The organism is Thermodesulfovibrio sp. 3907-1M, from assembly GCF_040450955.1.
Taxonomy (GTDB): domain Bacteria; phylum Nitrospirota; class Thermodesulfovibrionia; order Thermodesulfovibrionales; family Thermodesulfovibrionaceae; genus Thermodesulfovibrio; species Thermodesulfovibrio autotrophicus.
The window spans coordinates 1,019,043-1,076,048 of the sequence record NZ_CP144373.1 but is presented as its reverse complement, the minus strand read 5'-3'; the positions used below and the strand labels follow the sequence as shown (position 1 = coordinate 1,076,048).

The window sequence follows — 57,006 nt, the reverse complement described above, 5'->3', positions numbered from 1 at the left end:
TGCACCAATTACAAGGGGTTTGCTCATTTTAAAACAGGCATCATTAAGTATTTTTCTTGTCTTAAAATTATCAGGACAAGCAACAACAACATCATAAGATTTTATATAATCCAGAGCATTCTTTTTGTAAATCTCATCTGGATAAGGAAGAATCTCAATCTCGCTGTTAATTTTTCTAAGAGTTATCATCGCTGAGATCACCTTTGGCATGCCAATATGTTCTTCATTGTGAAGAATCTGACGCTGAAGATTGCTCAGCTGCACTGTGTCAGGATCAATAATTCCAATATAACCGATGCCAGAGCATGCAAGCCAGTAAGCTACCACACTTCCAAGTCCACCTGCACCGATTATTAAAACCTTTGATTCTCTAAGTTTTCTCTGTCCTTCAACTCCAATTTGAGGAAGTATAATCTGGCGGTCATATCTTAATAAATTTAGTCTGCTGAGTATTTGCTCCCCTGAGCTTAGCCTGGCAGTGACCACTAAGCTTCTTCTCCCTCAACCCTTATGAATACGCTTTTGTCAGAAACAACTGGTAATTTATCAATTTTTTCCAGTGCTTGAAGAACATCTTTTTCTCTGGCTTTATGCGTCAAAATCACAAGAGGAACAGCACCCTGTGCTCTTCCTTTCTGAATAACAGAGGCAATGCTTATGTTGTGCTCTCCAAAAACCCCTGAAATCTTTGAAAGAACTCCAGGACGATCCAGCGCAGTAAACCTGAAATAATACATGCTTTCTATTTCTTCCATTGGCTTAATGCTGTATTTTTCTGAAAAATCAAGAGGCATTGTATTAACACCCTTTGCTATATCCACAATATCTGCCACAACAGCACTTCCTGTGGGCATGCTTCCTGCACCTCTTCCATAATAAAGAGTTGAGCCTACACTGTCTCCTTCTACATATATGGCATTGAAAACACCATCAACCTTGGAAATCAAATAATGCTCCGGCACCATTGTGGGATGCACCCTTAGCTCAATTTCTCCATTAAGAATTTTCGCTATCGCAAGAAGTTTGATTTTATATCCGAATTCCCTTGCAAAGGCTATATCCTGTGCAGTTATCTTTGTAATACCTTCACAATATACCCTGTCAAAGCTAAAAGGAATTCCATAGGCTAATGAAGCAAGTATGGTTATTTTATGGGCAGAGTCAATTCCTTCAATATCAAGGGTGGGGTCTGCCTCAGCAAACCCGAGAGTTTGTGCCTGTCTTAAGGCATCCTGAAAATCAATCCCTTCATCAGTCATCTTTGTAAGAATAAAATTGGTAGTTCCATTAATTATTCCATAAATGGCAAGCATCTTGTTTGCCACAAGTCCTTCCTTCATCACCTTTATAATTGGAATTCCTCCTCCAACAGAGGCTTCAAAACCAATTTTTAATCCTCTTTCAAAAGCTTCTCTGAATATCTCATTTCCATGTTCTGCTAATAAAGCCTTATTTGCTGTTACCACATGTTTTCCATTTTTTAAAGCTTCCATAATAAATTCCTTTGCTACAGTAGTGCCACCTACAAGTTCAACAACTATATCAATTTCAGGATCCCTTATGATTTCACCTGCATCTGTAGTCAAAAGCTCCTTTGGTAGAGATATCTCTCTTGGTTTTTCAATATTCTTATCAGCAACTTTTTTTAAAACCAGATCTATACCTGTCCTTTTTTTAATTAAATCTCTTTTATTGAGAAGTATTTTTACTGTTCCTGTGCCAACAGTGCCAAAACCAATAATCCCAACTTTAACCTGTTTCATTCTGCCTCCTTATCCAACTTTTCTAATTTTCTTTATTTGAGGCATAAGATTTAATGCTCTTTTAATACCCTTGCAAGCCTGCCTTATTCTGTGTTCATTCTCAACAAGAGCAAATCGGACAAAACCTTCGCCTCCTTCACCAAAACCTATGCCTGGAGATACTGCAACCTTTGCCTCATTTATTAAAAATTTGGCAAACTCTAAAGAACCCATTTTCTTAAAAGGCTCTGGAATCTCAGCCCATACGAACATTGTTGCCTTTGGAGGTTCAACTTTCCAGCCTGCTTGATTCAATCCTCTTATGAGAACATTTCTTCTTCTCTCATAGGTCTTTCTTATCTCCTCCACACAGTCCTGAGGTCCCCTTAATGCCACAATTGAAGCAATCTGAATTGGCTGGAACATTCCATAATCAAGATAGCTCTTTATCTTGGTAAGTGCTCCAACAATCTCTTTATTACCAACACAGAATCCCACTCTCCAGCCAGCCATTGAATAACTTTTAGTCATAGAGAAAAACTCTACTCCCACATCCTTTGCACCAGGAACTTGAAGAAAGCTTGGAGCTTTGTAATCATCAAAAACCAGGTCAGCATAGGCAAAATCGTGTATAACCATAATGTTGTTTTCTTTAGCAAAATCAACAACTTTTCTGAAAAACTCGAGGTTTTCCACCACTGCTGTTGTTGGGTTGTGGGGAAAATTAATTATCAAAATCTTCGGTCTGGGCCAGGAATTTTTATAGGCTCTTTCAAGCTCTTCAAAAAAATCCATGCATGGGCAAACGCTAAAGGTTCTTACATCTCCACCTGCAATAATTGCACCGTATGGATGAATTGGATAGGCAGGAGAAGGAGTAAGCACCACATCACCCGGTTGAACTGCTGCTAAAAGTAAGTGGCTTAAGCCCTCTTTTGAGCCAATTGTAACAACTGCTTCTGTCTCAGGGTCTATATCCACATCAAACCTTCTTTTATACCACTCTGAGATAGCACATCTGAGCTGTGTAATGCCTCTTGATGCTGAATATCTATGATTTTTTGGAAGTTTTGCTGCTTCACAAAGCTTTTCAACAATATGCCTGGGAGTTGGCAAATCAGGATTTCCCATCCCAAGGTCTATAATATCTTCACCTTTTCTTCTTAACTCGGTTTTTAACTGATTTACAACTGCAAATACATAGGGAGGCAGTCTTTTAATTCTTGGAAAATCAAACATTTTTATCCCTCCGTTTTTTATTTAATAATTTGCATTTTTTATTATTTCTGTCAATACCTCTTTTGTGTAAACATCATTCATCTGCCATACTTCAGCAATGTTATAAGCATTTTCAACAATTTTTGAAATATGAGACTCCTCTATCCCTGCATCCTTTAAGCTCACAGGTGCACCGATTTTTTTAAACCATGCCTTAAGCTCTGAAACTCCTTCATCAGCTGTTTCTTTATTAAATATCTCTCTGGCAAATCTCTCAAACTGTGCAGGATTTTTATCTTTGTACCATTTCATCCATGCTGGAATGACAATGCTCAGGCAAGCACCATGGGCAAGGTCATAAATACCACCCAATGCATGGGCAATCATGTGGTTTGGAAAGCTTCCTCCTTTTATTCCTAATTTTGCAAGACCATTTAAAGCAAGAGTTGCAGCCCACATAAACTCTGCACGGGCATTGTAATTGTAAGGCTCTTTAAGAATGCTCTCTGTAGTATCCATGACTGTTTTAATTAATCCTTCAATAAATCTATTTTGAATCATCGGACAGTAAGAACCACTGAAATAGTACTCTATTACATGGGCAATAGCATCTACTGCTGCATATGCCTGATATGTGGCAGAAACACTGAAAGTTAATTCAGGGTTGAGAATTGAAACCCTGGGATATATGTACCTTGATGAGATTGAGAGTTTCTCCTTAGTTTCTTCATTGGTGATTACAGCATTTTCATTCATTTCTGTTCCTGTTGCAGCAAGAGTCAAAATTGTGTAAACAGGTAGTGCTCCTTTTATCTCATCCTGCCTTTTAAAAAATCTCCACACATCCTTTTTGCTTTTTGCTCCTACTGCAATTGTTTTACCTTCGTCAATAACAGAACCTCCACCAACTGCAAGTATGGCATCTACTTTTTCTGCTTTAGCTTTTTCAATTCCCTCTCTTGTATGACTGAGCACAGGATTTGGCTTTACTCCACTGTGTTCAACAAATTCAATCCCGTTGTCCTTCAATGCCTTGACAACCCTTTCATAAAGCCCAATTTTCTTAATCGATTCCTTCCCATAAACAAAGACGACCTTTTTAATTCTGTCTTTCTTAAGAATTTCACCGATTTTATTCTCCGTTGCTCTGCCAAACAGTATCCTTGTAGAATTAAAAAACTCAAAGTTTTCCATATCTACCCTCCTTTACTGCCTTATAGGCTTCATAAGCTCGTGTAGAACTCCTTATCAATGGAGCACTTAAAACAACTTTTATACCTTCTTTTAGAGCAAAATTAGCAATCTCATCAAATACTTCCATTCTTTTATATTCTACTACAGGTAAAGCTTTTTTTGAAGGTTGAAGATACTGCCCAACTGTAATAATGTCACAACCAGCATTGTTTAAATCTTTTATTGTCTGAAATATTTCTTCCATGCTTTCGCCAACTCCAACCATGAATCCTGATTTTGTAATTATCTTTGAATTCAGCGTTTTTACCACTTCCAGAATTTTTAATGAACGGTTGTAATTACCCTGTCTTACCTTGCCATAAAGGGACGGCACTGTTTCAATGTTATGGGCAAAAACTACAATATCAGAACTTAAAACTTTTCTTATGGAATTTATATTCCCCTGAAAGTCGGGAACAAGAACTTCTATCAGAACATGAGGATTGATTTTTTTAATTTCCGCCACGGTTACTGCAAAATGACTTGCTCCACCATCTTTAAGATCATCTCTTGTTGGTGAAGTTATGACAGCATATTTTATTCCCAATTCTTTAACTGCCTGAGAAACCCTGAAAGGTTCTTCAGGGTCAATTTTTTCAGGAATTCCTTTCTCTGCATTACAGAATTTACATCCTCTTGTGCAAACATCACCAAGAATCATAAAAGTAACAATTGAGTCTTTATAACAAATACTTCTGTTTGGACATCTCAATGTTTCACAGACAGTGTTTAATCTGCGATTTTTTAAAAAGTTTTGTGTTTTTTTGATTTCTTTAAGCTGGGTTTTAACCCATTCTGGAAGAGGCATAGGGAAAGTGTATGGAAGGGACCCTGTCTGGGGGTCCCTTGGGTTGTCAGATTTTTTCTACATTAACTGCTTTAGGTCCACGATCTCCTTCAACAACATCAAATCTCACTCTGTCACCCTGTTTCAGGGTCTTAAATCCATCACCCTTAATTGAGGTGTAATGGACAAAGACATCCTGTCCGCCATCCTGCTGAATGAACCCGAATCCCTTTGACTCGTTAAACCACTTAACACGTCCTTCAAAAGCCATACTTCTTAAAACCTCCTTTTAATCTCCCCACCAATGGCAGGTACTAAAGGCTTGCAAAATGCAAAGCTAATCTTTTATAACATGCTCTATTATAAAAAGTAAAGAAAAATTTTTACATCTGAACTTGCCAATGGAATAACAGAAGGGATTGTCATACCGAGCTCTTTTATTGTCATTCCGAGGGTCTCTCTTCCTGTCATCCAGAACTTCTCTTTTTGTCATTCCGAGGGTAGCATTTCACCCGAGGAATCTCTGAGTCTTTCAATGCCGAAAAAAACAAAGGAGATTCCTCGCTAACGCTCGGAATGACAAAGTATGAGCAGGCTCGGAATGACCCTTCTTTTCTGTCATTGCGAGCCCGACGGAGTCGGGCGTGGCAATCTCTATTACAAGGAGGAGATTCCTCGCTTGCGCTCGGAATGACAAAGGAAAAGCCTCGGAATGACAAAGGAAAAGGCTCGGAATGACAAAGGAAAAAGGCTCGGAATGACAAATTGAAGGCTCGGAAATACTGGTAAATGGCTCAGAATAAAAAATAAAAGAGAAAAAAGTTCGGAAGCACAAAGTGGGAATTTAATGGATAGAACATTTATAAATAAAAAATGCCTGGCAGCGACCTACTTTCCCATGACCTCGCGGTCATAGTATCATCGGCCCTGGAGGGCTTAACTTCCGTGTTCGGAATGGGAACGGGTGTTTCCCCTCCGGTATAGCCACCAGACAATTTTTATAATAGCACAGAGTTTATAAAAAATGCAAGCTAAAATTTACCTAAAAACTTTCTCGGTTTTCCAGCACCCTGAGGTGGACCTACAAGTCCGTCTTCTTCAAGTAAATCCATTATTCTTGCAGCCCGATTATAGCCTATTTTGAATTTTCGCTGAATAAGAGAGATTGAAATCTCTCCAGACTGACGAGCGTATTCAATAACTTCCTGATAAAGTTCATCCCTTTCTGCTCCATTTGTTTTACCATTATCCTTCTTATCCTGAGGAAGTTGAATTGATTCAAAAAGGGAGTAATCCGGACTACCCTGACTGCGAAGATATTCAGTCACTGATTTTACTTCCTCCTCACTTACATAGGCACCGTGAACCCTGATTATCTTCACACCTGAAACCATAAAAAGCATGTCACCCATTCCAAGAAGCTTCTCTGCGCCCTGCGTATCAAGTATTGTTCTGGAATCAACCCTGGATGTAACCTGAAAAGCAATTCTTGCAGGAAAGTTTGCTTTTATGATGCCAGTTATTACATCCACGCTGGGCCTCTGGGTTGCCACAACAAGATGAATTCCTGATGCTCTTGCCATCTGGGCAATACGGGTCACAGCCTGTTCAACCTCTGTTGGTGCTGTAAACATAAGGTCTGCAAACTCATCAATGAATACAACAATATAAGGAACTTTTTCATCAACGGACACTGAGTTGTTAAAGCTTTCTATATTTCTGAATCCCCTTGATGCAAAGAGTTTGTATCTACGCTCCATTTCAACAATAACCTTCTTTAATGCCTCTGATGCTTCCTTAGGGTCTGTTATAACAGGTGACATCAGATGGGGAATGTTTTCATAGGTTGAAAGCTCAAGAAGTTTTGGATCAATGAGTAAAAGTCTTACATCTTGAGGTGTTGCCTTCATTAGAAGGCTTAAAATCATCGTATTCAGGCATACACTTTTACCAGAACCAGTTGCACCAGCAACGAGAAGATGGGGCATCCTTGCAAGGTCAGTTATAACAGGGACTCCATATATGTCTTTTCCAAGAGCAAGGGTTAGATAAGATGAGGACTGCTGAAACTTTTCCGAAGCAATAATCTCACCCAATCTTACAATCTGCCTTTTCCTATTAGGAACTTCAATGCCTATGGCTGACCTTCCAGGAATTGGATATATTCTTATACTTTGAGCTTTAAGGGAAAGAGCAAGTTCGTCACTAAGGGTAATTATCCTGCTTAGCTTTATTCCACTTGCTGGCTCAAACTCATACATTGTTACAACAGGACCTGGATGAACTTCTTTTATTGTGCCATGAATGCCGAATTCTGCAAATCTTGCCTCAATGCTCTGGGCAGATGCTATTATTTCATCCTTTGAAACAGTTTCCTCTGTTTTTTCAATCTTAAGTAAAGAAAGTGGTGGAATAAGAAAGCCCTGTGTGGTTTTTGAAACTTTAACAGAAGTTTTAACTGGTTCTTCTGGTTTTGATACAGTGAGCACCTTTATTTCCCTCTGAACAGTAGATTCTTCATCAGTTTCTGTCTTTTTTCTTGTTATTATCTCAGGTTTAATTAAAATAACTGAGGCTATTAAAACAGACATCCATAAAATATAAGTTCCTGTAACTGATAAAAATTTTTCACTTCCTTGAAAAGCTATCCATGAGAATCCTTCAGGAAGTTTTTTATAAACTTCAATGAATTTTCTTAAAGGTTCAAGCATAATAGATAATGAAAAAAGAAGAATCAGAAAATAAGGCATTTTCTTCATGGAAAATGTTTTTCCCATGAACATTCTTATTCCAAACAAAGCAAGCAAAAGAGGAATTAAAAAACTTCCCGTTCCAAATATGCTGAGTAAAAAGTCAGACAAATAAGAGCCCACTACTCCTCCATAGTTTGTAGAACCTGACTTTGTATAGGTTAATAAAGAGGGGTCAAGAAAATTATAACTAATAAGGCTGACAAAAATATAAACTGCAGAAGCTATGAATAAAACTCCTTTAAGTATGTCTGAAGCTCCTGAACTGTGAGAAAATGTTGTATTTGCTTCGGTTTTCACAACTGAAGAATTTTTCTTTGGTTTTCTATATACTGGTTTAACCCGCATTAGCTTCTAAGAAAATATAACAGAAAAATGACTCCTGCTAAAAGCCATCTGTAGTAGACAAAAAGATTCAGAGGATATTTTTTCAGAAAGCCAAGTAAAAACTTTATTGCTAAAATACCTGTGATTGCTGCTGAGGAAACTGCCACAATGAAAATGGAATAATCATGAGAGTAGCCCATTTTTAATGATTTATGAAAATCAAGGAATGCAGCACCTGCAATTGCAGGAGTTGACAGCAAAAAGGAAAACTTTGCAGCATAATCTCTCTTCAAGCCTCTGAATAAACCTGCAGTAATTGTAATTCCTGAGCGGGAAACTCCGGGAATCAAAGCTATTGCCTGAGCTCCACCAATAAACAATGCATCGGAAAGTGTTACAGAGTCTCGCTTCCTTTTTCCTGCTTTTTCTGCATAAAGCATTAAAAATCCTACGGCTACAAGGGTAAAAACAATAATTAAAGGATTTCTCAAAGAACTCTCTATCAAATCATGAAAAGCAACACCTACCAGCCCAGCAGGAATTGTTCCCACTATGAGATAAAAAAGCATTTTCCTATCCCTGAAAAATATATCAATCCAGTCTTTCCAGAAGCAGAAAAGAAGCGAGATTAAAGTACCCACATGAACAGCTATGTCAAAGCTTAGAGAGTTCAATTCACCCTTCCATCCAAAAATCCATGGCGTAATAACGAGATGGGCAGTGCTGCTTACAGGTAAAAACTCTGTAATTCCCTGAATAACTCCAAGAATAACAGCTTTAATGATTTCCTCCACCTTTTCCTCCTAACTTTATTCTTTATTCAATGATATTTTAAATCTTTCTCCTTCTCAATCTAAGCGAATTACTTACCACCGAGACTGAGCTTAAGGACATTGCCAGAGAAGCAAGCATTGGATTAAGAAGTGGTCCGCCAAATAAATATAAGACTCCTGCTGCTACCGGAATGCCAATCACATTGTAAATGAATGCCCAAAAGAGGTTTTCTTTGATTGTTTTAAGAGTGAGTTTGCTCAGTTTTATCAGAGATGGCACCCCTTTTAATCCACCTCTCATAAGTGTTACATCCGCTGTATGTACTGCTATATCTGTTCCGCCTCCCATTGCAATACCTATATTTGCCTCAGCAAGAGCTGGAGCATCATTTATTCCATCTCCTATCATTCCAACGATTTTTCTTTCTTCAACTCTGTACTTCCTTACGATTTTTGCCTTTTCATCTGGAAGCAAACCTGCAAAGTAATGGTCTATTTCCAACTTTTCAGAAATTGCACGGGCTGTCAGTGGATTATCTCCTGTAAGAATGACTATTTCAATGCCCATTTTTTTAAGTTCCTTTATTGTTTCAGGAGTCTCTTCTCTTACGGGATCAGTGATATAAAAAACTGCCTGCACCTTACCATCAACTGAGGCATAAACAGTAGTAGCTGTATCAGGAGATGTTTCTGGCAGAGGGATCTTATTCTTTTCTATTAACTTGCCACTTCCAATTAAAACATTCCTTTCCATGCCCTTTGAATCCCTTACCTTTGCACTAACTCCTCCACCTGCAACTACCTGAAACTCTACTGGCTCTTCTAAATTAACTCCTTGTCTCATACAGTGTCTTAAAATGGCTCTGGCAAGAGGATGTTCAGAGTATTTTTCAGCACTGCCAACAACTCTTAAGACTTCATTTTCAGGCATATCAAAGTATTGAACCCTGTTAACTTCAGGTTTTCCCTGAGTGAGTGTGCCTGTTTTATCGGTAAATAGAATCTGTATCTTGTTTACCTCTTCAAGTTTTTCAACATTTCTCATAAGTATTCCCATTGATGCTGCCATACCTGTTGAAACCATTATTGCAGTTGGTGTTGCAAGTCCAAGTGCGCAGGGACAGGCAATTATAAGCACAGCTATGGCATTACTTAAAGCCATTGAAGTATCTTTGCCAAAAATCATCCACAATGCAAAAGTTATGATTGCCACTGATAAAACAGCCGGAACAAATATTGCTGATATTTTATCTGCAAGCCTCTGAACAGGAGGCTTCCCTGTCTGTGCTTCCTGTATGAGTTTAATTATCTGGCTGAGCAAAGACTCTTTCCCCACTGCCTTTGCTTCAACTTTTATTACCCCGGAAAGAACTATTGTGCCACCTATTACTTTATCTCCAGCATTTTTATCCACCGGGATTGGCTCTCCTGTTATCATTGATTCATCTATGGAACATGAACCCGCCGTAATAACTCCATCAACAGGAATTTTTTCTGATTGTCTGACCACTACCAGGTCACCAATCTTTACTTCCTCAATCGGTATTTCCGTCTCTTTACCATCCCTTAATACCAGTGCAGTCTTTGGTTGCATCTGAATGAGTTTTTGAATGGCATCAGATGTTTTTGTTTTTGCCCTTTCTTCAAGGGTTCTTCCAAAAAGTATGAGAGTTATTATCACAGCAGAGGTTTCAAAGTAAAGATGCGCAACCTCATGCCCGAAAACTAACATTGCAAGGCTATAAAAGTAGGCAGCATTTGTTCCAAGACTTACGAGGCTATTCATGTTTGCTGTGCCGTGTCTAAGGGCAGTGAATGCAAGCCTGTGAAATCTCCATCCAGTAATGAATTGAACAGGAGTAGTTAGAACAAGCTGAACAAAGCCCTCCCGTAAAACGGGTATATGAAACATGCTTCCAAGAAAAACAGGCAATGCAAAGATAAAGCTTATCAAAAAGTCTCTTTTTAGTCTTTCAAACTCTTTCTTCTTTTCTTCAAAGGCGGATACTGTATCAGCATATTTTTTTGCCTTTATGCCAAGGGATTTTACGATGGATAAAATCTTTTCCTCATCAACGATTGTGGGAATATATGATAAAACAGCATTTTTACTTACCACATCTGTTTTTACATCCACCATTCCTTCAATCTGAGACAGTTTCTCTTCAATCAGTCTTGCAGTGTCACTGTCAAGCTCTGTTATCTGTAAATAAAGACTACTCTGTCCTATATCATATCCAGTTGCTCTTACAATGCTGATTAATCTGTGAATGTCAACCCTATCAGTTGCTTCAATCTTTGCTTTTTCAGTAAGAAGATTTACCTCTGCGCTGATGACTCCTTCTACTTTGCTTAATGCTCTGCTTACAGCCTGAGCACAGGCAGCGCATGTCATTCCCTTGATTGGTATTTCAACTGTTTTATTCATAAAGTTTCTCTCTGTTTTAGAACCTCAAAAGCAAATAAGCCTACTGCAACAGAAACATTTAATGAATTTATCTTACCTTTCATTGGAATTTTTAACACTTCGTCACACAGAGAAAGCACTGTCTGTCTTATTCCTTTTCCTTCAGAACCCACCACTAAAGCCATTGGCTGAGTAAAATCGCTCTTCCAATAAAGCTTTTCTGCCTTTGCCTCAGCACCGTAGATTTTAATGTTATGCTCCTTTAAAGCCCTTATCGCATATTTAATGTTGTTGATTTCCACAAGATTGACATGCCAGAGAGCTCCGGCTGAGGCTTTCCATGCAGAGGGAACCAATCCAGCAGAGCGTCTTTGCTGATAAATTATTGCGTGAACGCCTGCTGCATCGGCAACTCTTGAGATAGTTCCAAAATTCTGGGGATCTTCAATTAAATCAATAATCAAGAAAAAGGCAGGCTCATTTTTATGTAATGGAATATTTAAAGCCTCATCAAGCGTTATTGTTTTCTTTGGTTTTATCTTTGCAACTACTCCCTGGTGTACCCCCTGTGAAATTCTCTCAATAAATGCTTCATCAACTATTTTCACAGAAATTAAATTTTTCTCAGCAAGCTCAATTAGTTCTTTAAGCTTTGAAACTCTTTTTTTTGCTATATAAATCTCTTTTAGAGCCTGTGGAACTTTTAAAGCCTCAAGGACAGGATTTACACCATAGATATACATTAAATTTTTACTTTCCATATTGTTTTGCCAGGTTTGTCTTCAAGAATAATTCCTTTTGAAAAAAGTTCTTCCCTTATGCTGTCAGCCCTCTGCCAGTCTTTGTTTTTTCTTGCCTGAGTTCTCTCCTCTATGAGTCTATTAATCTCATCTTCTGTAATCTCAATTTTCTTAATTTTAAGCAGATCCCTGTACCACTGAATTGGCTCCCTTTGAAATAAATTTAGGACACTACCGAGCTCTCTTATGATTTTTTTTGAATTAAAAAGCAGATTTACTTCTTCTTTACCGGATGGTTTTTTATCCATGAACCGATTCAGCTCTTTAATAAATTCAAATATTACTGCCACTGCCCTTGCGGTATTGAAATCTTCATCCATTGCTTTTTCAAACTCTGATTTAAGATTTTCAAACTCTGATTGAATTCTTTTAAAATCCTGGTTGTTTTCGTCCTTAGGTGAATCCGAAGCTATCAAATCTTCAATTCTCATCATTGTGCTGTAAACTCTATCAAGGGTTGCTTCAGCCTCTTTTACATATTCATGGGCAAACTCTATGGGACTGCGGTAATGACTTGAGAGAAGAAAAAGCCTTAAAGCTTCCGCGTCATAGATTTCAAGCAAATCCCTGATATTGAGAACATTTCCAAGTGATTTTGACATCTTTTCTTTATTCATCGTTACAAAGCCATTGTGAATCCAGTATTTGGCAAATGTTTTTCCTGTAAATGCCTCAGATTGGGCAATTTCATTTTCATGGTGAGGGAATATTAAATCCACACCACCACCGTGAATATCAAGGGTTTCACCGAGATACTTTATTGACATGGCAGAGCACTCAATGTGCCAGCCAGGTCTGCCTTTACCCCAGGGCGAGTCCCACCAGGGTTCTCCAGGTTTTGATGCCTTCCATAAGGCAAAGTCAAGGGGGCTCTTTTTTCTTTCATCAACCTCCACTCTGGCACCGCTCATGAGCTCGTCAATCTTTTTCTTTGAGAGTTTTCCATAGGAAGGAAATCTCTCAACGGAAAAATAGACACTCTTTGCATCACCTTCATCTACTTGATAGGCATAACCCTTTTCAATTAGCTTTTGAATTATCTCTATCATCTCCTTTATATGTTCTGTTGCCTTTGGTTCAATATCCGCCCTTGCTATTCCTAAGCGATCCATGTCTTTGTAGTATTCTTCAGTATATTTTTCTGCAATCTCTTTCCAGCTTACACCTTCTTTATTGGCTCTGTTTATGATTTTGTCATCAATGTCAGTAAAGTTTCTCACGAACTTTACATCATACCCAAGGTATCTGAGATATCTCACAATTACATCAAAAACAACAGCACTTCTTGCATGACCAATGTGACAGAGGTCATAAACAGTAACTCCACAGGCATAGATGCCTACTTTTCTGTTATTAATAGGCTCAAACTCCTCAAGTCTTCCAGTAAGAGTGTTAAAAACTTTCATTTTATCCTCCAGACTTTATTTTAACTTAACTATTTAAATCTTTCCCAATCAGTATGGGGTAAAAAGAGTGCAGAAACATACTCATCCATGAATTTTTTAGAGCGGGAAAGATCAATGTATGTCATTTTTTGAGCAATTTCATTAGTCTCCTTCCACAACTCTTTGCTTAACAGACATAAAACAGCGCCTGTTAAGGATGTGTTACCTAAGAAAATAAATCTTTCCCCTGCAAGATTGGGGAGCATTCCGATTTTTATAGCTTTTTTTACATCAAGAAACTCTCCAAATCCTCCTGCTATGTATACCTTCTTTAATTCTTTTTCCTTTATTCCCATTTCTTCAAGAAGTGTTGAGATGCCCGCATAGATAGCAGCCTTTGCCCTGATAATGTTGTCAATGTCTGATTGAGTTATGTAACAGTCAGATGTAATAATAAATCTTGAATCATCGGATGATAGCTGACTGAAGTCAATGTGTTTGGATCTATCAGGAAGAAGTTTGCCTTTCTGGTCAATAACTCCATTACTGAAAAGCTCGGAGATAATATCTATCATTCCACTTCCGCATATTCCTTGTGGTTTTACATTGCCTATAACTTTAATCTCAAAACTATCAGTTTCTCTATGGTATTTAAAAGACTCCACAGCTCCATCAGTTGCTCTCATTCCACAGCTTATTCCACTTCCTTCAAAGCATGGTCCTGCAGAGGTTGATGCAGTCACAAGAAAATCTCTGTTTCCTATAACAATCTCACCATTTGTTCCTATGTCAATGAATAATGAGAGCTCTTCACTTTTGTAAAGTCCAGATGCCAGAACTCCTGCAACAATGTCTCCTCCCACATAACCAGCAACAGATGGGACAGTGTAAACAGGAATTTGGTCATCCAGTAAAAGCTTTGCCTCAGAAGCCCTCCATACTGGATAGTGACTTAAAACAGGAGCGTAAGGCTCCTGTCTTATATATTCTGGATTAATTCCCCAGAAAAGATGACACATTGTAGTGTTGCCAGACACAACAACACAGTAAATTTTACCTTCCCTGCGTCTTACTGAAACTATATTTATAAGAGCATTAATATCATCAACAATGCATTTTCTTAAAACATTAAGTCCATAAGGATTTTCCTCTGAAAAAACAATTCTCGTAATTACATCATCTCCATAATTAATCTGAGAGTTGTAACAGGTTGCAACATCCAGAATTTTACCTTTTTCCAGATCAATCAGCGCCATTGCCACAGTTGTGGTTCCTATATCAATGGCTATTCCATAGAGTTTTTTTGAAGGAAAATCAATAATCTCATCCTCTGATAATGCTAAGGTTATATTCCATTGATTTTGTCTTAAAAAATCAGGAAGCATTGAAGCAAGCTTTCTTGATATTGATAGACTTCTATGAGCTGCAATCTTTAAATTTTCAAAATCCGCCAGAGCCTCCTGGGGCTCTACTTTTAAATGAAGTTTTCCCACAAGGGGACTAAAAAGAGATGGCTGACTCTTAAAAATATTTTCAATAAGTTCTGCTTTTGCAAGAGCTATTCTTTCAGAGACTGTGATTAACTGAGCAGGCAATTCAATTAAAACATCGCTCTGTGGAAAGCTCTGGCACGCAAGAACAAATCCTTCAGCTTTCTCAGCTTCTGATATACCAAAAGATGAGTTAGAGGTGACATTGCCTTCTAAAACTTTAATTTTACATCTTCCGCAGCTGCCTTTACCTCCGCAGGATGCAGGAACATATATACCCTGTTTCTGTAAAATCTGTAAAAGAGTTTCTTGATTGCTCTCTGACTCCGCACGATTTATTCTTACTTTAAACATGATTTAAAATTATATCATGAAAGCTCTTGTTTGTCGCATGGGAGGATTGGGAGACAGCATCCTTATTTATCCAGTTCTTGAAATTCTTACAAAAAAAGGTTATGAAGTAACTGTGTGGGGAAATCCTGAGTATTTCAGGCTTGCTGAAAAGGCTGGTTTTTGTAAAAAGGCGATATTTTACGAGCCTAAGGAAGAGTTTGGCCTGAAGATAATCTTTTCCCAAAACAGAGAGATTTTAAGCGGTGATAATTCAATCTATATTAATCCAGTTCCTGAAGAGCAAATCTGGATTGTTGATTACTACTTAAAAAAACTCGGCTTTCAGAATGAAGGATTTTCAAAAACTCTTCCAATAGCCCACAGCTTTAGAGTTTTCAAAGTTCAAGATTCAAAGAAAAAAGATAACAACCTCTGTATTATACATCCGGGGAGTGGATCAAAAAAGAAAAATCCTGATTTAATCTTTTTCTTTGAGTTAGAGAGATTTCTAAAAAACTCTGGTTTTGATGTTTTTTTTCTTCTTGGACCAGCTGAAATGGAGCTTGTAAAAAAGATTAAAAACTCAGTTTATCTTGAAAATCCTGTGGAAATTGCGAAAACTCTTCTTAAAGCAAATTTATACATAGGTCTTGACAGCGGAGTTAGCCACTTAAGCAGTTATCTTGGAATTCCCTCTATTGTTATCTTTGGTCCAACAAGTCCTTCAGTTTGGCATCCAATTGGTGAGAATTTTCAGATAATCTGGTATGAAGGCTGCAAAGCCTGCTTTCCTGATGTATGCGAAGGGAGAAAATGCTTAGATTCTGAATCTTTACTAAGTAAGATTAAAGCTCTGCAAATATATCAAAAAGCTTGAAATTTCTGAGACTCAGATAATGGGCATGGAGAATCAAAAGATAACCCTTTGAATTAAGGCTGTAAAGCTTTTCAGGCTGAAGTCTGGATAAATATTCAATATTTGCTATTAACATATTGCGAAACTGCATTTTACCAAGCTTTGTATCCACATCAAGATTCAATGTTTTCAGCAATCCTCCATTAAATAGCTCCTTTGAACACTCTTCTGCATCATGAAAATCCCTTGCAAGCTCTGTAAGTCCCTGTTTTATGCTTGAAAAAAATTCCGTGTCATTACCTTCATCATCAAAAAGCCTCTCTCCATCATCAGAAGCATAGGTTTCATCAAATATAATTGTGTATTCATCTGCTTCTTTGAAAACCCCAAAGGGATAATGCCTGCAAACATTTGGCACAGTGTCAATCTTCCATGTTCCATTCTTCTTTAAAAATACATTTTTGCCGTTAATACCTGTAACAGCAAAAGGGAAAACAACTTCATCCTGAACTCCAAACATAACAGGATAATACATTGTAGCAGATAAAATTTCCGAGTAAGTAAGAGGCACAATCTCAACATTTTCCATAAATGAGTAGTTTTCTGGCAGTTTTACTTTTAAATTTCTATGAATACTGCTGTCAAGGGCAACAGCCCTCTGAAAAGCCTTCATGATTGCTTTCATTTTAGCCTCCTGATAGAAAAGTTTATAAATTATATCATACAATCCAAAAAAAATATTGACAGTAACTTTTGTAGATGATATAGTAGTATATTCATTAAATCCCGAGCAAAGGCAGTTTTAGGAGGTTTTTCATGAATAAAATTTTAATGAAAGGAAATGAAGCAGTTGCAGAGGCTGCAATAAGAGCAGGATTAAAATTTTATGCAGGATACCCCATAACCCCTCAAAATGAAATCCCTGAATATTTATCAAAAAGACTGCCAGAGGTTGGAGGGGTATTTATTCAGGCAGAAAGTGAGATTGCTGCAATAAACATGATTTATGGTGCCAGTGCCTGCGGAGTTAGAGTAATGACTTCATCAAGCTCCCCGGGAATAAGTCTTAAGCAGGAAGCGATATCATATCTCGCAGGAGCTGAATTGCCAGCAGTTATTGTAAACATGATGAGAGGGGGTCCAGGGCTTGGAAATATCTCAGGAAGTCAGGCTGACTACTTTCAGGCTGTAAAAGGTGGTGGGCATGGAGATTATCGTTTAGTTGTATATGCTCCCTTCAGTGTTCAGGAGCTGTGGGACTATACAATACTTGCCTTTGAAAAAGCTGATGAATGGAGAAATCCTGTAATGATTCTTGGAGACGGAGTAATTGCCCAGATGATGGAGCCTGTTGTTCAGAGAGTTCCAGAATTAAAAACTTTTGATAAATCCTCATGGGCTTTAACTGGAGCAAAAGAAAGACCTTCTCGTTTTATAAGGACCCTGCTTATGGGAGAAGGAGAGCTTGAAAAACACAACTGGAAGTTACAGGAAAAATATAATCAGTGGAAAGAAAAAGAAGTCAGATATGAGACCTACTTTATTGACGATGCAGAGGTTGTTGTTGTGGCATTCGGTTCTGCTGCAAGAATTTCAATTTCAGCAATAAGAAAGCTAAGAGGACAAGGAGTTAAAATCGGTCTTTTAAGACCTATCACACTCTTTCCATTTCCTGAAGAGCCGATAAGACAGCTTGCTCAGGAAATTGAGAGATTCATTGTTGTAGAGTTTAATGCGGGACAGATGGTTGAAGATGTAAGGCTTGCTGTAAATGGCATGGCTGAAGTTTATTTATATGGCAGACCTGGTGGAAGTATAGTAACAGCAGAAGATGTCTATGATGCTCTTGTTAGAAATTTAGCTACTGAGAGAGTTATAGCTGTTGGATGAGGGTTATTGTTTTATGCTTACCATCAAAGATAAAACAGAGCTTCAGAGATTCATTAAAAAGCTTCGTAAAAGGTCAACATCTGAGCCTGAAATTGAGGAAAATGTAAAAAAAATCCTCAATGAAGTCAAGAAAAATGGAGATAAAGCCTTAATTAAATATACAAAGTTGTTTGACAAACACAGCCTTCCTCTTAAAATTGAACCTGATGAAATCAAAAAAAAGGCAAAGGAAGTCTCAAAGCAAGTAATTGATGCTTTAAGGTTTGCTTCAGAAAGAATCCGCAAGTTTCATAAACATCAGCTTGAAAAATCATGGCAGTATAAAGAGGAAGATATCACCCTTGGACAGCTGATAAGACCTATTGAGCGTGTAGGAGCTTATGTTCCAGGTGGCAAAGCTTCATATCCATCAACGGTTCTCATGAATATTATTCCTGCTCAGGTTGCAGGAGTAAGAGAGATTGCAGTATGTGTTCCCACACCTCATGGACAGTTGAATCCAACAGTATGTGCTGCTTTGCATCTTCTTGGAATAAAAGAAGTATACAGAATTGGAGGAGCACAGGCAATTGGAGCAATGGCTTATGGAACTCAGACAGTAAAAAAAGTTGATAAAATTGTTGGACCAGGAAACATATATGTGGCAACAGCTAAAAAGCTTGTTTTCGGTGAAGTGGACATAGACATGATTGCAGGACCAAGTGAAATTCTCATTATTGCTGACAGCTCAGCAATCCCAGCCTTTGTAGCTGCTGATATGCTAAGTCAGGCTGAACATGATGAGATGGCATGCAGCGTTCTTGTTACAAATTCGGAAAAGCTTGCAGAGGCAGTAAAAAAGGAAATATCAGTACAGCTTAAATCTTTACCAAAGGCATCAATAGCTAAAAAATCTCTTAAAAACTTTGGAGCAATTATAGTTGTTAAATCTTTGAGTGAAGCATGTGATGTTACCAATGAAATTGCACCGGAACATCTTGAGGTTATGACAGAAAATCCTGAAAAACTGCTACCTCTTTTAAAAAACGCTGGAGCGATATTTTTAGGGCAATGGACTCCTGAACCCATTGGAGACTATGTGGCAGGACCAAATCACACTCTTCCCACATCTGGAACAGCAAGATTTTTCTCTCCTTTGGGAGTTTATGATTTTTTAAAAAGAAGTTCTCTTATAAAGGTTGGTAAAATTGGATTCCAAAAACTCGCTTCATATGTTGATGTTCTTGCAAGCCTTGAAGGACTGCAAGCACATGCCAATACAGTGAGAGTAAGAAAAACTACTTAACAGATGCTATAAAATGTTCAATTTTTAAGGATGGAGCAATTTTTGACACTTTTTCAAGAATCAGTTTCTTTTCTTCTTCATTTTTTGCTTCTTTAAATTTTTCTCTGAGTTTTCTTAATTTTTCTCTGCGAAGTCTTCTTTTTTTCAGTTCTCTGTCAACAAGTCTTTTTGACATAACTTACTCCTGTTTTAGAAATTTAGATGATCAATGAGTCTGCTGATTATCAGATATCCTCCACAGGGTGTCTGGCTTTTGTTGACGAAGAAGTCACATCCATCTTCTCTGAAATCGCATTTATCGCAGACGAAGGATAAACCCTGAGCTGGCACTGCCTCATTATTTAGATGAAATATCTCAATAATTCCATCTAACTCACGGGACGTAATGTATTGCTTGAGATAAAAGTATCCTCCGCATAGTTCACTCTCTTTGCCGGGTTTGTAGTAGTTGCAGAATTTCTTACAGATCAAAGAAGTATAAACTTCTTCTTTCACTTTGTAACCTCACTAAGCCAGTTTAAGTAGCTTTCAGAGCCTTTTTTAATTTTTAATCCTATAATCTCAGGCACTGTATAGGAATGAAGTGATTTTACTGTTTTTTCAAGCTCTTCAAAAAGGTCAGAGCGTGTTTTAACTATCATTAAAACTTCTTGCTCATCTTCAATTTTGTCCTGCCAGGAATAAATGGAACGAATATCCTTTATGATATTTACGCAACCTGCCAGTTTTTCTTCAACAAGAGTTTTTGCTATCTTTACTGCTTCCTCTTCCTTAGATGCGGTTATGAAAACCACCATGTAATCCATAATTTAATTATACCTGAAAATGCCGATAAAGAAAAAGCTTTTTTCCCAGAATTTGCTATTAGGACTAAGCTGGATTGAGCAACAGCAGGGTTGGTAACAATTCCAGAGGAGCGAAGCAAAAAGAGGAAATTTCTCGCGGAGTTTACCCTGAGCGTAGCCGAAGGGCTCGGAATGACACTTCATTTTTGTCATTGCGAGCCCGACAGAGTCGGGCGTGGCAATCTCCTACGCTATCCGAGTCTGTCATTGCGAGTATCTTTTTCTTTATCCAGCACTTCTTTTTTTGTCATTCCGAGCCTGCCCATACTTTGTCATTCCGAGCGAAGCGAGGAATCTCCTTTGTTTTTTTCTGTATTGAAAGACTCAGAGATTCCTCGGGTGGGATGCCACCCTCGGAATGACAATGAAAATGGCATTGAGCCCCTCGGAATGACAAAGGAAAAAGTGTTCGGAATGACAATCTTTGTTGGCAAATTCAGGAAGCATGAATCTGTAAATATCTTCTTTCCCTGAATTCTTCTTTCTTCCCGTCATTCCAATTATCCACAGGTCTAAGGTAACCAACAACACGAGAGTAAACCTCTGTAGCTTTGCCGCACTTTGGACAGCTTTTGTGTTCTCCTTCAATGTATCCACACTCATTGCAAATACTGAATGTGGGGGTAATACTTATGTATGGAAGCTTATATTTTTCAAAGACTGCTTTTATAAAGTTTTTGATTTTCCCCGGTTCTGGTTGCTCTCCCAGAAACAGATGAATAACTGTCCCACCTGTGTATTTACTCTGAAGTTCGTCCTGATGGTCAAGCAAATAGGTTATTGATTCAGTGAAATTAACAGGCAGCCACGTGGAGTTCGTGTAGTAGGGATGGTCTTTGCCCTGCGTAAAAATATCGGGATACTTCTGTTTGTCAATTCTGGCAAGCCTGTAGCTTGTCCCTTCCGCAGGTGTTGCCTCAAGATTGTAAAGATTGCCTGTCTCTTTTTGATATTCCATGAGTTTTTCTCTCATGAAATCCATTACCTTCAAAGCAAAGGCTTTGCCTTCCTCTGTCCATATTCCTTTAGAGCTTAGCCACCTTGCATTTGCTATTGCCTCGTTCATCCCAATTATGCCTATTGTTGAGAAGTGATTACTCCAGTATGCACCTGTGCGTTCTTTTATTGAACTGAGATAATGTTTTGAGTAGGGATAAAGCCCTGCTTCTGTAAATCTTTCAAGCACTTTACGTTTAATCTCAAGGGATGTTTTTGCAATATCCATAAGTCTTGTCAGATAAGCAAAGAACTCTTCCTCTGACCTGCTTACATATCCAATTCTTGGCAAATTCAATGTAACAACTCCTATGCTTCCAGTTAATGGATTTGAACCAAAAAGTCCACCACCACGTGTGTGTAGCTCTTTTGTCTCAAGCCTGAGCCTGCAACACATTGAGCGAGCATCTTCAGGTTTCAGGTCAGAGTTTACGTAGTTGGCAAAGTATGGAATTCCATATTTTGCCGTTGCTTCCATGATTAACTCAAGGGTAGGGCTACTCCAGTCAAACTCTTTTGTTATGTTGATCGTGGGTATGGGAAATGTAAAAACCCTGCCCTTTGCATCTCCTTCTGTGAGAACCTCAAAAAGTGCTCTGTTGAACATATCCATCTCTTTCTGAAACTCACCGTAGGTGTATTGCTGAGGTTTTCCTCCAATAATAACAGCCTGAGATTTAAGATGTTCAGGCACTCTGAGATCAAGGGTGATGTTACTGAAAGGCGTTTGAAACCCCACCCTTGTAGGCACATTCAGATTAAAAACCCACTCTTGCACAGCCTGCTTTACCTGTTTGTAGTTGAGTTCGTCGTATGCAATGAATGGTGCAAGAAGGGTATCCACATTGCTAAATGCCTGAGCTCCTGCAGCTTCTCCTTGAAGGGTAAAAAGAAAGTTTACAATCTGACCAAGTGCACTTCTTAGATGTTTTGCAGGTTTTGACTCAACTTTTCCTGCTACTCCACCAAATCCACGAATTAACAAATCCATTAAATCCCAGCCAACACAATAAGGTGCAAGCACATTCAGGTCATGAATATGCAAATCTCCATTTATGTGAGCTTGTCTTACCTCTGGTGGATAAATCTTATGAAGCCAGTAGCTTTTGCTTATCTCACTTGATATGTAGTTGTTTAATCCCTGAAGGCTAAAGCTCATGTTTGAGTTTTCTCTTACTCGCCAGTCAACTTTGCTTAGATAGCTGTCAATCAGCTCAAGCCCACCCTGACGGGCAATCTCACGCATCCTGGCATGCTGATCTCTGTAAATAATGTAAGCTTTTGCAGTTTTACGATATGGACTACTTAGGAGTATCTCTTCGACGACGTCCTGAATCTCTTCAACGTGAGGGTCACGACCGCGAATTAACTCCTCTGCAAGAAGTAAAACCTTAATGGTTAGCCTTCTTGCAGTCTCGTAGTCAAACTCTCCTGTTGCCTTGCCCGCTTTAGCTATGGCTATGGTGATTTTTTCAGGATCAAAGGGGACAACGCGACCGTCACGCTTTATTACGTTTTTAAACATTTTAAGCCTCCTTACGCATTATCTCTGCAACTTTAACCATGTTTTTAAGTGAGGGAATGGTTTCTTGCCAGGCTCTTGTTTTAAGTCCGCAGTCAGGGTTTATCCAGAAAAGTCTTTTATCAATAAGCTTTACTGCCCGCTTAACAATTTCAATCATCTCCTCAGTAGAGGGAACTCTTGGAGAGTGAATATCATACACTCCAACTCCAATGCCTCTGTCATACTTAAATTTTTCAAAGGCTTTTAGAATCTCTCCTTTGCTTCTTGATGCTTCAATTGATATCACATCAGCATCCATTGCATAGATTTTATCAATTATATCATTAAACTCAGAGTAGCACATATGGGTGTGAATCTGGGTTTCAGCTTTTACAGAAGAAGTAACAATTTTAAAGCTTTTTATAGCCCAGTCAAAGTATTCATCAACCTTTGCTTTTTTAAGAGGCATTCCCTCTCTGAAAGCAGGCTCATCAATCTGAACGATTTTTATACCAGCTTTTTCAAGCTCTACTACTTCTTCCTTGAGAGCAAGAGCAATCTGATAGGCAACTTCTTTTTTTGAAACATTCTTTCTCGGATAGGACCACTGAAGTATTGTAACAGGTCCAGTAAGAATTCCTTTCACCGGCTTTTCAGTGAGAGACTGGGCATAAAGTGTTTCTTTAAGAGTCAGGGGGGATTCTCTCCATACATCGCCATAAATTATTGGTGGTCTTACACATCTTGAGCCATATGACTGAACCCATCCATTTTTTGTTATGGCAAATCCCTGAAGACGCTCTGCAAAGAACTCAACCATATCTGTTCTTTCAAACTCTCCATGAACTAAAACATCAAGCCCGATCTCCTGCTGAATCTCAATTGCCTTTTTTATCTCATCTTTGATAAAGGATTCATACTCCTCAAGAGAGATTCTACCTGCTTTGTAATCTGCCCTTGCTTTCCTTATCTCAGGAGTTTGAGGAAAGCTTCCTATTGTGGTAGTTGGGAAGACAGGGAGTTTGAGAATTTCCATCTGTTTTTCATATCGCTCACTGAAAGAGGGTTTTCTGCACAGAGCATTTTCATCAATCTGAGAGATCTTTTTCTTAACTTCAGGATTAGTGAATTTCATGGATAAATTCTGCTCTGAAGGAGCCTTCCCTTCATTTATTGCTGTTTTAAGCACTGCAAGCTCATCAAGCCTTTCATTGGCAAAGCTTAACAGGCAGAGGATTTCTTCAGGCAAGGATTCATTTTTTACAGTCACTGGAAGATGCATGAGAGGGCAGGAGTTGGAAAGAATTATATTTTCCGTAAACTTTGTTAAAGTCTCAATAATTTTTAAAGCTTCTTTAAAGTCTGTTTTCCAAGGGTCTCTTCCTGAGACAACTCCTGCAATTAATGTTTTATCCTTCGGAAATCCGAATTTTGAGATGTTCTCAAGATTCTCCTTGCCGTCAACAAAATCAAATCCAATGCCATGAACTGGCAGTTCATAAACTATCTTTTCATACTGTGATAGAGATTCATAGTAAGTTTGAACATAGAGTTTTATTTTGCTAAGCCCGGAAGTGATTTTTCTGTAACAATCTATGATTGCCTGAGTATCATTATTGTCTAAATCAATAACCATTGCGGGCTCATCAATCTGGACCTCCTCAACATCAGATTCTTCAAGCTCTTTAAGAACTCCCATGTAAACAGAAGCTATTCTGTCAAGAAAATAGGCATAGTCCTTTAGTTTTGCACAGTAAAGATAGGTAAAGGGACCAACTATCACAGGCTTAGTTTTAAGATTAAGATTATTCTTCAGAAGTTCATACTCTTTTAATGCTTTGTTTTCTATGAGTTCAAACTCTGTGCCATATTCAATTTCAGGGACAATGTAGTGATAGTTTGTGTTAAACCACTTTGTCATCTCTGAAGCAGGAGCATCTGCTGAGCCCCTTGCTATTGCAAAGTATCTTTCCAGGGGGTCTTCAATTTTTCTGAATCTTTCAGGAATAACATTAAACATGACTGAAAGGTCAAGGATAAAGTCATAAAGGGAAAAATCATTGGATGGAATAATATCAACCTCATACTGAGCAATGGTCTTTGCATTGTAGATGATTAATTTTTCAGCCTCATCAATGAGCTTCCTCTGAGAGATTTTTCCACTCCAGTATTGCTCTAAGGCTTTTTTAAGCTCCCTTTGAGGACCAATCTTGGGATAGCCAAAGACAGTTGTTTTAACGGTCATTTAATTCCTCCCGCGAGGTATTCTAAAAGCCAAAGGCTTTCAGGCTGGATAGGTCTTCCGGCTTTGGGCTAATGCCTACTTGCCCGCCTTCCCAGAGATTTCTCTCCAGTGGCTTAAATGGGCTTTCGTTCCCAACACGGCTGCGGGGCAGCGGGGGATTCTCACCCCTCTTCCCTTACATCCAGCAATTTTGAAAATACCTTAATCGGATTTTTTTTGTCAAATGAAAAGAGATCGGGTGGTTTTTTGATTACCACCCGATTTACTGATTTTATTCAGATAGATATTTTGTGGGAGCTTCTTTCATAAATGTTTCTTCTGTTTCTTTAATAAGAGGGGTTCTACCTCTCAATATGCTTATCCACACTCTTACTGAGTCTGCCACAATCAGTATGACCATTACAATCATTACTGCAGAGAGCACAGCAAGCAGGTAATTATTTTTTGGTAGATAATTATTCACGATATTTTGATAACCAGCTACAATGGTGGTAACAAGTAAAAATACCATTGGAACCATTGTTACCCATATGTATTTTGCCTTACCCATTCTCAAAAGTAAAGTTGTCACTATTGCCAGTGCCATTCCACCAAGAAGCTGATTATTCACACCAAAGAGAGGCCATATTGTTGAGATTGTTCCTGTATAAAGAAGGTATCCCCAGCAAAATGTAAATATCGCACTCGTTCCAATTACACCGGGCCACCATTTATAGTCTCTGAGTTTTGGATAAACTGCTCCGCCAATTTCCTGCATAAGATATCTTCCAACTCTTGTACCAGCATCAATTAGAGTTAGAATAAACAGAGCTTCAAACATGATGGCAAAATGATACCAGTAACTCATTAAATGTCTTAATCCACCAATTCTTGAGAAAATATCAGCCATTCCAACTGCTAAGGATACTGCTCCACCAGGGCGACCTGCAAGTTCTTCACCTACCAAAGCAGAAAGAAATGGAAGGTCCTGAACCTGCATGCCAAGTTTCTGAAATGCTGCTGGTGGACTGTTTATGGCAAAGTAGTCTGCTGTAGGAAGCACTGTTGCTGCTATTAATGCCATTAGAGCAACAAAGCTCTCTGTGAGCATTGCACCATAACCAATTACTCTTATATCCTTTTCATTTGCCACCATCTTTGGTGTTGTTCCAGATGATACGAGGGAGTGAAAACCAGAAATCGCACCGCAGGCAATTGTAATGAACATAAAGGGCCAGACTTTACCTGGAATGACAGGTCCTCCACCAGAGATAAACTGTGTTGCAGCAGGCATTTGAATTAATGGATTAACAAGAATTACGCCAATAGCAAGCAAAAACATCGTGCCGAATTTCATGTATGAACTTAGATAATCTCTTGGAACAAGTAGTAACCAGACAGGCAAAACAGCAGCAAAAAATCCATAAACTGGGATTAATACGGAAAGCTCTTTTTTACTGAATGTAAAATAGGGTGCAAGAGCAGATTCCTTAATTACAGGACCAAGAACAACAGCAAGAATAATGAGTGCAACACCAATAATACTTCCTTCAACAATCTTTCCAGGTCTTAGCCACTTAAGATAAGCTCCTATAAAAAGAGCAATTGGAATTGTTACTCCTACAGTAAAAGCACCCCATGGACTGTTAAAAAGTGCATTAACAACAGCAATTGAAGCACCAGCAAGAACGATAATTAATAAAAACAGGGTTGCCACAAGAACAAGCCAGTAAGATACAGGTCCTATCTGAGCTTTAGCAACCTCTGCAAGAGATTTTCCGTTATGCCTTACAGATGCAAAGAGAACAACCATGTCATGAACAGCACCTGCGAGAACTCCTCCAATTAAAATCCATAAGAATCCTGGCAGATAGCCAAACTGTGCTGCCAGAACAGGTCCAATTAAAGGACCAGCACCAGCTATTGCTGCAAAATGATGTCCGAAAATAAGCCACTTATTCGTCGGGACATAGTCTCTTCCATCGTTAAGCCTTACTGCAGGAGTCTGACGATTTGGATCAAGAGCAAGAACCTTTGCAGCAATAAAGGCACTGTAAAACCTGTAGGCAAGCACAAAAACGCATGCTGCTATGATTACAAGCACCAACGCATGCATAAAGCCACACCTCCTTTTTTGTTTTTATGAAATCATTCTATAAGGAAATGAATCTATGAACAATGAAAAATTTATGAATGGAAGAAAACTTTATATGAATGGAAAAAATGGAAGTTAAATGGAAATTAACTGCTACACTTTATTCCGAGAACTTCTTTAAGTTCCTTAACAATTGATTTACTTACAGGGATTTGATTTTTTTTACCTTCAATAACAAGCCAGTAAGTGCCTTTAAACCATGGCAGGACCGCCTCAATCCTCTTTAAATTTACAATGTAACTTTTATGAACCCGCATGAATCCTTCATCCTTAAGTCTTGCTTCAAGTTCTGTAAGAGTGCCATCAAAATAGTATTCATCTTTTACTGTAATAACTTTTACCCCTCCTTCGCTTGCTTCGCAGTACAAAATATCCATAAATGGAACAAAACTTATAACACCTGCTCTTTGCTGGACAGGAAGTTTTTTAAAAATCTTTTTCTTCTCAAGAAATTGAGAAAGTCTTCCTACAGCCTCATTCCATTCAGCCTGATTGCTTTTAAGATTTTCTATTCTCATGATTGTTTTAGCAATTCTTTTCTCTTCAAAGGGTTTAAGGATGTAATCAACTGCTCCGAGCTCAAAAGCTTCAACTGCATAGTCATCATAGGCTGTTGCAAAAACAATAAGAGGTGGATTACTAAACTTCGCAAGCTGTGTTGCCACTTCAATTCCTGACATATCAGGCATTTCAATATCAAGAAAGACTACATCAGGTCTGAATTTTGAATATAGAGAGATACAATCCTTTGCATTACCAGCCTGTCCTATTATCCTGCAGGAATCAAACTGGGAAAGGATGTAAATCAACTCTTCCCTTGCATAGGGTTCGTCATCAACTACTATAGCTGAAAACAACATCTTTTAAAGCGTATTTTTTAGGAATTTTAAATGTAACCTCTGTGCCAATGCCTGGAAAGCTTTGTATGTTAAGAGTGCTTTCTTCTCCATAAAATCTTTTCAATCTTTCATTAACAAGATATAAGCCCAGTCCAGAGCCTTTTTCTGACAATCTCTGAAGAGAATTACTTATTCCCACGCCATTGTCTTCAACAGAAATTACAACGCTATCATCATTGTCAAGAATTCTTATTAAAATCTCACCGCCTTCAATTTTTGGCTTTAATCCGTGTTTTACAGCATTTTCCACCAGTGGCTGAATTGTAAATGGAGGCACAGGTATGTCAAGGTCTACTGTTGGCTCTATATAGTAATTGACAATGAGCTTATCTCTGTAACGAGCCTGCTCTATGGAAAGGTAAGCTTCCACATAGGAAAGCTCTTCTCTTAATGGTATTTCCTTTTCTTTTTTCAAGCTGTATCTTAAAAATGTTGCTAAATTGAGAAGAAGATCTTTTGCCTTTGCAGGTTCAATTCTTATAAGAGAAATTATCGTGTTCAGGGCATTGAAGATAAAATGGGGATGAATCTGTGCTTGAAGAGATTTTAATTCTGCCTCTGTTTTAAGTCTTGCAAGCGTTTCAAGTTCAACTATTTCAAGCTGCGTTGAAAATATGTGGGCAAGTCCTCTTGCCACCTCAAGATTAACAGAAGTAATGCTGTTTTCCCTTTCATGATAAAGTTTAAGAGTACCTATCACTTCCTGTCTTCTTTTCAGAGGAACAATTACAGCAGAGCTTAATCTGCACTTGGGATTGCTACAGCCAATTTCCTCTTTTTTATTGGCAATCTGAATTTCTCCTGTTTTAATTGCATTCAGTGTTGCTTTTGTAAGTAAAGGATGACCTGCAAGGTGATGATCACTTCCTGTGCCAACATGGGCAAGAATTTTTTTCCTATCAGTTATCGCCACTGCTGCTACGCCCAGAGTATCAAGTATAATTTCAGCAATTTTGCCTGCTGAATTTTCATTAAGTCCCTGCCTTAGATGGGGAAGTATGAGATTGGTAATATTTAATGTAGCTTTTGCCTGCATGGCAGCTACTCTTTCCTGATGCTCCACTGCAGACTTTATTATAAGCATGAATATAGCCACACCTATGGAATTAACAGTAATCATTGGAATTGCAATAATTTTGACAAGTTCTACTGCTTCTGAAAAAGGTTTTGCAAAGGTAAGAATAATAAGCATCTGAATAATTTCTCCGGCAAATCCTGCCAGCCATGCCACATGCCATGGAATTAATCCCTTCCTCCAGTACCTGTAAACAACACCTCCGAGAAACCCTTCAACGACTGCTGACAATCCACATGAAAAAGCTGTAAATCCGCCAACAAAGTATCTGTGAACACCTGCAATAAGTCCTGCTGCTGCTCCTACTAATGGACCACCAAGAAGACCTCCCACCATAACACCAACAACTCTTGAATTAGCAAGTGCTCCGTGAATCTCAACTGCTCCAAATGTCCCCAGTATTCCAAGCCCTCCTGAGACAAATGTGAGAATTAATTTATCCTTAGTTGAAGGTTTTCTTGAAAGAACTCTCCCCAGAGCAGGCATTCTTGAAAGGATAAAAGCTACTGTTGCTATAATACCAAGCCTTTGAGACAGTATCAGAGTTAATTCAAGAATATCCATTTTTTAAAGTATAAAATAAAATTAAAAATATTGGCTACTGCTTCACTCACTGTATTTTTTCATTAAATTTGAACCTATCACAAAAAAAATAACACAGTAAAAAATAATAACACACAGAGAGACTGCTCCATCCATGTCAATAAAAGTTTTTCTTATTAAAATATTCGTATGTGTCAGGGGCATTATGTAGATTACTGGCTTAAAAATCATTGGGATTCTTTCAACTGAGAAAAATGTTCCACTGAAAAAAGCCATTGGCATTATGAAAAAGTTTGAGTATGTGGCAGTGTCTTCATGGGATTTTGTTATCATTCCTGTTATAACACCAAGACAGGCAAACATAAAGCAATTGAGTAGCAGGGTTAAAACAAAAATCAGATTTATGGAAAATTTTGAAGGCACCACAAAGCCAACAGCAATTATAAGAAGAGATGCAAAAACTCCCTTTACCATTCCAGCAAGAACCTCTCCTATCATTATGGAAAAAGGCTTTATGGGTGACTGAATATAAACCTGAAATGTCTTGAAATAGAGTCTGCTTAGGTTAAGAGAGCTTGCAACCCATGAGTAAGAGTTATTCATTGAACTCATTGCTACAAGACCGGGCAGTAAAAATGTTAAATAATCAGTTCCTTCAGAGAGTTTTACTGTTCTTCCAAGTCCAAGCCCAAATGTAATAAGATAAATAATCGGTGCCATCATGGCTGAGAAAATGTATCCAAGTCTCAGAAGCTTTCGCTTGAACTGAAGCATCTCTTTAATGAAAACAGGATACCAGCCTGTCATTGCCTTTCCTTAATTCTCTCTCCTGTAAGCTTTACAAAAACATCTTCAAGATTGGACTTTCTTATCATTACCCCATCACTTCTCTGTTTTGCAATCTCATATGCCTGTTCTCTACTGTGGCAAATCTCGCTTATCAGTCTTCCCTCCTTATCAGTAAACTCAACCACATACTCACCAACATCTTTCTTAAGCTCTGAAGGGCTGCCAAGAGCAATCAACTTTCCATGGGATAGAATACCCACCCTGTCACAGAGTGCCTCAGCTTCTTCAATGTAGTGGGTTGTAAGAAGCACTGTTCTGCCTTCAGACTTTATCTTTCTTATGATCTGCCAGAGTTGTCTTCTTATGTGGGGGTCAAGACCTATTGATGGCTCATCAAGAAATAAAACCTTGGGATTAGCCAGCAATGCCCTTGCAAGAAGTGTTCTTCGCTGAAGCCCTCCTGAAAGGGTTGATACAACAGAGTGCTTTTTCTCTGTAAGCTCCATGGCTTTAAGAATCTCATCAATCTTTGTTTTAAGCTCTTTTACCCTGTGTAGCATTCCATAGATAAGAAGGTTTTCATAAACAGTAAGCTCCCTCTCAAGATTGTTTTCCTGAGGCACAACTCCTATGATTTTTTTTATTTCAAATGGATTTTTTACAACATCAATTCCGTCAATAAAACATTCTCCTTTATCCGGCTTTGTAAGGGTTGTGAGTATTTTTACAGTGGTTGTCTTGCCAGCTCCATTTGGACCAAGAAGTCCGAAAATCTCACCTTTCTTTATTTCAAAACTAAGAGACTGAAGCGCCTTTAAATTTCCATAACTTTTTGAGACGCTTTCAAGTTTAATCATACGGCATCGTGAAGTTTGGTTACTCTTGGTGGTCTTCCTTTTGTCTCACAGCATTCTGTAAGATGGGCATCACTTACCCTAAGAAGCGTTCCTGTCTTTGAACCATACCTGAAAATTGTTATTCCCTTGAGTCCTTTTTTATAGGCAAGAATAAATATTTTTCCAATTTCTTCCTTTTTTGTCCTCTGAGGAAGATTAATGGTTTTTGATACTGCATTGTCTGTGTATTTCTGAAATACTGCCTGCATCTCAATGTGTTCCTGAGGAGTGATTTCAAGGGCTGTTTTAAAAAGTCTCTTTATTTTTAATGGAACTGCTTTTATGCCTCTTAGAGTTCCCTTTTTCCTAAGCTCATCTATGAATTCTTCGCTGTAAAATCCCTGTTTTTGAGCAAAATCTATAAGATACTTGTTTATTATCTCAAACTCTGTATCAAGAATTCTCTGCTTGTAAGCAAGCAAAAAATAAGGCTCTATTCCGCTTGAACAGTCAGCAATTATTGATATTGTTCCTGTTGGTGCAATGGTTGTTGTGGTGGCATTTCTAATCATGATGCCTCTTTTATCCCATAAAGAGCCTTTGAAATTTGGGAAAACTCCTCTTTTTTGTGCAAGCTCCTGAGATGCTTCATGGGATTTTTCACTTATAAACTTCATTAATGTTTCAGCAAGCGCAAAGGCTTTTTTATGATTATAAGGAATCCCCAGCTCCACAAGGCAGTCTGCCCAACCCATTACTCCAAGCCCTATTTTTCTGTTTCCCTTATGCATCCTTTCAACCTCAGGCACAGGATAGTGGGTAACATCAATTGCATCATCAAGAAATCTTGTTGCCACCTTTACATCATGCTCAAGCATTTGAAAATCAATGCTTCCATCTTTTACATACTTTGATAGATTAATTGAGCCAAGAATGCATGCTTCATAGGGTAAAAGAGGTTGCTCACCACAGGGATTTGTGCTTTCTATCTGTCCTATATGAGGAGTTGGATTGTATTTATTGATGGTGTCTATAAAAATTATTCCAGGGTCTCCTGTTTCCCATGCTGACTCAACAATTTCATTGAAGATCTCCTTTGCTTTAACTTTTTTTACAACCTCACCACTTCTTGGATTTATCAATGGATAGTAGTCATCCTTAAAAAGAGCCTCCATAAAAGCATCTGTAACAGCAACGGAGATATTGAAGTTGCTTAAACTTTCAAATCTTTTAACTCTTACAAACTCAAGAATATCAGGGTGATCAACTCTCAATATGCCCATATTTGCACCTCTTCTTGCTCCACCCTGCTTTATTATGTCAGAAGCCTTATCAAATATCTTCATGAATGAAACAGGACCGCTTGCAATGCCACCTGTTGAGCGAACAACATCTCCCTTTGGTCTTAAACGGGAGAAGTTAAATCCTGTTCCACCACCACTTTGAAGAATTAATGCAGCATCTTTAAGTGTTTTAAATATTGCCTCAATTGAGTCTTCCACAGGCAAAACAAAACATGCAGCAAGCTGAGCCTTTGGCTTGCCCGCATTCATCAATGCTGGAGAGTTGGGAAGAAATCTTGAGGAACTTATAACTTCATAAAACTTTTCTGCCCATTCAGAAGAATTTTCTTTATAAAGCTCTTCTGCCTGAGCAACATAATTGGCAACACGATGAAACATCTGCTCAGGAGTTTCAATGACTTCACCTTTTTCATTTTTAAGTAAGTATCTTATTTCCAGAACAGTTTTTGCCCTATCTGTAAAAACCATTGAAATAGTTTAACACATTAGTTGCAACTTTAGAAGATGAAAAATTAAAATTTAATCATGAAAATTAAATGTCCCGTATGTGGTAAAACTGTAGAATACAAAAACAATCCATGGAGACCTTTTTGCTCAAGGAATTGTAAAATTATTGACCTATGGAACTGGTTTCATGAATACTATTCAATAAAGGTTGAAGAAGTAGATGAAACCACAAACATAGAGGAGGAAAAAGATGATAAAATTAACAGTATGTGGCGCAGCAGGAAGAATGGGCAGTAGAATTGTTGCCCTTTCAAAGGATTACCCAGAGATAAAGATTGTTGGAGCTGTAGAATCAAAAAATAATCCAAAATTGGGGATTGATGCTGGATTAGTTGCAGGATTAGGCGAGATTGGAGTAAAAATAGTTGATGATATTGAAAAAGTCATTGATGATACTGATGTTGTTGTGCATTTTACAAATCCAGAAGCTACTTTAGAGCATCTTGAAACTGTGAGAAAACACAAAAAATCAATGGTTATTGGAACAACTGGATTCAGCAATGAACAACTCTCCATAATTCAGGAAGCAGCAAAGGAAATCCCCATAGTGCTCTCACCTAATATGAGTATCGGCGTGAACCTTTTATTCAAGATTCTTAAGGATGTGGCAAAAGTTCTTGGAGATGACTATGATGTGGAAATTGTTGAGGCTCATCACAGAATGAAAAAGGATGCACCCAGTGGAACAGCTATAAAAATGGCAAAGGTTATTGCTGAAGCACTGGGAAGAGATTTTGACGAAGTTGCTGTTTATGCAAGAAAAGGGATAATTGGAGAGAGAACAAAAAAGGAAATAGGAATTCAGACAGTAAGAGCAGGAGACATAGTTGGGGAGCATACTGTTATGTTTGGTGGATTGGGAGAAAGAATTGAAATAGTGCATAAAGCATCAAGCAGGGATACATTTGCAAGAGGTGCATTAAGAGCAGTAATCTGGCTTTATGGAAAGCCAGCTGGACTTTATGATATGGGAGATGTGCTCGGAATAAAATAGAGGCTTTCCATTATTGACACAAAGACGGATTTTATGATAGTTTTTTATATGCTGTCTTTTTTTAAAAAGTGGAAAAAGAAAAGAGAGCTCAAAAAGATTAACAAACTTATAAGAGATTTTGAAGAAATGCGTGAAAATTTATTAAAAAAAGCTGAAGCACTTGAAGAGTTTGCAAACAGAAGGATAAAAGAGTTAGAATTAAAATTAGATAATATGGAACAGCAGTTAGAGATCTTTGAGAAAATCATGGATGCTCTTGATCCTAAAAAAAGAGTTAATTAATTGCGGGTGTAGCTCAGCTGGTAGAGCACAACCTTGCCAAGGTTGGGGTCACGGGTTCAAATCCCGCCACCCGCTTTTTTTATTGGCGACGTACCCAAGCGGCTAAGGGAGCGGTCTGCAAAACCGCCATGCGCCGGTTCGAATCCGGCCGTCGCCTTTTAACAAAATAAATCATGCAAATTGATAAAGAATTAGAAAATCTTTATAATCTCCTCCGAAAATTAAGAAAGGAAGATAAAATCTTGCTGGCATATATATATGGCTCTTTTGCTACAGGAAAGAAGCATGCCCATTCAGACATTGACCTTGCAATATACTTTAATGTTCCTGAAGAGCAAATAATTGAAGTAATAGATGAAATACTTATGAGCACTGAAAGGCATGTTGAAATCCTGAGATTAGATGATGAAGAAGAGTCACCCTTTATAGTTCAGAAAGCGCTTAAAGGAATTCCACTTGTGGAACCTCATAAGGAAACTTTGTATAGTGTTGCAAGTCGCGTGCTTCACGACTCAGAGAGTATACGATTCAGGAGAGGATATAAAGAATGAGAAAAAATCTGAGACATTAATCAATTTTCTTAAAGAAACTATTGAATACTTTCAAAAGAGGATTCAGGGAGTTGATAGAGACAGATATTTTTCTAACAGAGATACCAGATACATACAAAGAAACAGTTTTTGCTTGTCACGAATTCATGGGTGATATTGTCTATAAAATTGCCCCACTTACTAAGCATAGAAATGAAGCCATTCATCAATACTTAAAAATTAATTGGCAAAATATCATAACTGTAAAAAATAAAATTCCAGAAATTGAAGCTTTTTATAATAAAGCAAAAGAGATACTGGAAAGTTGAGACCACTCGGTGTACATACTTCAATTAAAGACAGTTTAATCAATTCAATAAATGAAGCAATAGCTCTTAAATGCACGACTTTTCAGATATTTCTTCACAGTCCAAGAATATGGCAGATTCCAGAATTCAGCGTAGAAGTTATTAATGAATTTAAAAGACTTAGACAACTTTATTCATTGAATCCTTTAATTGTTCATGCCTCTTATCTGATAAATCTCATCTCATCAAATCCAAAAACCATTGCTTCATCAAGATATCTTTTAAAAAGAGAGGTTTTAATGGCAGATGCTCTTGAGGCAGATTACTATGTGATTCATTTAAAGGACAACAATGATATGGGAAAGGATGAAATTTTTGCAAAGACCTTTGAGGGATTCAGCAAAATTGGAAAGCTTGAAAAATGTAAAATTCTCATAGAAAACACTGCAAAAAGTAAGATCACAGCCCTCATTCCAGATTTAATTGAAACATTTAAAAATATTGAAAATGAAAATCTTGGAGGCATCTGTATTGATACCTGTCATCTCTTTGCTGCCGGGTATGATATATCCACAGAAGAGGGAATATCAAAATTTATTGAAGAAATTTCTCAATATGACGCTTTTGATTTAATTAAATTAATTCATCTCAATGATTCAAAGGCTCCAGCAGGCTCAGGAATAGACAGACACGAGCACATTGGCAAAGGCCACATCGGTATAAAAGGCTTTGAAAGTTTTTTAAGAATAGAAAAACTCTCCAATCTGCCTTTAATTCTTGAGACACCTAAAAAAACACCTGAGGATGATTTAAAAAATCTTGCTACTGTAAGAAAGATCCTCAGGAAGTTAGAATCCTGAATATCTCTTCATATCTTTCAGCAGTTTTCTTTACAATTTCCTCTGGTAATTCTGGGGCCGGTGGTTTTTTATCCCATTTTATTGAGATAAGATAATCCCTTACGATCTGCTTGTCATAGCTGTCCTGCGGTTTTCCCGGAACATAATCCTTAATTGACCAGAACCTTGATGAATCAGGGGTTAAGAGTTCATCAATAAGTATAAGGCTATCACCATAAAATCCAAACTCCATTTTTGTGTCAGCAATTATAATTCCCTTTTTTTCAGCAATCTCTGATGCTCTTTTGTAGATTGCTATAGAAAGTTCTTTTATTTTTCTTGCTGTTTCTTCACCAAGAATCTTGACGGTTTCATCAAAACTTATATTTATATCATGTCCCTTTTCAGCCTTTGTGCTCGGTGTGTAAAGAGGCTCTGGAAGTTTTTGGGACTCAATAAGTCCCTCAGGAAGTTTAATTCCGCAAACCATGCCTGTTTTTTGGTAATCCTTCCATCCTGAGCCAGTTATATATCCCCGAACAATGCATTCCACAGCAAGAGGCTTAGCTTTTTTTACAAGCATGCTTCTTCCCTCCAAAACACCTCTGTATTTTTTAAGAGGCTCTGGAAACTCGGAAACATCAGCTGAAATAATATGATTTTCAACAATATCTTTTACCTTATTGAACCAGAATAAAGAAATCTGTGTTAAAACCTTTCCCTTACCGGGAATTCCTGTTGGAAGAACCACATCAAAAGCAGATACTCTATCTGTTGCTACAATAAGTAAATAATCATCAATCTCATAAATGTCTCTCACTTTTCCTCTGCGAAGAAATTTTACACCTTCAAGATTTGTTTCAAGAACAATATTTTCCATTGTTTCCTCCTTTATATTTTTAATAAACTCATGCTTTTGCCTAATTTCAGGGCATTTATAATTGCGTTTTTAATAAAATTTTTCGCAGCATTAAAAGCCTCCTTTGGCTCATATCCAAGACACAAAAATGAAAGAAAAGCTGATGAAAAAGCACATCCTGTTCCATGAAACTCACCAGAGTATTTTTCATCTCCTATTTTATAAAAATCTTTTCCGTCATAAAGCACATCAACTGCCTTTTCTTTGAAATGTCCTCCTTTAATTATTGCAATGTCTGTTCCCATTTTATAAAGTTTTTTTAAAGCATTAAAAACATCATCAATGTTTTCAATCTTTATTTCTGTGAGTGCTTCTGCCTCTGGAATGTTTGCTGTAACAGCCATTGAAAGAGGAATAAGCTCTTCTTTGAGAGTCTTCAGTGCCTCTGGCTCTATTAATTTAGCTCCCAGAGTAGAGGCAATTACAGGGTCAACTACAAGATTTTTTATGTTGAATTTTTTAATTTTTTCAACAACGCACTGGATAGTTTCTTTACTATAAAGAACGCCTGTTTTTGCACCATATGGTTTTATGTCCTTCAGAAGAGTTTCAAACTGAGCTTCTATTACTTCTACTGGAACAGGGTAGGTTAAAACAAACTCTGAGGTGCTCTGTGCAGTCAAAGCAGTTATAATGCTCAATCCATAAATATCAAGTGAATGAAAAACCTTTAAATCCATCTGAATGCCTGCTCCAGATGTAGGATCGGTTGCTCCTATTGTTAAAGTTGTTTTCATTTTTTTTCTAAATTTTTTATTAATTCTGCTCCATAAAGAAAAACTGCCCATCCATAAAACAGCCACATGACAAAAGCGAGAAAGGTTGATACAGAGCCATAAAGAGTGTTTATTTTAACTATTTTTACCACATAAAATGAAAAAACATGTTTGGCAATCTCTATTAATACTGTCGTGATCGCAGCTCCTGTAAAAATTGAACTAAGCTTGATTTTTTTGCTCGGTAAAATTTTGTAAAGCAATGTAGCTATAACAAACATTAATACAAAAGGAAGAATGTATTTCAGGAAAAAAACAAGCATTATGTTCAACTCAGAAAACCCTAAAGGATGGAAAACTTTTATAAGATAGGTAAGGGCAAATGAAGCTGCCACAGTTACTGTTATAAGCAGAATTATAAAAAAAGACATTAAAAGAGACATTATGAAATGTCTTTTCTTTGGAGTTTTAAAAATTTTGTTCAGAGAAAACTCAATGGCTGTGAAAAGCTGTAAAGAGAAAACACCATAAAGAATAAGAGAAACACTGCTTACTTCTTTTGAGGCTAAAATTTTTCTTAACTCCTTAATCATGTGCAATTCTATTGCAGGAAAAAATGTGATTAACTTTGAATATACAAATCTTACAACTCTTTCCTCCTGCAATATGTTAACCAGAACATTGACAATAAACATAGTTAGAGGAATTATTGAAAGAATTGAAAAGAATGCAAGGGAAGAACTCAGAAAAATTCCTTCATCTTTATAAAATTCTTTTAAAGCTGAAATAAAAGCCTTAGAGAGTTTTACAATCATCTGAGCAGATTTTCCGCATTAAGATGGAAGATTTTTTCTAAAATTTCCTGAGCAAGACCAAGTTTTTTAAGATTTTCTATTTCTTTGCCCTGATCTGCCCATGGAGAATCTGTTCCAAAAAGAATATAATCTGAAGGATGCTTAATAATGAGTTCCTTGATCTTTTCATCAGGCATCCATCCAAAGGCAAAGGATATCTCCAAGTAGACTGGCTTTCCAATCATTAACCTTTCAACGTCGTCCCACTGTTTCCATGCTCCAAGATGCGTGGCAATAAACTTCAGTTCAGGAAACCTGTTTATCACATTCATTATTCTTTCTGCAGAAGCAATATCCCACTCAGGAAATGCTATGTCATAACCGCAGTGCATTACAATCAATAAATCGTTTTCAATTAATGCTTCGTAAATGGGATAAACTCTTTCATCATCAATGGCAAAATCCTGATAAAAGGGATGCATTTTTATTCCATAAAAGCCCTCTTTTTTAATTAGTTTAATATGCTCTTTAATCTCTTTATCTTCAGGATGAACAGAGGGCAGAGGAATAATTCTTTCAGAGCGAATTTTATCACTCCATTTGAAAATTGAGTTAAACTGTTCTGGTCTTGTAGCAATGTTACATAGCACAGATTTTGTCACCCCATTTTTATCCATTGAACGAAGGAGCCCATCCAGAGTTCCATTAAGACAGGCTTTGACCTGACTTTTTTCTTCCAGTTTTTTTATTGCTCTTTCTGCAATTTCATCGGGAAATGCATGAGTATGAAAATCAATAATTTGCATAAGCTTTATTTTATCCTTAAAAAAGCTTAACTTGTCAATCAGGTTTTCCTTTTAAACTCTTTTTTGTTATTATTAATTATCCTGATTTTAAGAGGTGCTTTATGGATATATCATCTTTAGTGCAAAGGAATAACACAAAAATAGTTTTTATAATCCTTGACGGAGTTGGGGGTCTTCCTGTAAATGGAAAAACAGAGCTTGAGGCAGCAAATAAACCAAATCTTGATGCTCTTTCAAGAATCTCAGCCTGCGGGCTTCACATTCCTGTAGCTCATGGAATAACGCCTGGAAGCGGACCCGGGCATTTTGGAGTTTTTGGATATGATCCCATTAAGTATGAGATTGGAAGAGGTGTTCTTGAAGCACTGGGAGTTGGTATAGAGCTTAAAAAAACTGATGTTGCCTTAAGATGTAATTACGCTACTATTAAAAATGGCATAATTATCGATAGAAGAGCAGGGAGAATTCCCACAGAGAAAAATGTAGAACTCACTGAGAGACTATCAAATCAGATAAAAGAAATTGATGGAGTAAAGATTATTTTAAAACCAGGCAAGGAACACAGATTTTGTCTTGTATTGCGTTTTCCAGAAAATATAACTGAAAAAGAAGCAGTGGTTACGGATACGGATCCACAGAAGGAGGGAAAACCACCGGCAGAACCAGTGCCTTTAAATGAAGAATCAAGAAAAGTGGCAGAGGTTGCGAAGAAATTTATTGAAAAGGCAGAAGAATTCCTAAAAAATGAAGAAAGGGCAAACTATGTTTTGTTGAGAGGTTTTTCTGCTCTGCCTCATATTCCTACTTTTGAAGAAAAATACGGACTTAAAGCATGCTCCATAGCAGTATATCCCATGTATCGCGGAATTACAAGACTTCTCGGAATGGAAACAATCCCTGTAGAAGGTGACATTAAGGAAGAGGTGGAATTATTAAAAAAAGTTTATAAAGATTACGACTTTCTTTTTGTTCACATTAAAAAAGTTGATTCCTTCGGTGAAGACGGAAACTTTGAGGGTAAAGTAAAGAAAATTGAAGAGTTTGATAGTTTTCTGCCTGAGATCATCTCACTAAATCCTGATACACTGGTTATTACAGGGGATCACAGCACCCCAAGTCTGCTTAAAGCTCATAGCTGGCATCCTGTTCCTTTGTTGATAAACTCTCCCTATGTTTTTGGAGGATTGGTGAACGCATTTACAGAAAGAGAATGTCTTAAAGGTGAGCTTGGAATAATTCCAGCTACGGCAATTATGCCTCTGGTTCTTGCAAATACTTTGAGGTTGAAGAAGTTCGGAGCATGATTGACAGCCACTGCCATCTTGAGATGTTCAAAGAACAACTGCCGGATATAATCCGTCGTGCCTATGATGCAGGTGTTCATACAATTATCACTGTTGCCTCTGATGTGGAAAGCCTTAATGAGGCTGTAAAAATTTCAGAGCAGTATCCTATGGTTTATGCAGCAGTGGGAATTCATCCCCATGATGCAAAGGAGCTTGATGACAAAATTTTAAAAAATATCTTTGAACTGAGCAGACATCCTAAGGTTATTGCCATAGGAGAGATAGGTCTTGATTATCACTATGAGCATTCCCCAAAAGAGATTCAAATGTCTGCATTTGCTCGTCAGCTTGAAGTTGCAAAGGATGTTGGACTACCTGTAATCATCCATTCAAGAGAAGCCTTTGATGATACTGTAAAAATTTTGAAAGAGGTAGGCATTAGCAAAGCAGTTATGCATTGTTTCAGTGGCAGTCTTTCTCAGGCAAAAAAAACCATTGAAATGGGATTTTACATATCAATCTCTGGAGTTGTTACATTTAAAAATGCAAAAAAGATTAAAGAGGTTGCTCAGTTTGTTCCTGATGATTACTTAATGATTGAGACAGATGCACCCTATCTTGCTCCTGAACCAATGCGTGGAAAAAGAAATGAACCTGCTTTTTTATTTTACACAGCAAAGGCTCTGTCAGAATTAAGAGGAGTAACTATTGAAGACATTGACAGAATAACAACTGTAAATGTGAACAAACTTTTTCACATTGGAGAGCTTCCAAGAGGCGAAATCGCATACAAAATCAGAGATACTCTTTATCTAAACATAACAAACAGGTGCACAAATGTATGCAGATTTTGCGTAAGATTTCATACTGACTATGTAAAAGGACACAATCTAAGGCTTGAAAAAGAGCCTTCAGCAAATGAACTAATTGAAGCGATAGGAGACCCGAAGGATTATAAAGAAATCGTTTTTTGTGGATACGGTGAGCCATTTTTGAGACTCTCTCTTATTAAAGAAGTTGCAAAATGGATAAAAGAGCATGGTGGCAGAGTAAGAATAAATACAAATGGACAGGGTAATTTAATTCACGAAAGAAGAATTCTTCCAGAACTTGCAGGACTTATTGATTCAATTTCCATAAGCCTCAATGCACAGGATAGAGAAACTTATAACAAAATATGTAATCCTTCAAATCCTGATGCTTATGATGCTGTCATTGAATTTATAAAAGAGGCTAAAGAATTTGTTCCAGATGTGCAGGTAACAGTTGTTGATGTTAAAGAAGTTGATATTAAAAAATGTGAAGAGATTGCAAATTCCTTAGGTGTTAGGTTTAAAATAAGGCATCTTGATCAGGTTGGATAAAAATGCTTGAAATAATTAAAAGAGATTTTTTACAGGGAGTTAAAACATTTAAGTTCTGGGCAGAAGTTTTTTCTGAAAGAGTAAAGATTGAACTTAATGTTTTAAAACTTATTAGCGAGATAAATAGACTGAAAATAAAGAGAGATGCCTTTCTTAATTCTATCGGCAAAGAAGTATATAATTTGTGGGGTAGTGATTTTAATTTAAAAGAAAATGAAAAAATATCAAGTTTAGTGAGACAGATAAGAGAAATTGAAGCTCAGATAGAGGATAAAAAGAAAAAATTAAGCGAGCTTGAGGACCTCAGCAGGTGGAAATTCTGATATTTATTGTTGGTCTCGTTGTAGGCTCTTTTCTTAATGTGTGTATCTATAGAATACCAAGAAAATTATCAATAATTAAACCTGCATCATGCTGCCCTTCCTGTGGTAATTCAATTAAACCGTGGCATAATATTCCTGTTTTAAGTTTTTTTCTCCTCAAGGGTAAATGTGCATACTGTGGAGCAAAAATTTCTTTAAGATATCCAGTTGTTGAATTATTGAATGGCATTCTTTATGTTTTAGCGTATATAAATTTTGCTTTTCCGCTTTTGCCTTTTGTTTTAATTTTTATCTCAAGCCTTATAGTTATCTCCTTTATTGACTTTGATTTTCAAATTATTCCTGACCAGATTTCAATTCCTTTGATTTTTTTAGGTTTTATCCTATCTTTTTTGCCCAACAACTCATCATACTTAGCTCAGGGCATTAAAGATTCTCTTCTTGGTGTATTTGTTGGGGGAGGAAGTCTTTTAATCGTCTCTATTATAAGTAAAGGAGGGATGGGTGGAGGAGACGTGAAACTCAATGCTGCAGTGGGAGCATTTCTTGGATGGAAATCAGCATTGCTTACAATTTTTATTGGAAGCCTTGCAGGCTCGATAGTTGGTATTGTAATCTTGAAAAAGACAGGAAATAGAAAGATTCCCTTTGGACCTTTTCTTTCCCTTGGTGCATTGATATGTCTGTTTTTTGGTCAAAGGCTTCTTAATTGGTATTACCTTATATAAGCTTCAGTCACATAAAATCTAACCATTCTGTGAGTATTGAAATAATAAGCATTCAAAGCTATTGCGTTCTTCATTATTTTTATCCAGATATGTCTGTTTTCGTAAAATAAAGGTAAAATTTCATTTGAAAGTTTGTAGTATAAATCTTCTGCATCTCTTTTAGGGTCTGAACTTTCCTCAAGACTGCCAATAGCCCAGCCAGTATAACCTTCAATCCATCCTTCAATCCACCATCCGTCAAGAACACTTAAATTGGGAACACCATTGTGTGCTGCTTTCATTCCCGATGTTCCTGATGCTTCATAGGGCTTTTGAGGATTGTTAAGCCATATATCAACTCCTGCAACAAGTTTCATTGCCATTTCCATATCATAGTTTGGCAGATAAACTATTTTAACTTTATCTTTTATTCTCTCTTTTACTTCAAAAATTCTCTGAATAAGCTTTTTCCCACCCTCATCTCTTGGATGAGCTTTGCCAGCATATATAATCTGAATTCTTCCCTCTGCAATCATTGCAAGTCTATGAGGATCTGAAATCAATAAGTCTGCTCTTTTATACGGCGTTGCTCTTCTTGCAAATCCTATTGTAAAGGTGTCATAGTTTAAATTTGCGCCTGTGAGCCTATTTACATAGTCAATTAGATGTTTTTTTGCCTGCATATGGGCATCCCAGAGTTCTTCCTCTGGAATTCTCCAGGCTCTTACAAATATTTCAGGTTCATTTGCCCATCCTGGAAGGTATTTATTATAAAGTCTTTTAAATGGCTCTGATACCCATGTGTAAGAGTGGACTCCATTAGTTATTGCATGGATCTCATAACCGGGAAACATCTTCTCTGAGACCTCTTCATGTTTTTTGGAAACTCCGTTTATAAACTCGCTTAGATTGAATCCAAGCAAAGTCATATTTAGCATCCCATCTCCAGCAAGCTTTTTTAAAAGCCATAGTGGAACTATCTCACCCATTATTCTTTGAACAACTTCATAGGGAAATCTATCATGCCCTGCAGCAACCGGAGTATGAGTTGTAAAAACGCATAAATCTTTCACCTTCTCAGTATCCCATACAAGTTCATCAGACCATACTTCCTCAATGGGTCTTTTAAATCTCTGAAGAAGTTCCAGTGTAAGGAAGCTTGAATGACCTTCATTCATGTGATATTTTTTAATTTCAAAGCCAAGCTCATTAAGAATTCTTATTCCTCCTATGCCAAGAACAATCTCCTGTTTGAGGCGATACTCTAAGTCTCCTCCGTAAAGATAATGAGTGAGAGTTCTATGCTCGGGTTCATTTTCCGGAATATCTGTATCAAGAAAAAGCACAGGGACTTTGCCCCCTGTTCCGCTTTCTATAACATAAAGCCATGCAGTTACATAAACTGGCTTATTTTCTATTGTTACTGTAACCACTACATCAAGTTTGGTCAGATATTTTTCAATTTCCCATGGGTCAGGATGCTCAATCTGCCTTCCAAAGAAATCTAACTCCTGTTTAAAATATCCCATTTTGTGAATTAATGTAACGCCAATCATGGGAATTCTTAAGTCAGCAGCTGATTTCAAAGTATCGCCTGCCAAGATACCAAGTCCACCGCTATAAGTGTGCATCTCTGGCTTTATTCCAATTTCCATTGAAAAGTAAGCAATTCTTGCTTCTCTGGTAAACTCGTCTATGACCATATTCTGCTCTCCTGTATTTTTTTTATTAATTCTCTTATTGCCTGTATTCCTTTTTGTCCCATGTTAAAAGTAAACTCATTTACATAGGCTTTAATATGAAGTTTTATAACATCTTCATCAACTTCCTGAGAGTATTTTTTTACGAATTCAAGAGCTTCTTCCCAATGAGAATAAGCATATTCAATGCTTTCTTTAATGATTTTTTCAAGAATTTCTTTTATGTTTAATGATCTTCTGGATATGATGCAACCAAGAGGAATGGGTAAGGATGTCTCTTTCTTCCAGAACTCTCCGAGATCGGCAACTAAATGGAGTCCTTTCAAAGAATATATAAATCTTCCTTCATGAATCAGGACTCCCATGTCTGCTTTTTCCTCAGCTACTTTATCAATGATCTCATAAAATGGCATAAACTCTACTGAATATTTTTTATCAGGAAAAAATTTCTTCCAGTAAAACCACATAAGAGCAGAGGCAGTTGTCAGTCTTCCGGGCAGAGCAATTTTAACAGTGGATAGTCTCTTAAGTTTTTCTAAATCTTTTGTAATTACTACAGGACCATGCTCTGATAAAGCTCCACCTGAAGAAAGAAACTCATAATCCTTGTGAAGATAATAAAAGGCATGGGTTGAAATTTTTGAAATATCAAGAGTTTTTTTAAAGCATAGGGAATTTAAAGTTTCCACATCTTCAATGACAAAATCAAAATTAAGTCCACGGGTGTTTACTTTTTTTTCAACTATTCCAAAAAATATAAATGTATCATTTGGACACGGTGATATTCCAAACTTTAGCATGAAATAATTTTAACAGATGTTGAAACAATTATGAAAACTATGCTAATTTAAAAAAATTAATACTTATATAGGAGGGGAATTTGGCAACCAAGAGATCAACGATTAAAAAAAGAAGTAAATCAGTATTAAAAAGAATAAGACAGAATGAAAAAAGAAGACTGAGAAATCAGGCATGGAGAACAAGAATTAAAACCTCTATTAAAAAGGTTGAGGAAGCAATTGCACAGAAAAATCAAGAAACAATTCAGTCCTTACTGAAAGAAGCAATCAAAATTATAAGCAAAGCTGCTTCAAAGGGCGTAATTCATAAAAATACAGCATCAAGAAAAATATCAAGATTAATGAAAAGAGTTAATAGTGCTTTAGTTCCTTCAGAATCTGCAAGCTAATTAAATTCCCCAAAAAGTCGGAGACTTTTTGGGGACCCCCAATGGACACAATTCTATTATAACCGCCCAAAAAACTCATAAAATCCATAGATATCCTTCTGCCCCTGAAGGTCTATCCCCATTCATCATGGTTGAGATTGACCTTGGTCTTAGCCCCTGACGTCAGGGATTCCTGTTTGGACTGATGGTGATTGAGTTTTCACTGTTTATGCTCTCCTATGGAAGAAGAATGAGATTGCCACGCCTTTGGCTCGCAATGACAGCTTAGGGTTGTCATTCCGAGGGTGGCATTCCACCCGAGGAATCTCTGAGTCTTTCAATGCCGAAAAAAACAAAGGAGATTCCTCGCTTCGCTCGGAATGACAAAGTATGGGCAAGCTCGGAATGACAAAGTATGGGCAAGCTCGGAATGACAAACAAAGAGCCCCTGACGTCAGGGATTCCTGTTTGGACACTAAGGGCGGTGGTGCCTGGTGGCAACTGAGTATCAGCCCCTGACGTCAGGGATTCCTTTTTGGACTTAAGGTTAAGGCAGAAGGAGCCTTCAGAGAGCTGGCGAGGGTAATAGCCATTGGCCTTGTTCCCAGGGCTATTTTTTAGAAATATCTGCCTTTCGGATTTCATTATCTGGTTAATCGTTTCCTCAAGAAGCCTTTTTATACCTGGATGCTCACCCATTAAAGCATCTCCAAACACATTCTCAACTGCCTGCCTGAATATTTCTTCCTTTGCTGCTTCATAGAGTTCCTTGTGGTTTTCCATGTCCCTTTTCCTCATTCAGGTTATTTTATTTTCAAAACCATATATTTTATACACAGACACAAGATTATTTTAACTTCCTACTGATTATTAAACATGTTGAAAAAATCATATTGAAAAAATTTGATATAATAGTTTACACAATTTTAATTATAAGTCTCATCTTTGTAGCATGATTTCTTTCATACAAAATTCCCAATACATAATGCCCCAAACATTCATTATAAGGAAACCGTATATTCTTAGTGCTCTGTCTATCAATGAAATATGTCCCTTGAGAGCCAAGAGTAAAACCATTACATTCATAAGGCTTCCCTTCTTTGTAATTTGTGATGTATGTTGTCTTCAGATCCACAGCAAATTTCAGTTGCTCATCTTTTTTAGAGATAAATGTTATATCAGGATACCAATTTTGCTTATCTGAAAAAATCATTTTGTATTCATGCTTATTAGCAAATTCTAGAAATCTGGAGAATAAATGAATTTCTATAACCTTGGAAACTATCTTCGTATCGCTAGTAATGGTATAAATATTCTTGAAAACATCAATGAACCACTTTATTACCCATTGGTCATCCTGCGTAGAAACATAACTATCCAACTCGTTGGCAAACGATTGAAGTTGTTTCAAGAACTCTTCTTTTAACTTTGTTTTTGTCTTATTATCCATTTTTCTCATCCCTATATCTTAATTTCATCCAAATTTTAAATCTTTTAAAAACGACGGCGGGCATTTCACTTAACGGCTGGCGGATATCTGAAGTGCCTTCGCTCATCGGATTGCCAATAGATTGCATTGATATAAAACTTGCGAAGGCATTTGGGCGGAGCGTAGCGGAGCCAGATACCCGCTTGTTGCCCGAGTGCATTAGCACCGAATCGGACAACGTTTTGAGGGCATAGGAAGTTCGGCTTTACCGAATTTGCGCTGAGCGAAGCGTAGTCGTATGTTTGCTGTTATCTGCCGTTTTACAGCTCATTGTTTTGTTCATCACTTCCAAGTTCTTCTTCTGGTTGTGGTTTCAAATGTTGAATGGCTTCTTTAAAAGTTTCATAAAAATCATCGATTCTAATCACACTCATTTTAAACAAACTAAACAAAGCTTTTGCTCCTGCTTCTGTTATATCGGTTAGAATCATATAAGCGTGTTCATAATCTAATTTTAATATCTCAGCAACTTTTGAGTATTTATCAATATACCTTTGATAATCTCCTGTTTTAGCCTCAAACCAAAAATATTCATCTTCGATCTTGAATATAATATCTAATTCAAAATTATCTCCATTTGGTAGTATAATTTGTGGATTTTTCAAATATGAGTAATTAACTGGTATTGGATGTGAAATGGATTTTATGGCTTCAATTACAGCTGATTTTACATAGCGTTCTAACCAACCACCAGTAAAAAAATTAATAGCTTTCGGGATTCTGTTAACTTTAGCATAAAGAGTATATTTTGGTGATTTATAATATTTGTACTCTTCCAAAAAAGCAATCTGATGGAGATTGCTGCACAACTGAGTTATGCTTGCAATTTCTTCTTGTTTATGATTTCTTAGATCTAATGTAAAGCTTCTTCCTTTATTTAAATCCCTTTTTATGTGTTGGTATAAGTTTTTAATATGAGAATACCTATCCCCCATAAATAAGGCTATTTTATCAAGAATTTCATCTGACTCTTCCTCTTCTTTTATAGATTTTATTCTAATGTTCTTAGAATTTAGAAACTCTTCTATTTCAGAAAAGTCGTTCACAAATTTGTTTTTATCAGTTTCAACAGAGGACAGGCTATCAAAAGCGTCCTTATTTTCTTTGCTTCTTGCCACTTGTTTATCATTTAAATAGTCAGCTATTGTTTCAAGAGCTTTAGCTATCCGATTCAAAAGAGCTTTTATGTCTTCTATATCATTCATCTCCTTCTCCTCCAAATGGCAGATAACTTTGTTGTATCCGAATATGGTTCGGATATACTACCATATTTGGGAGATATGCGAACAAGGTTCGCATATACTATACTTTGGCTAAAGTTTTTTCCCATTAAATTTCCTTTTCTTTTCATCTTTCCCCCTTTAAATCTAAACCATCCAAAGGGCTCCTAATTCCGGCAATATCTGTAGTGCTTACATGTATGTATATCTCTGTTGTCTTGCTACTCTTGTGTCTGAGGATTTCCTGAATATATCTCAAATCTGTTCCGCTTTCCAACAGGTGCGTTGCAAAACTATGCCTTAGGGTATGAACTTTAACAGGTTTTTGAATACGAGCTTTTCTGCAGGCACTGGCAAATATCTTTTCCACAGTTCTAACAGTAATATACCTTTTTTTATTCTGCCCTGGAAATAGCCACTTTTTCGGTTGATATTCCTCCAGATAGTGCCTTAAAATCAAAAGAGCTTTTTCTGATAGCATTGTATATCTATCTTTTCTTCCTTTGGGACCCTTAATATGAATCAGCATCCTTTCAGTAACTTCTTTTTTAACCTGCCAGAGTTTATCATCGTTTAACATCACACAATAATATATAGCAAAGAAAAGAAAAAGTCAAGGACTCTAATTGCTTGTTGTTGCAAATCAAAGAGGTCTTCCTTTTTTGCAAAACCTAAATGTCACCCCTTTGTTTTTAGTATATATTAGCTCTGAACCTAAGGAAGCAGGACTGCTACCTGCAAATACCAGAAAATATAAGCGAAGACAAAGAAGACCACCTTCCTCTAAGGAGGGAGAGATCATCTTCCTTGATGGTTCCCTTCACGAAGGGTTGCTTGATGGAAAACCTTATACTCAACAAGGACCAACTCACTTTCAAAGAGCTATATGTGAACTTGGAATAGGTTTTATTTATGCTAACTCTCCTTAAGGCTTGAGGACGAATTGAAAGAATCTTAAGAACATTTCAAGAAAGATTAGTTGCAGAGTTAGCTTTTCATAAGATTATTCTGGGATTAAGCAAAATTTTGTGTAAAAAATTTATGATAGAGATAAAATTAAACTTAAGGGAGGTTGCAAATGGTTAAAAAAAGTTTTGCTCTGAAGTTCTTCAAAATCTAATTTCAAGAGGACTAAGTAAAGTTACTATTTTTGTCACTGATCACTTCACTGGACTTGATAAACTCATTGCTAAGCTCTTTCCACTTGCAGATCACCAGTTCTGTTTTGTTCAGTTTTATAGAAACTAAAAAAATAAACTTAATCTTAAAAATACTCAAGAAATTTACCGTCTCTGGAAAGCAATAAAACAAGCTACATCTTTAGAAGAAGGAAAGGAGGTTTTCAAGAAATTACTTGAACTGGTTAAGAAAGTAAATCCAAATTATGGTAAATATCTTGAGAAGTATAGCAAAAACCTTTTAGCTTTTTTGGATTATCCTGCTGAATCTCTTAATGCAGGGCTTGAGTATATGAGAATGGAATATGGAGGATATTTTGCAGGCTTTAAGATGCTTGAGATAAACTTATTTATCCAGATGATTAATTTACATGATAAATGGTTAGATAAACTTGTACCACATTTAGTAGCAAATAGTTATAGATTAAGACAGCTTTTTGCTCTTAAATATATTGATGAAGATAGCAAAATTGTAGAATTAAAAATAAGTGAGGTATAATATGTTAATTTTTTTTACTGATTATTAAACATGTTGAAAAAATCATATTGAAAAAATTTGATATAATAGTTTACACAATTTTAATTATAAGTCTCCTGCATAGTTGTTTTTCCTTCCACTTGAATCTTCCCCACATAAGGAACATTAATACCTTCTTCTGTTACTACTTGGGCAGGAACTACGTATGTTGATGTTTCTTTAGATAAAAAAAGCACAGGAGGATATTGTTCCTGTATAATTATCTCTACAACATCACCTTTACCAAGACAAGGGGAGTATCTTGGGGCAGTAAAATCTGATAAATTGATTTTATTTTCTGTTTCAAGTAAAGCTGATTGTTTTGGATTTAGCTCCACAATAGTTAAAAAAGGTTCAATGCTTTCAGATTTAACATCCGCTGCTGATAAATAAATTTCTGGTTTAGATGGACCACTTTGTGGTAAAAAACTTGCACAACTTGTAAGGAAAACTAAAGAGATTATTATAATAGTCAATTTTTTCATATCATTGTCATTTATTAAAAACATAGCCTCACTCTGTGAGTGCTTTCTTTTAAGTCTTTTAAATTAAATAAAATCATAATAAAAAAAAAAAAAGTCAAGAAAAATCGAAATCTCCAAAAATTTTTGTTTAATTGTGTTAAAATTTTTTATTAAACTTTTGTTGGAGGAGTGATGCTGATTATCGGAGAAAGATTGACTATTATCTCAAAAAGAGTTCGTGAAGCAATTTTAAAGAGAGACAAACTGCCAATTCAACAGATTGCTATTGAGCAGTGGAAGGCTGGAGCTCACATGATAGAGGCAAACATTGGTCCTGCTGAGGACGATGGAGAGGCTCTTATGGAGTGGATGGTTACAACTATTCAGGAAGCAGTGCCACTTCCAGTATCTCTTGATACCACAAATCCTAAGGCGATGGAGGCAGGATTAAGAATTCACAACAATGAATGGGGAAAGCCTTTAATAAATTCAACATCCCTTGATCCTGAGAGATTCATAATGTTTGAACTCGCAGCAAAATATGCTGCTCCCATAATAGCACTTACTGTTGGCAAAGGTGGGCTTCCAAGAGATGCCGAAGAAAGGGTTGAAATAGCTGTTCAGCTCATGGAAAAGGCAACAGAATACGGGATTGAATTAGAAGATATATTTCTTGATCCACTGGTTTTGCAGATATCAACATCTCAACATCAGGCAAAGGAAGTGCTGCGTGCTGTTAAGCTTTTTCAGGAGCTTAATGATCCACCTATGAAGACAATTGTGGGACTCAGTAATCTTTCAAATGGATGCCCCAGACAGGTAAGACCGATTCTGAACAGGTATTTTTTAGCCCTTCTCATGTATGAGGGTCTTTCCGCTGCAATTGTAAATCCCTCTGAAGTGATTGAAGTAGTAAAAACAGTTAATGTAATTACAGGCAAAACCCTTTATGCACACTCTTATCTTGAAATTTAGAGGTGTTAAATGAGTTTTTCAATCCCGAAAGAAACATACTCAGGAAAACTTCCTGAAATTACTTTTGGTAGCGTAAAAAAAGCTTTTTTTGGTGGAGAATCTGCACTGCCCTTTCATTTTTTTGAAGGAGCATTTCCTCATAAACCTTTGATCGCCTTTGAAATTCAGGATGATGTGCCTGAGGACTATCCTGAAGAACTTGCCAGGGTTTACTCCTCAGTATGGGAAGACCCTGTAAGATGGGCAAAATTCTGTGAGTCTCTTGGTGCAGAAGCAATTGCTTTAAGACTTATGAGCACTCATCCAGACAGCAAGAATTCCAAACCTGAACAAGCTGCCCAGGCAGTAAAAAAGCTTATCTCTGAGATAGACTTACCAATGATTATTCTTGGAAGCAATCATACTGAAAAGGACGCAGAGGTTTTACCTGTTGTTGCTGATACTGCAAGGGGATATAACTGTATAGTGGGAAAGGCACAGGAAGGAAACTACAAAACAATTGCTGCCTCTGCAATGGCAGGAGGTCATAGTCTTATTGCCATGTCTGAGCTTGACGTAAATCTTGCAAAGCAATTAAATATTTTAATTACGCAAATAGGATTTCCAAGAGAAAAGATAATCATAGACCCCATGTGTTCTGCTCTGGGATATGGATTTGAGTATACCTATTCGGTGATGGAAAGAATAAGAATTGCAGGACTTCTTCAGGGAGACAGTATGCTTTGTGTTCCAATGGTTGCTGATGTTGGCTTTTATGTATGGAAAACAAAAGAGACTCAGGCGACTGAGGAAGAGATTCCTGAGTGGGGGAGTTTGCATGAAAGAGCTATTATGTGGGAGGCTGTAACAGCCTGTTCATTTCTGCTTTCAGGAGCAGAGCTTTTGATAATGAGACATCCAGAGGCAGTAAAAACTACAAAAAAATTTATTGAGGAGTTATATGGCACTTACAGGAATAGAAATATTTAAGCTTCTTCCAAAGACAAACTGTAAAAAATGCGGATTTCCCACATGCCTTGCCTTTGCAATGAAGGTTGCTCAGGGTCAGGCAGACATTGAACAGTGTCCTGAGGCATCTGACGAGGTAAAGGCAAAGCTTAAAGAAGCCGCAACTCCTCCAATAAGGGGAATTGTCTTTGGACCTCAAAATAAATCCATAAAAATCGGCGAAGAACAGTGTCTTTTCAGGCATGAAAAAAAGTTTTTCCATCCTACAGTGCTTGCATTAAAAATAAAAGACACTGACAAAAATATAGACGAAAAACTGCAGGAAGTGGTAAACTCTCAGATAGAGAGAGTCGGAGAAATACTCAAGATTGATGCAGTTTTTCTTGAAGATGAATCCAATGACCCTTCAAGATTTAAGGAAGCAGTTGAAAAAATAATTAACAAAGCTCAGATACCCATGATTCTTGGAACCTTTAACCCTCACTCTGCAGAGTTAGTTTTAAATGATTTATTAACCATAAGACCAATTCTTTACGGAGCCAGTGAACAAAACATTGATGAAATGGTAAGTATAGCAAAGAAATACAATGTTCCATTAACAGTTACAGCAAAGGGAATAGAAAAGGTCATTTCAATGGTTGAAAAAATTCAGAGTCTTGGATTTGAAGAAATACTGATTGATACAGAGCCTCAGACAGCCATAGAGCTTCTTACTGACAACACATTAATAAGACGGGCATCATTGAAAAAGAGAATAAAATCTCTGGGATATCCTGTCTTGACACTTCTCAGAGAAAAAGACCCTTTTTATGAAACTGTTCTTGCTTCTTTAGCAATTCTTAAATATTCATCCATTGTTGTTCTGAATGAAATCACAGGATGGAAAAATCTCGTGCTTTTCACATTAAGACAAAACATTTATTCAGACCCTCAGGTCCCGATGCAGGTAAAGCAGGACATATACAAGGTAGGACAGCCTGATGAAAACAGTCCAATAATAGTTACCACCAACTTTGCATTAACTTATTTTCTCGTAAAGGGCGAGATAGAAAACAGCAAAGTCCCTGCATGGCTTGCCATAATGGATTGTGATGGCTTGAGCGTTCTTACAGCATGGGCAGCAGGAAAGTTTTCTGCAAGCAAAATTGCACAGTTTATAAAGGAAAGTGGAATTGAAGAAAAGCTAAATCATAGGGAACTCATAATCCCTGGATATGTTGCCATGCTTAAAGCTGCCATAGAGGATAAACTTCCAGGTTGGAAGGTTGTTGTAGGGACAAAAGAAGCAAGCGGAATTCCAGCTTTTTTGAAAAATTATGTAAGGAACAGGCAATGATAGAACAATTAATTGAAATAGCAAAAAAGGCACTGCAAGATTTATTTAAGGAGACAGAAGAGAGTTTAAAAACTACTCTTTCAGAAAAGACAGAAAACTTCTTATTTGAGTTTCCCGATACAGCCTATGGACTTCCCCTTATCTATGCTCTTGAGGGAGTTAAAATCAACAGTCTCAATGAACTCAAAAAATTTTTTGAAAGAATAAAAGAAAGCCTTACCCAATCAAATGATGCGATAACGCTCGCATTGAACTATCTTTATCTTTCTGAGATTGCTCTGGCAGTGGATTACATAAAAGGCATTGATAAATCCTCAGAGTTTTATGGATTTCTTGGGGATACGATTCAGAGAACACTTGGAGTTCAGCTTGTTGATGGTAGAATCCCTGCAGTGGCGGTTTTGCTTGGCAGAGTTGAAAGTGATAAACTTCTTTCAATAATTAAAGAACTTCAGGAAAAAAGAATTCTTACTTTCCTAATTGGTGCTGTTGCAGAGGAGTTTTTAAAAACAGGACAAAGACATGGCTTTGAAGCTTATGTAGTCGCTGTTGGCACAAAAATAGAACACACAGTTTTTGTTATTGACTGGGCAGTAAGGGCATCTTTGATCTTCGGAGGACAGACAGCAGGAGATAAAGATGCGATAATAGATTATGTGAGAAAAAGAATTAATGCCTTTGCCATATCCTTTGGAAGTCTTGATGAAAAAGCAGTTGCTATGGCAGTGGGGGCAGCAGTGCTGGCAATTCCCGTGATAACTGATCAGAGCCTTCCTGATGTTTCAATTCCTGAAATAGCTGAGTATCCTCTTTTAACCTCAGAGAAAGACCACTCAAAGATTGTCAGAAAAGCGATTGAAACAAGAGGTTTGAAGATAGTTGTTGAAAAACCTCCAATTCCTGTTTCCTATGGTCCAGCTTTTGAGGGTGAAAGAGTTAGAAAGGAAGATAGTTTCATAGAGTTTGGAGGGCAGAAAACACCTGCCTTTGAGTGGGTTAGAATGATGGAGGCTTCAGAGGTTGAAGATGAAAAGGTTGAGATAATTGGCACAGACTGGCAGAACCGTTATGAACAAGGTGGAAGAATGCCTCTTGGAATTATTGTTAAAGTGGCAGGTAAAAAGATGCAGAAAGATTTTGAGCCTGTTATTGAGCGCCAGATTCATACATTTATAAATGAGGCTGAAGGACTCTGGCACATTGGGCAGAGAGATATAAACTGGATAAGAATAAGCAAAAAAGCAAAACAAGCTGGCATCAGACTTGAGCACCTTGGTTTGATAATAATGAGTATGACAAAGGCAAGATTCAGAAGTATTGTTGACAGAGTTGAAGTTTTACTTTATGTGGATGAAAAAGATGTTCTAACTCTGAGAGAGGAGGCAAGGCAGGAATACAGGCGAAGAGATTTAAGACTTGCCAGGCTTACAGACGAGGAAGTTGATGAGTTTTACTCCTGTCTTCTATGTCAGAGCTTTGCGCCAAAACATGTTTGTGTGATTACACCTGAGCGTCCTGGGCTATGTGGAGCATTCACATGGCTTGATGCAAAGGCATCCTACGAGATTGAACCAACAGGCGGAAATCAGCCTGTTGAAAAAGGTAAGTTGATTGATCCTGTCTATGGAAGATACAGCGGAGTTGATGAGTATGTGAAGAAACACTCTGGAGGTGAAATACAGACAATAAATCTTTACTCCATCATGGAAAATCCTATGACCTCATGCGGATGTTTTGAATGCATTGTTGCAGTGACACCTGAAGCAAACGGAGTTTTAATTGTAAATCGTGGATACAGCGGTATGACCCCTATTGGAATGAAGTTTTCCACAATTGCAGGAATGATTGGTGGAGGAGTGCAAACTCCGGGATTTATGGGAGTTGGTGTTAATTACATTACTTCAAGAAAGTTTCTAAAAGGCGATGGAGGCATAAGAAGAGTTGTATGGATGCCAAAGGAATTGAAAGAAAGAATAAAGGATAGTTTTCAGAAAAGAGCAGAGGAAGAAGGTGTGCCAGAGCTTTTTCAAAAGATTGCTGATGAGACAGTTTGCGAAGACATTGAATGCCTGATTAATTATCTCTCTAAGGTCGGACATCCTGCCCTGCAGATGGAGCCAATAATAAAATAAAAAGTGGCGGCGAAGGGATTCGAACCCCTGACACGACGGATATGAGCCGTCTGCTCTGACCAGCTGAGCTACGCCGCCGAACATTAATAATATATCAAAATCATCATTTTTTTGGCAAACATCTAAGCGGCATTGAAATTGCCGACAGAAATACAGAAGCAATGTTTGCCCTGTCATCGTGAGTTTCTTTCCTGTCTTTCCGAGGGACCTGTCCCGAGCCGAAGGCAGTGTCTCCTCTCTTTCTGTCATTGCGAGCTGAAGGCGTGGCAATCTCTATTATAAAGGGGGGATTCCTCGCTGACGCTCGGAATGACAAAAAAGGTCGGAATGACAAATTGAAAGGTCATTCAGAGGGTAGTATTATATTATTCTGTCATTCCGAGGGGCTCAATACCCCGAGGAATCTCTGAAATAGTGAGAACAAAGGAGATTCCTCGTCGCTAACGCTCCTCGGAATGACAAAGGAAAAAGTCGGAATGACAAAGTATGGGCAGGCTCGGAATGACACTTACTTATTGTCATCCCGATTAATCTGTGAGAGTGCGAGGAATATCTGAGAAAAGACTTCAAAAGTTGACTGAATTTTTACAAAAATTTTAAACTAAAACTTCTAAGTTTATCTCGGAGGGTTTAAAAAATATGGAAGAGAAAGTATTAAAACTCGGATTGCCAAAAGGAAGTCTACAGGAGACTACATTGAAGCTATTTAAAAAAGCAGGATACCACATACATGTTTCCCATAGATCATATTATCCAGTAATTGATGATGAGGAAATATCAGCCATGCTTCTCAGGGCTCAGGAAGTGCCAGTTTATGTTGAAAAAGGGTATCTTGATTGCGGACTTACTGGATATGACTGGATTCTTGAACAGAATGTAGATGTAATAGAGGTTGCAGAACTTAGATACGCAAAAGAAGGATTCAGACCAGTTCGGTGGGTTATAGCAGTTCCAGAAGACTCTCCAATAAAAACTGTTGAAGATTTGCAGAATAAAAGAATTGCCACTGAGCTTGTGGGATATACAAAGAGATACTTAAAATCCAAAGGAATTAAAGC

56 protein-coding genes, 3 tRNA genes, 1 rRNA gene, 1 pseudogene and 1 riboswitch (2 of these 62 running past the window's edge) are annotated in these 57,006 nt (G+C 37.4%); of the genes and pseudogenes, 24 read left to right on the top strand and 37 right to left on the bottom strand.

All coding sequences use genetic code 11. From position 1 onward, the window contains the following. The 13 genes from V4D30_RS05550 to V4D30_RS05490 all read right to left on the bottom strand — a co-directional run. Nucleotides 1-486, bottom strand: partial view of a HesA/MoeB/ThiF family protein gene (locus V4D30_RS05550; RefSeq protein ID WP_353683328.1) — the 5' portion only. Its footprint begins 276 nt before the window's first position; the window shows 486 of its 762 coding nt (coding positions 1-486); its start codon is at nt 484-486; its stop codon lies off the left edge, out of view. Next, on the bottom strand, nt 486-1,763 hold the full coding sequence (locus V4D30_RS05545) for a homoserine dehydrogenase (protein ID WP_353683327.1): 1,278 nt from the start codon (nt 1,761-1,763) through the stop codon (nt 486-488). Before V4D30_RS05545 ends, V4D30_RS05550 begins: the two co-directional genes overlap by 1 nt. Before the next feature lie 9 nt (nt 1,764-1,772). Continuing rightward, nucleotides 1,773-2,981 carry an alanine transaminase gene (gene alaC, locus V4D30_RS05540; protein ID WP_353683326.1) on the bottom strand — a complete coding sequence of 403 codons (1,209 nt, stop codon included), beginning with the start codon at nt 2,979-2,981 and terminating at the stop codon, nt 1,773-1,775. A 21-nt stretch (nt 2,982-3,002) separates the two neighbouring features. Continuing rightward, nucleotides 3,003-4,154, bottom strand: a complete 1,152-nt coding sequence (locus tag V4D30_RS05535) for an iron-containing alcohol dehydrogenase (protein ID WP_353683325.1) — start codon at nt 4,152-4,154, stop codon at nt 3,003-3,005. Continuing rightward, entirely contained in the window at nt 4,141-5,001 is an 861-nt protein-coding gene (gene lipA, locus V4D30_RS05530; protein ID WP_353683324.1) for a lipoyl synthase, read from the bottom strand. The genes V4D30_RS05535 and lipA overlap by 14 nt, the downstream gene beginning before the upstream one ends. 46 nt (nt 5,002-5,047) lie before the next feature. Then, on the bottom strand, nt 5,048-5,251 hold the full coding sequence (locus tag V4D30_RS05525; RefSeq protein WP_353683323.1) for a cold-shock protein: 204 nt from the start codon (nt 5,249-5,251) through the stop codon (nt 5,048-5,050). Between the two features lie 604 nt (nt 5,252-5,855). Continuing rightward, nucleotides 5,856-5,972: ribosomal RNA gene (gene rrf, locus V4D30_RS05520) — 5S ribosomal RNA — on the bottom strand. A 39-nt stretch (nt 5,973-6,011) separates the two neighbouring features. Next, nucleotides 6,012-8,078, bottom strand: a complete 2,067-nt coding sequence (locus V4D30_RS05515) for a DNA translocase FtsK (RefSeq protein WP_353683322.1) — start codon at nt 8,076-8,078, stop codon at nt 6,012-6,014. Then, complete coding sequence (locus V4D30_RS05510) at nt 8,078-8,851, bottom strand: undecaprenyl-diphosphate phosphatase (protein WP_353683321.1); 774 nt, start codon at nt 8,849-8,851, stop codon at nt 8,078-8,080. The genes V4D30_RS05515 and V4D30_RS05510 overlap by 1 nt, the downstream gene beginning before the upstream one ends. A gap of 37 nt (nt 8,852-8,888) precedes the next feature. Beyond that, complete coding sequence (locus V4D30_RS05505) at nt 8,889-11,258, bottom strand: heavy metal translocating P-type ATPase (protein ID WP_353683320.1); 2,370 nt, start codon at nt 11,256-11,258, stop codon at nt 8,889-8,891. Next, nucleotides 11,255-11,998, bottom strand: a complete 744-nt coding sequence (gene rlmB / locus V4D30_RS05500; protein ID WP_353683319.1) for a 23S rRNA (guanosine(2251)-2'-O)-methyltransferase RlmB — start codon at nt 11,996-11,998, stop codon at nt 11,255-11,257. Before rlmB ends, V4D30_RS05505 begins: the two co-directional genes overlap by 4 nt. Next, on the bottom strand, nt 11,980-13,443 hold the full coding sequence (gene cysS, locus V4D30_RS05495; RefSeq protein ID WP_353683318.1) for a cysteine--tRNA ligase: 1,464 nt from the start codon (nt 13,441-13,443) through the stop codon (nt 11,980-11,982). The genes rlmB and cysS overlap by 19 nt, the downstream gene beginning before the upstream one ends. A 29-nt stretch (nt 13,444-13,472) precedes the next feature. Then, the gene (locus V4D30_RS05490) at nt 13,473-15,266 is read right to left on the bottom strand and encodes an ASKHA domain-containing protein (RefSeq protein ID WP_353683317.1); all 1,794 of its coding nucleotides are present in this window, start codon (nt 15,264-15,266) and stop codon (nt 13,473-13,475) included. Between the two features lie 16 nt (nt 15,267-15,282). On the opposite strand from V4D30_RS05490, the gene V4D30_RS05485 reads away from it, so the two are divergent. Then, nucleotides 15,283-16,122, top strand: a complete 840-nt coding sequence (locus tag V4D30_RS05485; RefSeq protein WP_353683316.1) for a glycosyltransferase family 9 protein — start codon at nt 15,283-15,285, stop codon at nt 16,120-16,122. Here V4D30_RS05485 and V4D30_RS05480 read toward each other — a convergent pair. Then, nucleotides 16,091-16,786, bottom strand: a complete 696-nt coding sequence (locus tag V4D30_RS05480; protein WP_353683315.1) for a SapC family protein — start codon at nt 16,784-16,786, stop codon at nt 16,091-16,093. The two genes, V4D30_RS05485 and V4D30_RS05480, sit on opposite strands and share 32 nt — an antisense overlap. Before the next feature lie 131 nt (nt 16,787-16,917). Between V4D30_RS05480 and V4D30_RS05475 the strand changes: the two genes are divergently transcribed. Both V4D30_RS05475 and hisD read left to right on the top strand, forming a co-directional pair. Next, complete coding sequence (locus tag V4D30_RS05475) at nt 16,918-17,991, top strand: 3-methyl-2-oxobutanoate dehydrogenase subunit VorB (protein WP_353683314.1); 1,074 nt, start codon at nt 16,918-16,920, stop codon at nt 17,989-17,991. A 13-nt stretch (nt 17,992-18,004) separates the two neighbouring features. After that, on the top strand, nt 18,005-19,276 hold the full coding sequence (hisD, locus tag V4D30_RS05470) for a histidinol dehydrogenase (protein WP_353683313.1): 1,272 nt from the start codon (nt 18,005-18,007) through the stop codon (nt 19,274-19,276). Here the strand turns inward: hisD and V4D30_RS05465 are convergent. From V4D30_RS05465 to V4D30_RS05415, 11 genes are all read right to left on the bottom strand, one after another. Next, nucleotides 19,269-19,451 (bottom strand): DUF6800 family protein, encoded by a 183-nt coding sequence (locus V4D30_RS05465; RefSeq protein ID WP_353683312.1) that lies wholly within the window; start codon nt 19,449-19,451, stop codon nt 19,269-19,271. The genes hisD and V4D30_RS05465 overlap by 8 nt on opposite strands. A 14-nt stretch (nt 19,452-19,465) precedes the next feature. Further along, nucleotides 19,466-19,771, bottom strand: a complete 306-nt coding sequence (locus tag V4D30_RS05460) for a hypothetical protein (protein ID WP_353683311.1) — start codon at nt 19,769-19,771, stop codon at nt 19,466-19,468. Next, nucleotides 19,768-20,082, bottom strand: coding sequence for a divalent-cation tolerance protein CutA (gene cutA, locus V4D30_RS05455; protein ID WP_353683310.1), 315 nt, complete (start codon nt 20,080-20,082; stop codon nt 19,768-19,770). The genes V4D30_RS05460 and cutA overlap by 4 nt, the downstream gene beginning before the upstream one ends. A gap of 475 nt (nt 20,083-20,557) precedes the next feature. After that, nucleotides 20,558-22,642, bottom strand: a complete 2,085-nt coding sequence (locus V4D30_RS05450) for a ribonucleoside triphosphate reductase (RefSeq protein WP_353683309.1) — start codon at nt 22,640-22,642, stop codon at nt 20,558-20,560. Nucleotide 22,643: 1 nt separating this feature from the next. Beyond that, nucleotides 22,644-24,866, bottom strand: coding sequence for a 5-methyltetrahydropteroyltriglutamate--homocysteine S-methyltransferase (gene metE, locus V4D30_RS05445; protein ID WP_353683308.1), 2,223 nt, complete (start codon nt 24,864-24,866; stop codon nt 22,644-22,646). A 29-nt stretch (nt 24,867-24,895) separates the two neighbouring features. Then, nucleotides 24,896-25,085, bottom strand: a riboswitch (cobalamin riboswitch). A gap of 52 nt (nt 25,086-25,137) precedes the next feature. Further along, entirely contained in the window at nt 25,138-26,961 is a 1,824-nt protein-coding gene (locus V4D30_RS05440) for a carbon starvation protein A (RefSeq protein WP_353683307.1), read from the bottom strand. Between the two features lie 125 nt (nt 26,962-27,086). Continuing rightward, nucleotides 27,087-27,860, bottom strand: coding sequence for a LytTR family DNA-binding domain-containing protein (locus V4D30_RS05435; protein WP_353683306.1), 774 nt, complete (start codon nt 27,858-27,860; stop codon nt 27,087-27,089). Then, entirely contained in the window at nt 27,835-29,538 is a 1,704-nt protein-coding gene (locus tag V4D30_RS05430) for a sensor histidine kinase (RefSeq protein ID WP_353683305.1), read from the bottom strand. The genes V4D30_RS05435 and V4D30_RS05430 overlap by 26 nt, the downstream gene beginning before the upstream one ends. A 42-nt stretch (nt 29,539-29,580) precedes the next feature. Beyond that, the gene (locus V4D30_RS05425) at nt 29,581-30,324 is read right to left on the bottom strand and encodes an ABC transporter permease (protein WP_353683304.1); all 744 of its coding nucleotides are present in this window, start codon (nt 30,322-30,324) and stop codon (nt 29,581-29,583) included. Next, nucleotides 30,321-31,163, bottom strand: coding sequence for an ATP-binding cassette domain-containing protein (locus tag V4D30_RS05420; RefSeq protein ID WP_353683303.1), 843 nt, complete (start codon nt 31,161-31,163; stop codon nt 30,321-30,323). Before V4D30_RS05420 ends, V4D30_RS05425 begins: the two co-directional genes overlap by 4 nt. Then, nucleotides 31,160-32,914: an adenosylcobalamin-dependent ribonucleoside-diphosphate reductase gene (locus V4D30_RS05415; RefSeq protein ID WP_353683302.1), complete on the bottom strand. Its 1,755-nt coding sequence runs from the start codon at nt 32,912-32,914 to the stop codon at nt 31,160-31,162. The genes V4D30_RS05420 and V4D30_RS05415 overlap by 4 nt, the downstream gene beginning before the upstream one ends. 57 nt (nt 32,915-32,971) lie before the next feature. Here V4D30_RS05415 and V4D30_RS05410 point away from each other — a divergent pair, with 57 nt between their 5' ends. The 8 genes from V4D30_RS05410 to V4D30_RS05375 all read left to right on the top strand — a co-directional run bounded on the left by V4D30_RS05410 (nt 32,972) and on the right by V4D30_RS05375 (nt 35,927). Next, nucleotides 32,972-33,190: a DNA gyrase inhibitor YacG gene (locus tag V4D30_RS05410; RefSeq protein ID WP_353683301.1), complete on the top strand. Its 219-nt coding sequence runs from the start codon at nt 32,972-32,974 to the stop codon at nt 33,188-33,190. Then, on the top strand, nt 33,144-33,947 hold the full coding sequence (gene dapB / locus V4D30_RS05405) for a 4-hydroxy-tetrahydrodipicolinate reductase (protein WP_353683300.1): 804 nt from the start codon (nt 33,144-33,146) through the stop codon (nt 33,945-33,947). Before V4D30_RS05410 ends, dapB begins: the two co-directional genes overlap by 47 nt. A gap of 33 nt (nt 33,948-33,980) precedes the next feature. After that, the gene (locus tag V4D30_RS05400) at nt 33,981-34,229 is read left to right on the top strand and encodes a hypothetical protein (protein ID WP_353683299.1); all 249 of its coding nucleotides are present in this window, start codon (nt 33,981-33,983) and stop codon (nt 34,227-34,229) included. Nucleotides 34,230-34,231: 2 nt separating this feature from the next. Further along, a tRNA-Gly gene (locus V4D30_RS05395) sits at nt 34,232-34,304 on the top strand. A 9-nt stretch (nt 34,305-34,313) separates the two neighbouring features. After that, nucleotides 34,314-34,386 (top strand) — tRNA-Cys (locus V4D30_RS05390). A gap of 16 nt (nt 34,387-34,402) precedes the next feature. Beyond that, nucleotides 34,403-34,780, top strand: coding sequence for a nucleotidyltransferase domain-containing protein (locus V4D30_RS05385; protein ID WP_353683298.1), 378 nt, complete (start codon nt 34,403-34,405; stop codon nt 34,778-34,780). 41 nt (nt 34,781-34,821) lie between these two features. Beyond that, entirely contained in the window at nt 34,822-35,088 is a 267-nt protein-coding gene (locus V4D30_RS05380) for a hypothetical protein (RefSeq protein ID WP_353683297.1), read from the top strand. Next, nucleotides 35,085-35,927, top strand: coding sequence for a deoxyribonuclease IV (locus tag V4D30_RS05375; RefSeq protein WP_353683296.1), 843 nt, complete (start codon nt 35,085-35,087; stop codon nt 35,925-35,927). Before V4D30_RS05380 ends, V4D30_RS05375 begins: the two co-directional genes overlap by 4 nt. On the opposite strand, the gene V4D30_RS05370 is transcribed toward V4D30_RS05375, so the two are convergent. The 4 genes from V4D30_RS05370 to V4D30_RS05355 are packed head-to-tail and all read right to left on the bottom strand — an operon-like array spanning nt 35,908 to nt 39,141. Next, a complete protein-coding gene (locus V4D30_RS05370) occupies nt 35,908-36,786 on the bottom strand; it encodes a phosphoribosylaminoimidazolesuccinocarboxamide synthase (RefSeq protein WP_353683295.1) in 879 nt (292 codons plus the stop codon). The genes V4D30_RS05375 and V4D30_RS05370 overlap by 20 nt on opposite strands. A gap of 11 nt (nt 36,787-36,797) precedes the next feature. Continuing rightward, complete coding sequence (thiD, locus tag V4D30_RS05365) at nt 36,798-37,562, bottom strand: bifunctional hydroxymethylpyrimidine kinase/phosphomethylpyrimidine kinase (protein ID WP_353683294.1); 765 nt, start codon at nt 37,560-37,562, stop codon at nt 36,798-36,800. Then, complete coding sequence (locus tag V4D30_RS05360) at nt 37,559-38,356, bottom strand: YihY/virulence factor BrkB family protein (protein WP_353683293.1); 798 nt, start codon at nt 38,354-38,356, stop codon at nt 37,559-37,561. Before V4D30_RS05360 ends, thiD begins: the two co-directional genes overlap by 4 nt. Next, nucleotides 38,353-39,141 (bottom strand): amidohydrolase family protein, encoded by a 789-nt coding sequence (locus tag V4D30_RS05355; protein ID WP_353683292.1) that lies wholly within the window; start codon nt 39,139-39,141, stop codon nt 38,353-38,355. The genes V4D30_RS05360 and V4D30_RS05355 overlap by 4 nt, the downstream gene beginning before the upstream one ends. Before the next feature lie 101 nt (nt 39,142-39,242). Between V4D30_RS05355 and V4D30_RS05350 the strand changes: the two genes are divergently transcribed. Genes V4D30_RS05350 through V4D30_RS05335 form a run of 4 tightly spaced genes read left to right on the top strand, consistent with a single transcriptional unit; the run spans nt 39,243 to nt 42,842 of the window. Beyond that, complete coding sequence (locus tag V4D30_RS05350) at nt 39,243-40,445, top strand: 2,3-bisphosphoglycerate-independent phosphoglycerate mutase (RefSeq protein ID WP_353683291.1); 1,203 nt, start codon at nt 39,243-39,245, stop codon at nt 40,443-40,445. Then, on the top strand, nt 40,442-41,791 hold the full coding sequence (locus tag V4D30_RS05345; protein ID WP_353683290.1) for a TatD family hydrolase: 1,350 nt from the start codon (nt 40,442-40,444) through the stop codon (nt 41,789-41,791). The genes V4D30_RS05350 and V4D30_RS05345 overlap by 4 nt, the downstream gene beginning before the upstream one ends. A gap of 2 nt (nt 41,792-41,793) precedes the next feature. Next, a complete protein-coding gene (locus tag V4D30_RS05340; protein ID WP_353683289.1) occupies nt 41,794-42,114 on the top strand; it encodes a hypothetical protein in 321 nt (106 codons plus the stop codon). Continuing rightward, the gene (locus V4D30_RS05335) at nt 42,102-42,842 is read left to right on the top strand and encodes a prepilin peptidase (RefSeq protein WP_353683288.1); all 741 of its coding nucleotides are present in this window, start codon (nt 42,102-42,104) and stop codon (nt 42,840-42,842) included. Before V4D30_RS05340 ends, V4D30_RS05335 begins: the two co-directional genes overlap by 13 nt. Here V4D30_RS05335 and glgP read toward each other — a convergent pair. Both glgP and V4D30_RS05325 read right to left on the bottom strand, forming a co-directional pair. After that, nucleotides 42,830-44,524 (bottom strand): alpha-glucan family phosphorylase, encoded by a 1,695-nt coding sequence (glgP, locus tag V4D30_RS05330; RefSeq protein WP_353683287.1) that lies wholly within the window; start codon nt 44,522-44,524, stop codon nt 42,830-42,832. The genes V4D30_RS05335 and glgP overlap by 13 nt on opposite strands. Then, nucleotides 44,515-45,321, bottom strand: coding sequence for a 1,4-dihydroxy-6-naphthoate synthase (locus tag V4D30_RS05325; protein ID WP_353683286.1), 807 nt, complete (start codon nt 45,319-45,321; stop codon nt 44,515-44,517). The genes glgP and V4D30_RS05325 overlap by 10 nt, the downstream gene beginning before the upstream one ends. An 80-nt stretch (nt 45,322-45,401) precedes the next feature. Here V4D30_RS05325 and rpsT point away from each other — a divergent pair, with 80 nt between their 5' ends. Then, a complete protein-coding gene (rpsT, locus tag V4D30_RS05320; protein WP_353683285.1) occupies nt 45,402-45,710 on the top strand; it encodes a 30S ribosomal protein S20 in 309 nt (102 codons plus the stop codon). A 273-nt stretch (nt 45,711-45,983) separates the two neighbouring features. On the opposite strand, the gene V4D30_RS05315 is transcribed toward rpsT, so the two are convergent. The 4 genes from V4D30_RS05315 to V4D30_RS05300 all read right to left on the bottom strand — a co-directional run bounded on the left by V4D30_RS05315 (nt 45,984) and on the right by V4D30_RS05300 (nt 48,978). Continuing rightward, nucleotides 45,984-46,472, bottom strand: a complete 489-nt coding sequence (locus tag V4D30_RS05315) for a hypothetical protein (RefSeq protein ID WP_353683284.1) — start codon at nt 46,470-46,472, stop codon at nt 45,984-45,986. A gap of 133 nt (nt 46,473-46,605) precedes the next feature. Further along, nucleotides 46,606-47,139, bottom strand: coding sequence for a type II restriction endonuclease (locus V4D30_RS05310; RefSeq protein WP_353683283.1), 534 nt, complete (start codon nt 47,137-47,139; stop codon nt 46,606-46,608). Between the two features lie 299 nt (nt 47,140-47,438). Further along, nucleotides 47,439-48,383: a hypothetical protein gene (locus V4D30_RS05305; RefSeq protein ID WP_353683282.1), complete on the bottom strand. Its 945-nt coding sequence runs from the start codon at nt 48,381-48,383 to the stop codon at nt 47,439-47,441. 142 nt (nt 48,384-48,525) lie between these two features. After that, nucleotides 48,526-48,978, bottom strand: a complete 453-nt coding sequence (locus V4D30_RS05300; RefSeq protein WP_353685160.1) for a tyrosine-type recombinase/integrase — start codon at nt 48,976-48,978, stop codon at nt 48,526-48,528. A gap of 106 nt (nt 48,979-49,084) precedes the next feature. Here V4D30_RS05300 and V4D30_RS05295 point away from each other — a divergent pair, with 106 nt between their 5' ends. From V4D30_RS05295 to V4D30_RS05285, 3 genes and pseudogenes are all read left to right on the top strand, one after another. After that, nucleotides 49,085-49,327, top strand: a complete 243-nt coding sequence (locus tag V4D30_RS05295) for a hypothetical protein (RefSeq protein WP_353683281.1) — start codon at nt 49,085-49,087, stop codon at nt 49,325-49,327. A 172-nt stretch (nt 49,328-49,499) separates the two neighbouring features. Beyond that, a pseudogene (locus V4D30_RS05290) lies at nt 49,500-49,646 on the top strand (transposase); the annotation flags it as partial. Nucleotides 49,647-49,826: 180 nt separating this feature from the next. Beyond that, nucleotides 49,827-50,075: a hypothetical protein gene (locus V4D30_RS05285; RefSeq protein WP_353683280.1), complete on the top strand. Its 249-nt coding sequence runs from the start codon at nt 49,827-49,829 to the stop codon at nt 50,073-50,075. 80 nt (nt 50,076-50,155) lie between these two features. Here the strand turns inward: V4D30_RS05285 and V4D30_RS05280 are convergent, their stop codons facing one another. Next, nucleotides 50,156-50,578: a hypothetical protein gene (locus tag V4D30_RS05280; protein ID WP_353683279.1), complete on the bottom strand. Its 423-nt coding sequence runs from the start codon at nt 50,576-50,578 to the stop codon at nt 50,156-50,158. A gap of 171 nt (nt 50,579-50,749) precedes the next feature. Here V4D30_RS05280 and V4D30_RS05275 point away from each other — a divergent pair, with 171 nt between their 5' ends. Genes V4D30_RS05275 through acsB form a run of 4 tightly spaced genes read left to right on the top strand, consistent with a single transcriptional unit; the run spans nt 50,750 to nt 55,948 of the window. Further along, nucleotides 50,750-51,532: a dihydropteroate synthase gene (locus tag V4D30_RS05275; RefSeq protein WP_353685159.1), complete on the top strand. Its 783-nt coding sequence runs from the start codon at nt 50,750-50,752 to the stop codon at nt 51,530-51,532. Between the two features lie 9 nt (nt 51,533-51,541). Beyond that, nucleotides 51,542-52,501, top strand: coding sequence for an acetyl-CoA decarbonylase/synthase complex subunit delta (locus V4D30_RS05270; RefSeq protein WP_353683278.1), 960 nt, complete (start codon nt 51,542-51,544; stop codon nt 52,499-52,501). Further along, nucleotides 52,473-53,816 carry an acetyl-CoA decarbonylase/synthase complex subunit gamma gene (gene acsC, locus V4D30_RS05265; protein WP_353683277.1) on the top strand — a complete coding sequence of 448 codons (1,344 nt, stop codon included), beginning with the start codon at nt 52,473-52,475 and terminating at the stop codon, nt 53,814-53,816. The genes V4D30_RS05270 and acsC overlap by 29 nt, the downstream gene beginning before the upstream one ends. After that, nucleotides 53,813-55,948, top strand: coding sequence for an acetyl-CoA decarbonylase/synthase complex subunit alpha/beta (gene acsB / locus V4D30_RS05260; protein ID WP_353683276.1), 2,136 nt, complete (start codon nt 53,813-53,815; stop codon nt 55,946-55,948). The genes acsC and acsB overlap by 4 nt, the downstream gene beginning before the upstream one ends. Nucleotides 55,949-55,952: 4 nt before the next feature. On the opposite strand, the gene V4D30_RS05255 is transcribed toward acsB, so the two are convergent. Next, nucleotides 55,953-56,026, bottom strand: a tRNA-Met gene (locus V4D30_RS05255). 561 nt (nt 56,027-56,587) lie between these two features. On the opposite strand from V4D30_RS05255, the gene hisG reads away from it, so the two are divergent. Then, on the top strand, nt 56,588-57,006 hold the start of the coding sequence (gene hisG, locus V4D30_RS05250) for an ATP phosphoribosyltransferase (RefSeq protein WP_353683275.1). It continues 460 nt past the right edge of the window; the window shows 419 of its 879 coding nt (coding positions 1-419); its start codon is at nt 56,588-56,590; its stop codon lies beyond the right edge, outside the window.

What these genes read in the sequence shown, in the direction of transcription:
- V4D30_RS05545 (WP_353683327.1), bottom strand. Translation starts at nt 1,763, where the DNA reads ATGAAACAGGTTAAAGTTGGGATTATTGGTTTTGGCACTGTTGGCACA.
- V4D30_RS05385 (WP_353683298.1), top strand. Translation starts at nt 34,403, where the DNA reads ATGCAAATTGATAAAGAATTAGAAAATCTTTATAATCTCCTCCGAAAA.
- V4D30_RS05305 (WP_353683282.1), bottom strand. Translation starts at nt 48,383, where the DNA reads ATGAATGATATAGAAGACATAAAAGCTCTTTTGAATCGGATAGCTAAA.
- V4D30_RS05440 (WP_353683307.1), bottom strand. Translation starts at nt 26,961, where the DNA reads ATGCATGCGTTGGTGCTTGTAATCATAGCAGCATGCGTTTTTGTGCTT.
- acsC (WP_353683277.1), top strand. Translation starts at nt 52,473, where the DNA reads ATGGCACTTACAGGAATAGAAATATTTAAGCTTCTTCCAAAGACAAAC.
- V4D30_RS05465 (WP_353683312.1), bottom strand. Translation starts at nt 19,451, where the DNA reads ATGTCAAAAAGACTTGTTGACAGAGAACTGAAAAAAAGAAGACTTCGC.
- V4D30_RS05535 (WP_353683325.1), bottom strand. Translation starts at nt 4,154, where the DNA reads ATGGAAAACTTTGAGTTTTTTAATTCTACAAGGATACTGTTTGGCAGA.
- V4D30_RS05435 (WP_353683306.1), bottom strand. Translation starts at nt 27,860, where the DNA reads ATGTTGTTTTCAGCTATAGTAGTTGATGACGAACCCTATGCAAGGGAA.
- cutA (WP_353683310.1), bottom strand. Translation starts at nt 20,082, where the DNA reads ATGGATTACATGGTGGTTTTCATAACCGCATCTAAGGAAGAGGAAGCA.
- lipA (WP_353683324.1), bottom strand. Translation starts at nt 5,001, where the DNA reads ATGCCTCTTCCAGAATGGGTTAAAACCCAGCTTAAAGAAATCAAAAAA.
- acsB (WP_353683276.1), top strand. Translation starts at nt 53,813, where the DNA reads ATGATAGAACAATTAATTGAAATAGCAAAAAAGGCACTGCAAGATTTA.
- V4D30_RS05300 (WP_353685160.1), bottom strand. Translation starts at nt 48,978, where the DNA reads ATGTTAAACGATGATAAACTCTGGCAGGTTAAAAAAGAAGTTACTGAA.
- dapB (WP_353683300.1), top strand. Translation starts at nt 33,144, where the DNA reads ATGATAAAATTAACAGTATGTGGCGCAGCAGGAAGAATGGGCAGTAGA.
- V4D30_RS05400 (WP_353683299.1), top strand. Translation starts at nt 33,981, where the DNA reads ATGATAGTTTTTTATATGCTGTCTTTTTTTAAAAAGTGGAAAAAGAAA.
- V4D30_RS05420 (WP_353683303.1), bottom strand. Translation starts at nt 31,163, where the DNA reads ATGATTAAACTTGAAAGCGTCTCAAAAAGTTATGGAAATTTAAAGGCG.
- V4D30_RS05345 (WP_353683290.1), top strand. Translation starts at nt 40,442, where the DNA reads ATGATTGACAGCCACTGCCATCTTGAGATGTTCAAAGAACAACTGCCG.
- V4D30_RS05360 (WP_353683293.1), bottom strand. Translation starts at nt 38,356, where the DNA reads ATGATTGTAAAACTCTCTAAGGCTTTTATTTCAGCTTTAAAAGAATTT.
- V4D30_RS05475 (WP_353683314.1), top strand. Translation starts at nt 16,918, where the DNA reads ATGAATAAAATTTTAATGAAAGGAAATGAAGCAGTTGCAGAGGCTGCA.
- rlmB (WP_353683319.1), bottom strand. Translation starts at nt 11,998, where the DNA reads ATGGAAAGTAAAAATTTAATGTATATCTATGGTGTAAATCCTGTCCTT.
- V4D30_RS05275 (WP_353685159.1), top strand. Translation starts at nt 50,750, where the DNA reads ATGCTGATTATCGGAGAAAGATTGACTATTATCTCAAAAAGAGTTCGT.
- glgP (WP_353683287.1), bottom strand. Translation starts at nt 44,524, where the DNA reads ATGGTCATAGACGAGTTTACCAGAGAAGCAAGAATTGCTTACTTTTCA.
- V4D30_RS05480 (WP_353683315.1), bottom strand. Translation starts at nt 16,786, where the DNA reads ATGAAAGCAATCATGAAGGCTTTTCAGAGGGCTGTTGCCCTTGACAGC.
- V4D30_RS05310 (WP_353683283.1), bottom strand. Translation starts at nt 47,139, where the DNA reads ATGGATAATAAGACAAAAACAAAGTTAAAAGAAGAGTTCTTGAAACAA.
- V4D30_RS05505 (WP_353683320.1), bottom strand. Translation starts at nt 11,258, where the DNA reads ATGAATAAAACAGTTGAAATACCAATCAAGGGAATGACATGCGCTGCC.
- V4D30_RS05350 (WP_353683291.1), top strand. Translation starts at nt 39,243, where the DNA reads ATGGATATATCATCTTTAGTGCAAAGGAATAACACAAAAATAGTTTTT.
- V4D30_RS05280 (WP_353683279.1), bottom strand. Translation starts at nt 50,578, where the DNA reads ATGAAAAAATTGACTATTATAATAATCTCTTTAGTTTTCCTTACAAGT.
- metE (WP_353683308.1), bottom strand. Translation starts at nt 24,866, where the DNA reads ATGACCGTTAAAACAACTGTCTTTGGCTATCCCAAGATTGGTCCTCAA.
- hisD (WP_353683313.1), top strand. Translation starts at nt 18,005, where the DNA reads ATGCTTACCATCAAAGATAAAACAGAGCTTCAGAGATTCATTAAAAAG.
- cysS (WP_353683318.1), bottom strand. Translation starts at nt 13,443, where the DNA reads ATGAAAGTTTTTAACACTCTTACTGGAAGACTTGAGGAGTTTGAGCCT.
- V4D30_RS05425 (WP_353683304.1), bottom strand. Translation starts at nt 30,324, where the DNA reads ATGACAGGCTGGTATCCTGTTTTCATTAAAGAGATGCTTCAGTTCAAG.
- V4D30_RS05340 (WP_353683289.1), top strand. Translation starts at nt 41,794, where the DNA reads ATGCTTGAAATAATTAAAAGAGATTTTTTACAGGGAGTTAAAACATTT.
- V4D30_RS05270 (WP_353683278.1), top strand. Translation starts at nt 51,542, where the DNA reads ATGAGTTTTTCAATCCCGAAAGAAACATACTCAGGAAAACTTCCTGAA.
- V4D30_RS05415 (WP_353683302.1), bottom strand. Translation starts at nt 32,914, where the DNA reads ATGGTTTTTACAGATAGGGCAAAAACTGTTCTGGAAATAAGATACTTA.
- V4D30_RS05315 (WP_353683284.1), bottom strand. Translation starts at nt 46,472, where the DNA reads ATGGAAAACCACAAGGAACTCTATGAAGCAGCAAAGGAAGAAATATTC.
- V4D30_RS05410 (WP_353683301.1), top strand. Translation starts at nt 32,972, where the DNA reads ATGAAAATTAAATGTCCCGTATGTGGTAAAACTGTAGAATACAAAAAC.
- V4D30_RS05485 (WP_353683316.1), top strand. Translation starts at nt 15,283, where the DNA reads ATGAAAGCTCTTGTTTGTCGCATGGGAGGATTGGGAGACAGCATCCTT.
- alaC (WP_353683326.1), bottom strand. Translation starts at nt 2,981, where the DNA reads ATGTTTGATTTTCCAAGAATTAAAAGACTGCCTCCCTATGTATTTGCA.
- V4D30_RS05450 (WP_353683309.1), bottom strand. Translation starts at nt 22,642, where the DNA reads ATGTTTAAAAACGTAATAAAGCGTGACGGTCGCGTTGTCCCCTTTGAT.
- V4D30_RS05355 (WP_353683292.1), bottom strand. Translation starts at nt 39,141, where the DNA reads ATGCAAATTATTGATTTTCATACTCATGCATTTCCCGATGAAATTGCA.
- V4D30_RS05515 (WP_353683322.1), bottom strand. Translation starts at nt 8,078, where the DNA reads ATGCGGGTTAAACCAGTATATAGAAAACCAAAGAAAAATTCTTCAGTT.
- V4D30_RS05430 (WP_353683305.1), bottom strand. Translation starts at nt 29,538, where the DNA reads ATGGATATTCTTGAATTAACTCTGATACTGTCTCAAAGGCTTGGTATT.
- V4D30_RS05490 (WP_353683317.1), bottom strand. Translation starts at nt 15,266, where the DNA reads ATGTTTAAAGTAAGAATAAATCGTGCGGAGTCAGAGAGCAATCAAGAA.
- thiD (WP_353683294.1), bottom strand. Translation starts at nt 37,562, where the DNA reads ATGAAAACAACTTTAACAATAGGAGCAACCGATCCTACATCTGGAGCA.
- V4D30_RS05370 (WP_353683295.1), bottom strand. Translation starts at nt 36,786, where the DNA reads ATGGAAAATATTGTTCTTGAAACAAATCTTGAAGGTGTAAAATTTCTT.
- V4D30_RS05525 (WP_353683323.1), bottom strand. Translation starts at nt 5,251, where the DNA reads ATGGCTTTTGAAGGACGTGTTAAGTGGTTTAACGAGTCAAAGGGATTC.
- V4D30_RS05325 (WP_353683286.1), bottom strand. Translation starts at nt 45,321, where the DNA reads ATGCTAAAGTTTGGAATATCACCGTGTCCAAATGATACATTTATATTT.